The sequence below is a fragment of the Thermococcus argininiproducens genome, from assembly GCF_023746595.1.
Classification (GTDB): Archaea; Methanobacteriota_B; Thermococci; order Thermococcales; family Thermococcaceae; genus Thermococcus_A; species Thermococcus_A argininiproducens.
In genome coordinates this window covers 1,302,757-1,360,427 of record NZ_CP080572.1, presented here as the reverse complement: position 1 = coordinate 1,360,427, position 57,671 = coordinate 1,302,757, and the positions used below count along the sequence as shown (strand labels likewise).

Below are 57,671 nucleotides of genomic sequence, written 5' to 3'. Positions count from 1 at the left end.
GGACTTAACTTTCTGTTTGGACGAGGTAATCAGCAGTTTTCACCAGAAGTCTTGAAACACCTTCCCAAAGAAGATATTATTGTAGTGGCCACTCCATCAAAAGTCCAAAAGCCACTACGAGTTTATACTGGAAATAAAGATGTAGATGAGAAATTCAAAGGATACATCAAGGTTAGAATTTCTCCGTGGGTCGAAAAAATGGTGAGAGTAATTTAAAGAAGCCCTATCATAAGGAATTGGCTTTTGTTCTTTAACTTTTGGTTAATCACCTTCTGTTTGAAAAACCCTTAAAAAATTATTTCTGCACTTTGTAGTGTCACCAAAAAGAAAAATAGTAGCACGATTGGTGGTGAAATTTATGAAAAGTAGCAAGATGTTGTTGGCGCTGCTTGTAATATCCATCTTAGCATTCAACAGTGCATGTGTCCAAAAGACTCCAATGGAAACAGCCTCCACCTCAACCACCCAAGAAAAGACAACAAGTGCATCTCATGCTCAAACAGAAACTCAAGAAAAAATAGTAATCACAGACTTTGCAGGAAGAGATGTAACTTTAGAGAAAGTTCCAGAACGAATAATTGTTTTAACAGGTTATTGGACCGAGATTCTTCACATACTTGGTTTAGATGATAAAATTGTTGGCATTGGAAAGTACGTTCCAAATAATCCTTATGTCCCTGAGGAGGTTAAGCAAAAGCCAGCAGTGGGGAGTTCATTTAAAGGCCTTAATTGGGAAAGTGTTGCAAGCTTAGAGCCAGATTTAATAATCGTTGACTGGTATGGAGGCAAATACAAGGACAAGGAGACAATTGAGAAAGCAGAAGAAATCGGCATTCCAGTTATAGCATTAACTGCCAAAAGTGTGGAGGATAACGTTAAAGTTGTAGAGCTTTTGGGGAAAGTTTTTGGGAAGGAAGAGAAAGCTGAGGAGCTTTCAAATTGGATGGAGAGCAAGTTGGAAGAAGTGAACAAAATAGCCAGCCAAATTCCAGCGGATAAAAAGAAGAACGTCATTATCATAAATGCTCCCAAAGATATAAACGGCCCAATCACAGTTTATGCAAAAGGGAGTGCTTGGGCAAGCATCGTTGAGCTCGTTGGTGCTCACAACTTAGCCTACGACAAAGAGTTCGACACCCAGTGGCCGAAGCTTGATTTGGAGAAGATAATTGCATACTGGGGAGACAAAGCTGATGTTATAATCGTAACCTCCTTCAGTCAAGATACGCTTGAAAAAGCTGTGAACGACATAAAAAACGACCCAAGATGGAGAGAAATTAAAGCAGTTAAGGAAGGGCATGTTTACGGAATTTTGGCCGGTTCTAAAGGATTCCTAGACTGGGGTCCAAGGATAGTTGTGGGAGTCTACCAAATGGGTGGACTAATTTATCCAGAATACTATCCCGACTGGGAGCCAATCTACAATGAGATACTCCAGAAGTTCTACAAGATAGAGGGGTGAAATGATGAGAAGATTTCTCTTTCTTTTTCTTTTAGCCTCTCCAATCTTTGCATTCTTCATAAGCCTGTTTATTGGGGCATATCACATGCCGATGGTTGACATAATAAATATGGTGCTCCTAAAATCTCTCCAACTTATTTCAGGTGTTTTGGCTAAAATAACCCTTGGAAAGCTTTATTTTGATGTTCAAATTCCATATCCAAGCGTTTATCAAACGGTTCTCTTTAAAATAAGACTCCCCCGGGTTCTTTTAGCTATGATTGTTGGCTCAGCTTTAGCAGTCTCTGGAGCAGTTCTGCAGGCAATATTTAGAAATCCCCTTGTCAATAGCTATATTTTAGGGATTTCCTCTGGGGCAGCTTTTGGAGCTGCATTAGCCATAGGACTCTCGTTAGGTTTGGGCGTTACTCCTTTAGCATTTGCTTTTGCTCTGCTTGCAGTGTTTTTGACAACGTCTCTTGCTAAAATAGGTGGAAGAATAACCCCAGTATCACTAATTTTGGCTGGTGTTATAGTTAATGCATTCTTTTCCGCATTAACTTCGCTATTGAAGTTTTTGATGGAGCACGAAAAATTGGCGAGTGTGGTTTACTGGCTTATGGGGAGCTTTGCTAATGCTGATTGGCATTCTGTTAAAGTAGCATTTCCAATTATTTTTGCTGGATGCATTATAATATCTCTAATGCGCTGGCAGTTGAATGTTTTATCCTTTGGAGAGGAGGCTAAGCTTGTTGGAGTTGAGACTGAAAAGTTGAAGTTTGTCTTTATCTTAATCATTTCACTTATAACAGCTGCTTCTGTCGCTTTTTGTGGAATAATTGGATGGGTTGGCTTAATGATTCCTCACATGGTTAGAATGGCTTTTGGACCCGACCATAAGAAGCTAATCCCTCTCTCAATAAGCCTTGGAGCTTCTTTTATGGTTTTAGCAGACACCTTAGCGAGATCAATAGCCACTTATGAGATTCCAATTGGGATATTAACCACATTACTTGGGATACCCTTCTTTGCTTATCTATTGAGAAAGACGGGCGGTGGTTGGCATGCTTAAAGTTAAAGGATTATCATTCAGTTATGGCGATTTCAGCGTTGAAAATGTTTGCTTCGAGGTTAAGGAAGGCGAGATTTTAACTTTATTGGGTCCAAACGGTAGTGGAAAAACCACGATTTTGAAGAATGTCTATGGGTTATTAAAGCCAAAGAAAAAGTGCGTCTTCATAGATAGCAGAGATTTTCACTCTTTATCATTAAAGGAGAGGGCTAAGTTAGCTGGTTACGTTCCTCAATCCCATTACCCTCCTTTCCCGTACACAGTTTTAGATGTCGTCGTTATGGGCTTGGCCTCTCAGCTCAGCGTTTTTGAAAGTCCAAGGGAAGAACATTATGAGAAAGCTCTCGAAAAGCTCAGGCTTTTGGGAATGGAGGGTTTTAAAGACAGACCATATACCCAGCTGAGCGGAGGTCAATTACAGTTGGTTTTAATAGCGAGAGCATTAGTCCAAGAGCCAAAAGTCCTTCTTCTTGACGAGCCCACCGCTCATTTAGATTTCAAAAATCAGGTAAAAATCCTTGGGATTATTAAAAAACTCGCAAGAGAAGAGAGAATTACAGCAATTCTGACACTCCATGATCCAAATTTGGCTTCAATTTATTCAGATAAGATAGCTTTGGTTAAAGAAGGAAGGATCAGAGCCGTTGGAGAGTCGAGCGAGATTTTGAGAGAGGAGATACTTGAAGAGGTTTACGGTGTTCCAATTCACATCTTGGAGTTCAATGGATTTAGAGTTATCATGCCAAAAACGGAGGTAGTGTAATGCTAAGCTTGATAATAACCTCAACGGAAATCGCATTTAGCTTTTTAAAACGCTCTGTGCCTGGGTTATTGGTTGGGATATTCATAGCCGAGATTTTAATTGAGAAAGGAGTTATTAACAAGTTCTCTCCAATAGGAAAACCTTTTGTTAAGCTTTCAAATCTTCCAGAGGAGTGTGCTTTAGCATTTGCAACTGCGTTTTTAAATACGAGGGCAGGAAATGCCATGCTTATAGATTTTTACAAAGAAGGAAAAATAGGTAAGAAAGAACTCTACATTGCCTCTCTTATGAACGCATTTCCTGCAATGGTTAGGCACTGGAACTCATTAGTCCCAGTTCTTTTGGCAACGCTTGGAACATTTGGCTTACTTTATTTTGGGATCTTGGTTCTTATTGGATTTATTCAAACAACGGTTTTTGCATTTGCAGGGAAGCTCTTAATTAAGAGTCCAAAACAAATAAAAAATGTTCAAGGTCAGGTCAAAAATTCCCAGGAGCCATTTAAAAAAGTTTTAAGAAAGGCTTTAGCAAAAACTAAGAGGCACTCAATGCCAATTTTAAAAACTATGGTTTTGGCAACTTATATAACCGCCTTACTCATAGCAGCAGGGTTTTTTGAGTATTTAACTTCTCTCGTAAAAGATTTTGCAGCTTTCCTTCCTCTTTCACCAGAAGAAATAAGTGTGGCATTAAGTGCAATGGCAAGCAGTATAGCGGCTTATACTCTCGGTGCAAACCTCTTAAAAGCCGGATTAATAAGTGAAAAAGCTCTAATAAGGTCTCTCCTTCTTGGATCAGTTCTCGCGAATATCACTTTCCTAAGAGTGCTGATTCCCTATTATGTTGGTCTGTATGGAGCTAAAGATGGAACGAAGATTATGCTCATCTCAATGGCAACACGGAGTGCTATCATACTGTGCCTTATACTTGTGATGGGGGTGGTTTTATGATCTGCTTCATATTGGGTTACGGTGCAAGACCTTTACCTTTGCTTGAGAAAATATTGAAAGAGGAAAAAATCGATGGGATTGTTTTAACAGAACAGAACTGTGAGAAAGAGCTTGAAAAAGTTGAAAGGGCAGAAGTAATTTTCATTTATGCCCACGAACTTCCGGATGTTGTTGTAGAGACGATAAAGAAGAACAGGGCAAAGATTGTTTCAATGGACAGCTTAAACAACGTTCCGCAGGAGATTTTAGTTAAAGCTAAATCCTACTACGTCCTCGGTGGTGAGGAGAATCTAAGGAACTTAGCTAAGTTTTTAGCAAACCTGGCAGGTAAAAAGAGAGAATATGAAGAGCCAAAAGAAGTTCCAATGCATGGGATCTACCACCCAAATTTTGGGGTTTTTGAGAGCTTAGATGAATATTTGGAGGTTTATGATAAGAGACCACTTGTTGGAGTTCTATTCTGGAGGAGTGCTTGGCTTTACAGAGAATTCAGCCCGATTGAGGAGCTCATCAAGACTCTTGAAAGTGAAGGGTTAGGAGTCATTCCAGTGTTTACCTATGGAAAAGAGTCAACAACTGGGCTCGGAAAAGAAAAGAGTGAAGCTGTTGAAGAATTCTTAATAAAAAATGGAAAACCCGTTATTGAGGCACTGGTAAGTTTAATCTCCTTTGGCACCGTTGATTTAAAGAATTTGAAAAAGCTGAACGTCCCAGTATTTGCCCCAATTCGCTCTTATTATCAAAGCCTCAAAGAGTGGAAGGAGAGAGAAGGCGTTGATTACATGACGCAGGTTTATGGGGTGATAATTCCAGAAGTTGCAGGAGCGATTGAACCGATATTTATAGCTGGAACTGAAAACATTGAGGGCTACAAAAAGGGCGAGCCATACGAAGAACACATAAAATACCTCGTCAAAAGAGTGAAGAAGTGGATTGGGCTAAGGAAAAAGCCAAAGAAAGACGTTGAAATAGCGATAGTTTTGATAAATCCGCCTTGTAAGGGACTTGAAGCCAGCATTGCAGCGGGAATGGGATTAAATGTTCCAGAGAGCATAGTTAGACTTCTGCACAAGCTAAAAGAAGAAGGCTACTATGTTGGTGAAGAGCTTCCAAAGAATGGAGAAGAGCTAATAAAAATGATTTTGGAGAAAAAAGCGATAAGCGAGTTTAGATGGACGAGTGTGGAAGAAATCGTCAAAAATGGTGGAGCAATTGACTTCGTGAGCTTGGAGGATTATTTGGAGTGGTTCAATGAGCTTCCCGAGGACTTAAGAGAAAAAATAGTCAAAGATTGGGGAAGACCAGAGGACGTTTTGGCAGGAAAAGTGGACAAAACATTGGTTGGAATGGTTTATGATGGAAAGTTCGTTGTTCCTGGAATAAAGTTTGGAAATGTCTTTATTACTCCACAGCCAAAGTTCGGCTGTGCTGGGGCGAGGTGTGATGGAAAAGTTTGTAGAATCCTCCATGATCCGACTATAACTCCTCCTCACCAGTGGTGGGCTGTCTATAGGTGGATAACGAGGAAGTTTAATGCTGATGTCATGATTCACTTTGGAACTCACGGTTATTTGGAATTTAGACCGGGGAAAAGCGTTGGGCTTTCTCCTTCTTGTGTTCCTGAAGCTTCTTTAGACGATGTTCCCCACTTATACGTTTACGTTGTCTCAAATCCCATGGAGGGTGTCATAGCCAAGAGAAGAAGTTATGCAACGCTAATAGACCACATTTATCCACCAATGGCAATAGCTGAAGTTTTGGATGATTTAGATTCGCTCTTGAATCAATATGCAAAAGCAAAGAGCCTGGGAGATGATGCACGGAGAAAGAAAATTTACGAACAGATTTTGGAGAAAGCTGAGGAGAACAAAATAAAACTAAACAATCCTCAAAATGAGGAGGAAACTATCGAGGAAATCCACCGCTATGTTGAGTTGATGAGAGGTTCTCAAATTAATCTCGGTCTTCATGTCTTTGGATATCCACCAAAAGAACCCGAGAGATTAGCGGAATACATTGCCACGGCAATGGCTTATGATTCTTACGCTTCTCCTTCGATTAGGAGGGCGATAGCTGAGGCAATAGGTGCGGACTACGACAAGATAAGAAAGAACCCCTTGGAGACTACAAATGGATTTACGAACAGAGAATTGTTGGAGATTTTCCACAAGATAGCAGTTAAAAGCTTAGAGCGTTTGCTTAATGGAGAAGGCTTTGGGGTTATTAAGGAAGAAATTGAAAAGTTTGGATTCAAAGTTAAGGAGAAAGAAAAGCTTGAGGAAACGGTTAGAAAAGCCCTTAAAGTTGCTAAGAAAATAATTGAGTGTAAAAAGGAGCATGGGGGATTCTTGAAAGGGCTGAACGGAGAATATGTAGAACCAGGTCCTTCAGGAGCCATAACAAGAGGAAAGTTCGAGATTTTGCCAACGGGAAGGAACTTCTATGCAGTTGATCCAAGAACTTTGCCAACCAAAGCAGCTTGGCAAATTGGAGTTGAAACCGCTGAAAAACTCTTGGAAGAGTATAAGAAGAAGCATGGGAAATATCCCGAAAGCATTGGACAAGTTCTCTGGAGTATAGATGGTTATAAAGCTGATGGCGAACAAATAGCCCAAATTCTCTATTTGCTTGGAGTTAAGCCTATCTGGAAAGGAGATGTAGTTGCTGGGCTTGAAGTAATTCCCCTAGAAACGCTCGGAAGACCAAGGATTGACGTTCTGGTTAGGATAAGTGGAATTGTTAGAGATACTCTGCCAAATTACATATATCTCATCGACGATGCAATAGAAAAAGTTGTTACACTGGATGAACCCTTAGAGATGAACTACATCAAAAAGCATTACATTGAACACATTAAAAAACTGATTGAATTAGGCAAAAGTTTTGAAGAGGCTCAAAAGTTCGCGAGGTTTAGAGTTTTCTCTGCTCCTCCGGGAGCTTATGGAGCTGGTGTAAACTTAGCTGTTGAGTCATCAGGTTGGCAGAAGGATGAAGATTTAGCAAAAGTTTGGGTTCAGTGGAGCGGCTATGCTTATGGAAAAGATGCCTTTGGTATTGAGGCTCACGAATCTTTAGTTTTAAACCTCAAAAGCGTTGACGTAATCAATAGAAACCACATAAGTGACGAGCACGACTTAACGAACTGCTGCTGTTATTTTGCCTATCACGGTGGATTTAAAACAGCGGTAGATGCTCTAACTGGCAAAAACGTGGATATAATCCAAGTCGATACGAGAGACATAAGCGATACTAAAATTGTTGATATTAAGGTAGAGATTGAAAGAATAACAAGGACAAAGCTTCTCAACGACAGATGGATTGAAGAAATGAAAAAGCACGGCTACAGAGGGGCGAGCGAGTTCTCAAAGAAGATTCTTCATCTCTATGGCTGGGAAGCAACAACAAAGCTCGTTGAAGATTGGATTTTTGATGAAATAGCGCAAAAATATGTTCTTGATGAAGAGATGAGGAGATGGTTTGAGGAGCATAATCCCTACGCTATTGAGGAAATTGCAAGGCACTTGATTGAAGCTTATGAGCGCGGCTTATGGAAGACGAGTGATGAGCTCATTGAAAGGCTCATGGAAGCTTACTCTGAAATTGAGGGGTTTTTGGAGGAATACCTTGGTGAAGGGGAAGTTCAAGGTGGAACGATTGAAATCTACACGGCTGAGGATGACGAACACTGGAGTGAAAACATTGAGGAGGTGGATAAAATATGGAAGCTCGTGAAAAACGCTTAATCTTCCCGTTCTCTGCAATAGTCGGGCAGGAAAAGGCTAAATTAGCCTTGCTCTGTGTAGCGGTTAATCCGCTAATAGGTGGAGTTTTATTGAAAGGAGACAAAGGAACGGGAAAATCAACCCTAGTTAGGGCTTTGGCTAACGTTTTGCCCGAAATTGAAGTTGTGGCAGATTGTTCGTTCAACTGCAATCCAATGAACCCCTTAGAGATGTGCGACAGCTGCTATGAGCGCTATGAAAGAGGTGAAAGCTTACCAATTGCCAAAAGAAGAATGAGAGTTGTTGACTTGCCTTTGAGCGTTACCATAGATAGATTGGTTGGAACAATTGATGTAGAGCGCTTTTTAAGGGAGGGCAAAAAAGCTTTGCAGCCGGGAATATTAGCGGAGGCTAATAGAGGAGTGCTTTACATCGATGAAGTCAACCTCTTAGATGACTACATAGCCGATTCGCTCTTAGATGCTGCAGCAATGGGATGGAACACGATAGAGAGGGAAGGAATCTCATTTAGACATCCAGCCCGCTTCATCTTAGTTGGGAGCATGAACCCAGAGGAAGGGGACTTAAGACCCCAAATTCTCGATAGATTCGGTCTATGTGTTGAAGTTTCAGCACCAATGAATCCCGAGGAGAGAATAGAGATAGTTAAGAGAGTTGAAGAATTCCATGAAGACCCAATAAGCTTCTACAAGAAGTTTGAGAGCGAAGAGAAAAAGCTTACAGAAAAAATTGTTAAAGCGAAGGAGCTTTTGCCTAAAGTTGAAATAAGCGATGATTTGCTAAAGCTTTTAGCTGAGACTGTGATTAATTTAGGTATAAAGACCAACAGAGCTGAAATTACTACAATAAAAACTGCTAAAGCAATAGGCGCTTTAAATGGAAGGAGAAGGGTTTCCCTTGAGGATTTGGAAAAAGCTATGGAATTAGCTTTACCGCACCGCTTGAGGGACAAGCCCTTCCAAAAGCCACCTCAAATGAAGCCCCCAAAGCCTAAAGATGATAAGGAGCACAATCATGATCATAAACACGACCATAAGCATGAGCACAAGAAGGAAGAAAAAAGTGGAAGCGCTCGAAATCAAGGGATCGGAAGTTTAGAGCAAAATTTTCGCTCAATCGAAGCTAAAATCCCAAGGATAGAGAGTAAAAACTTTGATGGAAGCGAATTCACAGGATATCGCTCCTCAAGAGACGTCAGCATTACAGTGGTAAACTTTCCAAAGGGAATTCCCGTCTCTTACGTTCCCTCTAAAGGTGAAATAAGGGATGTTGATTTTTACAACTCGGCTATTTGCGCTGTGTTAAATGACAAAAAACCTCCAATAAAGCTTGAAATGAAAGACATTCGGGTGAGGGTTAGGAAGGCAAAGGCTCCTACGCTCTGGGTTCTTCTCTTAGACTCAAGCGGAAGTATGGCAGTAAAGAGAAGAATAAGCATTGCAAAGGGAATAGCCGAAAAGCTGGTTGAGAGCGGCTACATCAAGAAGTCAAAGATGGCTTTGATAGTTGCGAAAGGCAATCAGGCGGAAATATTCGTCTCACCCACTAAGAACTACTGGGAAGTGCTTGAGAAAATAGAAAGTGTTCCAACTGGAGGAAGGACTCCTCTCAGCTCCGCTTTATACAATCTTTTGCTTTTAGCCAATAGAGAGAGGATGAAAGACAAGTCCGTCAAAGTTAGAGCATTTCTAATAACCGACGGAAAGGCAAGTGTTCCCCTCTTTGGCAAGAGGATTAAGGATGAAATCATTGAGCTTGCAAAGGCGTTGAGAAAGAAGGGCATTGAGCTTAACATTTACGATACAAATGGCAAGGGAATAAACCCGGGGATTTCCTATGTTCCAATTTTGAAGGATATTGCCAATGCTAAAGTTTGCAAGATATAATCTTTTATATTCCCTTATCTTATAAGATTCTACGGGGAATAATAATGATAGCTGCAATTCTTGCTGGAGGCAGATCAAGTCGTTTTGGAGAAGAAAAGCTCCTATACAGAGTGGATGGAAAGCCATTGATTACTCACACAATCGAAAGACTTGTGAAAGCAGAAAACATAGAAGAAGTAGTTGTAATAACGTTCAAAGAGAAAGAACATGAGTTTAAGAAGCTCGGACTTAAAATTCTCATCGACAAATTTAAAATAGGTCCTATCGGAGGTGTCTATACAGCTTTGGTTGAATTAGGAGATGTGTTCATAGCCGCCGGAGACATGCCAAATATAAATCCAGAGTTCGTGGATTACATTATAAAGAAATTCCACAGATCTAGACCTATGGTTTGCGTTCCTTTGTGGCCAAATGGATATCTTGAGCCTCTTCATGCCGCATATTCTGAGGAGTTCTTACCTGTTCTTGAAAACCAGATAAAAAAGAGAGAGTATATGTTGGGAAAAGCCATAAAGAATGCGAGAACATGCTATATCCAAATAGAATCCCTCCCTCTTGAATGGAGAGAGAGTCTTTTCAATATAAACACAAAAAGAGACTTGAAAAAGTTCAAAGGTGCTTCGAGAGAATAATCATTTTGTCCAAAATCTTTGGGTTGAATTCTTTTATTAGATTCTCCTCCACTATTGTACGAAGCTTTGTGAAACCTAGGTTTTTTGCCCTGTTTAATAAGAGAGGAAAGTCTTCTTCCCGACCCCACATATATGCAGTGACTATCTTATTATTGTAAACGGCTTCTTCAAGAATATAATAGGAATTTCTTAACTTCCCGCTTTCAAAGTAACGTGCATCATCTATACCTGCTATTCGATTTCTGAATGCCTCAAACCAGTGATGATAGGAGCTTTGAAACTTTCCTGAGACCATCTCTCTGTCTTTAATGTCTTCCCAAGAAAATTCACATAAATTGATACTCGCGTTCACATCTGAAAAAAGGGAAGTCTCAAATTCGGCGAAATAACCCTGATAGATTACGTTATCAATTCCTAATTTTGCATAAAAGCCAATAGCACTTTTTTCAGGCACCACAGTTAAAAGATCGCATCCTTTTTCTTTTGCAAGATCTTCAACAAAGTTAACAATCTCTCTTCCGATTCCTTTTCTTCTAAAATCTTTGTGAACTTCCAAAATATCTAAATGAGCTATTCTATACATCTTGCCATTTATTAACTCCTCACTTATCAAAACCTCAGCATTTCCAATGATTTTGCCATTTGTCTCGACCACTATGGGGATTTGCCCCTCTAAAAGAAGATTATTCAAATGAACAGCGCAGGTTTCAATACTCATCCATGGACCTCCATGCAGGTAGCGGTCTTTTATACTGAGTTCTTCATAAGTTGCTTCTCTATTATCATCTTTCTTGATCCACCTTTCAATATCTGAACAGTGTACTTCCACTATCCCCTTTACATCTTCAAGTTTTGCTATCCTGATATTCATGAAAATCACCAAAAAGAGTGAAATCAAGGCTCAGCTTCACTTAAGAACTCAAGTAGATCTAAGAGTCTCCTGTCCTTAATCCTTGTTATATATCCGCTTACTTCTTCCCTTCCTATTTTTCCGTCCTTGTATAAGGCAACAACCTTCACACCTTCAAAGAACTCTTTCATATCTGGAAAGGCCCTAGCAAACATATCTAGATTATTGTATATTACATCAAATTTGTCTTCCATTAGTATCTGCCAGAGAACGTCGATTAATGAATCAAATGCAATGTCGAAATATTCCGTGTCTCTCCCATATAACATCGCATAAAGGCACTCATGTAAAGCTGCATCATAATTATCTTTCTCCTCAAATATCTCCTCAAAGACCAGATGTACCTGAGCCACTAATTGATTATTTCCACGTGCCTTGGAAAGTATTTCCGCCAGTTCCGCCTTTGCTTTCGGGATCTCTCCTATTTCAAATGTTATATATGCCTTGTGGATTCTAATATGGATGACTTCCTCCTTCTTCCCAAGCTCCTCAAAGGCCTTTTCAGCTTTGCTCATAAGTTCTAGAGCTTTTTCATACTCCAAAAGTTCCTCATGGATAAGGCCCATGTTGTAATAAATTTTTGCAATATTCCCAAGGTTTCCTTTTTCAGTCTCCTCTTCAAGTAGCTCTCTGTAAATGTCAATTGATTTTTCAAGCTCACCTAATAGGTAATACAAATCAGCGAGATGATATTTGGCCTCAAAACTTCCATCTTTCTCAACAAATTCTTCAAAGTCCTTAATCTTATCAACCTCAAGAAACTCGAGAGAATAGTAGACAACCAGTTTATAGAGTTCGTAATCCTTACACTCTAATGCAAGTTTCTCAGTTTTTTCTAGAACAATCTTTAGTTCGTCTTCAGTTAACTCATCTGCTTTGTAATAGAGCAACGTTGCTACTTTTTCACATTCTTTTTCCTGAATTGCTTTAAGTACTTCCTCCATCCAGCTTCACCAATTAATTTTAGTAAATAGAGTATTTTAACCTTTGGCAGAACATGATTATTTCATATGAAAAAAGTTAAATATTCAAAAGTTCTTTAAGAATTTCAAAGGTGAAGTATCTATGTGGGAGATACTCGACAAAATAAAGCCTGGTGAGATTGTACTGGTCGAGTACTCTTCAAATATGAACCCCACCAGAATTCTCCATGAAATTATCAAATGGGCCAAAAGCAAAGAATATCAGGTCTTAATCACAGATATGTACAATCTAGTAGAGCTCCATACCTATCGCATGAAAATGGAAGGATTGGACATGGAAGTATTGAACTGGGCAAAAATCATAGAGATCGGGCGACATGAGCCTACAGTAGGAGAGGTAATAAAGTTCATTCCTGTAGATAGAGAATTATTAGCATTATTAGCAGAGTATAAAGAAGTTTATGAGGAGTTTGTGAATAAAAACTTTACCGTCGTCCTATTCTTTGGACTAGAAAGATACATGCTATTCAAAAATGAAGTTGTGTCCTTTGTAAGTATTCTTGAGAGATTCTTAGGAGACACACGAAGAATATCAATATACTTTGTAAACAGAGATGTTCTAACAAACATCTCTCCTGACCCCCTTCCCTTGCTTGAAGAACTTGCCACAACCATAATGAAATTCCAGAAAGGGACAAAAAAGATCAAGTTCACTATTAATAAAGCATTAAACCCCGAACTTGAAGGATATGAGGAATATTGTTAAGCACCAAGAGAAGCTAATCCCCTCATCTGCCAAACGCTGACCTCCTTCCCGTCTTGAAGGGCGAGGCTTTCAGGAGAAAAATGTAAAACTCCCAACTTATCAAAAACTTTTTTATCTCTCTCTTCTTTATTAGGAACATGCTTGAAGTAATTTTCCTTGGGACTGGAGGCATAATGCCAAATAAAGAGAGAAATGTTCCTGCTATAGCTCTAAAGTATAAGAGCGAGATAATACTATGGGATATTGGAGAAGGCACATTACGACAGTTCAATATCGCCAAGCTGAGCCCAATGAAGATTGACAAGATTTTCATAACTCATTTTCATGGCGACCACTATCTTGGCCTGATGAGCTTTATCCAAACCATGAGCCTATGGAATAGGGAAAGGCCGCTTCATATCTATGGCCCAAAATATACTTTTGAATTCGTACAAAATTATTTAAAAAGTGGATTTTTCAGAGCTGGATTTGAAATTCACGTTCATGAACTTGGAGAAGCTAGATTAAAGTTCGGAGAATATGAAATATGGAGTTTTAAAGTTAAGCATGGCGTCCCTGCTTTGGGATATGTATTTAAAGAAAAGGATAAGAGGGGAAGTTTTGATATTGAAAAGATTAGAAAGCTAGGATTAATCCCAGGTTCTTGGATGAAAAAGCTTGAAAAAGAAGGAAAAGTGGAAATTGATGGCAGAATAATACACCTTGAAGACGTGACTGGAAAGCCCAAAAAAGGAGTAAAAGTAGTATATACTGGGGACACCGAACCATGTGAGAGAGTGAAACTTTTTTCAGAAAACGCTGACCTACTGATACACGAAGCCACATATATAGATAAAGCAGACAGAAACGAGAGTTATCACTCAACAGTTTCCGAAGCTTGTGAAATAGCAAAAAAAGCCAAAGTTAAACTTTTAGCCCTCTTTCATAGAGCACCTAGATACACTTATGAAGAGTACTGTACGAGAGCACGTGAAGTATGCAACTACAAATTTATAATTCCAAGGGACTTTGATGTCATTAAAGTTGGTGAGGGGTATGAGCTATCTTCGATACGTTAAGATCCTCGGAACTATGCACGTGTCTCCAAGGAGTAGGGAAGAAGTCAGACGGTTGATCCTAAAGGAAAACCCTGATGCTATAGCTATTGAACTCGACAAACAACGATTCTATGCCCTTAGATCTTCTAAAAAACTCACACTTCAAGAAGCCTTGAAACTTGGGAGAAAAGCACTTTTGGCTTACATTCTAATGAAAGTTGAAGAGAAAATTGGAGAAGAGTTTGGAATGAAGCCAGGGGGAGAAATGGAAGAAGCTATTCAAATGGCAGGTTTTCTAAGAATTCCCCTTTATCTAATCGACGAGGATATACAAATAATCATGGAGAAGCTTTTGAAAGCTCCGTTTAGGGAGAAACTCCTTCTTCTAATTGAAAGTGCTTTAGTGTTCTTTCCAATAGTCCCCGTTGAGGGAGAGTCAGAAAACATTATGGAAAGCTACAAAATAATGATGTATCGTTTTAAAATAAGATATCCCTATTTGTTTAAAGTTTTAGTAGAGGAAAGGAATAATATAATGGCAAGACACCTCAAATTTATTGTAGATGAACTTAAAAAGGCTGGTATCAAAAAGCCTAAAGTAATTGCTATAGTGGGTCTAGGACACAAAAAAGGAATAGAGAGAATCCTAAATTCATATAAAGAGCAAAAAGATTTATTAAACAAAAAGACAAATCTACACTGGTGATCCTATGGAGAGACAACATCTAAAATGTCCCCTTTGCGGCGGAACAAGCTTTAAAGTCGAAGAGGGGAAATTGGACAGTAAATGGGGTTTCACAGCTCATAGAGTAAATATTGTAATCTGTGAAAGCTGTGGCTATGTAATGATGTTCTACAAAGGGAGAACAATATGGGATTTCGATTAGTTCTTTTTTCTCACTTTTAGCATTTTTCATGATTATAAGAGTTGATATATAAGGGATATCTAGGATAGAATATGTCAAAATTCGTCTCCATGAACTTTAAATACTCTTTTATATACTATAACAATTGCAATGAAATTAATCGAGGAGGTTCTAGTTATGGATCTAGATCATGACGAAATCTTAGTTCTAAAAACAGTTTTTAAAGGAAAATTAGACGATTTGGATATAAAAATATACCAAGCATTAAGAGAGGATGGGCGAATAAGTGATACCAAAATTGCAGAAAAGCTTGGCATTTCTATAACTACAGTTAGGCGGAGACGATTACGACTCCAAGAAGAGGGGATATTACAAATAATCGGTCTCCTGCTTTTGAAAGCAGCTGATGCTGCATATGCTGATGTCTTGGTTAAATTAAACCAGCAAATCCGAATTGAAGAGATCAACGAATTTATTCATGAAGCAATGAAAAATCCCAGAATATACGAAGTAACCATGTATCTTGGAGGAGATTATGACCTTCTGTTAAGATTTTTTGAAACTAATCTAGAACGACTTAGATACCATGTGGATAAATTTCTTAGGAATCACAAAGTAGTGGATAGATACAGTGTTTATCCTGCAATAGGAAGCCCAAAAGCATGGTACAAATCATTTAAATTGAAGTTCTAAATCTTCATCTTATTTTTACGTTGGGCAAAAGTAATCCTTCAGCAAATCGAATTTATCGGGTTGACCTATAAGAAACTGCAAGATTATGGCACATTGTAATGTTAAATCTTAAACAACAATACATAAATATTTATTCTTCTATTTGTCTGTGACAAATTCATTAGGTGGTAAAATATGCCTAAGGAAAAAAGCGGAGCATTAATGCGATTTATAAACTGGATAGAAAAAGTAGGCAACAAACTTCCCCATATGTTTTGGATTTTCTTGGGCCTCTGGGTCTTGGTTATCCTGCTTTCAGGTGTTTTGGCAGGAATATCGGCGATAGATCCAGCGAAAGGTGAAGAAGTTACAATAATAAGTCTACTCAATAAGGAAGGATTATATTGGATTTTAACTAACATAGTCAAAAACTTTGCACAGTTTCCACCCCTTGGATTAGTATTAGTTATGATGATGGCAGCAGGATTTGCTGAAAGGGCAGGTTTTATTCCCGCACTTATGAGAACTCTGACAAAAGTTCCTGACAAATATTTGATTCCCGCTATATTCATTTTAGGAATCTGTGGAAACCTTGCCTCTGATGCTTCTTTAGTCATAATTCCTCCACTTACAGCGGCATTGTTCTATTCCAGAAGAAAAGACCCAATATTTGGACTTATACTTGGATATGCTGCTGCGTCCTCTGGTTTTACAGCAAACTTATTCATAGCAGGAACTGATGTACTACTGTCAGGAATAACTGACGCGGCAGCTAAAATTGTAGACTCCAATTACAATGTATATCCAACTGCAAACTATTACTTTATGGTAGCTTCAACATTCATAATTACTGCTGTTGCCACAATATTCACTGTAAAGTATGCAATGCCCCGATTTGCTAGATGGGAAAAAGAATACGAGCATGCTCAAGTTCCAGAAGAGTACCTAAAACCTATTACAGACTATGAAATAAGAGCTCTAAAGAAGGCCCTTTTGGCTGCAGGTGGATATTTCCTTTTGATGTTATTGCTAACAATAATGCCCAACGGGCCACTAAGAGATCCTACTCAAAATACAATAGTACCTTCTACGTTCCTTAAGGGCATGGTTCCAATCTTGTTCCTGTTCTTCGTAATTGGTGGATATGTTTATGGAAAAAGCGTTGGTACAGTTAAAAGGCTTACCGACATGGTAAATTACATGGCAGATGCCATGAAAACCATGGCATCTTACTTGGTCATAATCTTGCCCATAGCAAACTTTACTTATACATTCAAACACACAAACATGGCCTCAGTGCTTGCAATAAAGCTTGCGGATTTCCTCAAGTCCGCAGGATTCACTGGTATTGGTCTATTCATATCTATAATCCTAATAGCCACTTTCATTAATCTCTTCATAACAAGTGGATCCACTAAATGGGCGTTTTTAGCCCCTGTTCTCGTGCCAATGATGTACTACTTAGGATACACTCCAGAGTGGGCACAACTGCTCTACAGACTTGGTGACTCAAGCACTAACTCATTTACCCCATTGTCTCCTTACTTCCCAGTTATCATTGGATATGCAAGTATTTACAAGAAAGATGTGGGAATTGGTACAATAATTTCAAGAACGTTCTTGTACTCTATGCTCTTCCTAGTCACATGGATCATACTAGCAATAATATGGTATCTTCTAGGACTCCCACTAGGGCCTGGGGCACCAATTAACTTGTGATCTTTTCATTTTTATTTATCTTTGGAATGATTCAAAAGGAGATGAGATATATGGAGATTGAATCCCGAGTTATGGATCTTGCAAAACAATTAGAACCGTATATCATTGAGAGAAGAAGAGATTTCCATATGTATCCAGAGACTAGATTTGAGGAAGTTAGAACTTCTAGTATTGTAGAAGAAGAACTCAAAAAGCTTGGGTATAAAGTTCTCCGAACCGCCGAAACAGGTATCATTGGAATTTTAAATGATGGAACAGATGGCAAGACTGTTGCTTTGAGGGCTGATATGGATGCGTTGCCGATTCAGGAGGAGAATGATGTCCCTTACAAGTCCAGAATTCCAGGAAAAATGCACGCTTGCGGTCATGATGCACATACGGCAATGCTCCTCGGAGCAGCAAGAATACTAGCTGAACTTAAAGAAAAGCTCAAAGGGACTGTGAAATTAATATTCCAACCAGGAGAAGAAGGTGGCGCTGGGGCTAAAAGAATTGTCGAAGAAGGACATATAGATGACGTCAATGCAATATTTGGTATCCATGTATGGGGTCATCTTCCCTCTGGAACCATTGCCACAAAAGAAGGTCCTATAATGGCGTCATCTGACGGGTTTATTATTCGAATAAAAGGAAAAGGTGGACATGCTGCATCACCCCATCTAACAAATGACCCTACAGCTCCAGCCACAGATATATACAATGCGCTTCAAAAGATTGTCTCAAGAAGTGTTAATCCTTTATCTCCCATAGTTATCACAACTCCCATGATAGAAGCCAGTCATGGATATAATGTAATTCCTGACAGTGTAGAAATAAAAGGAACCTTGCGAACGTTTGATTCTAAACTTAGAGCTAAGGTAATAGAAAAAATAGAGAAGATAGTACAGCAGTACTCAGCTGCTTGGGACTGTGAAGGAAGTCTTGAGTTATTTAGAATCCCTTATCCTCCAACAATTAACACCCCAGAACTTGCTAAGTTTGTTATGAAAACTGCGCGAGAATTAGGACCCACTACTAAAGCAGAAATGACCATGGGGGCTGAGGACTTTGCATTTTACTTACAAAAAGTTCCTGGTGCATTTATCTTCTTGGGAATTAGAAATGAAGAAAAAGGGATAATCTATCCTCATCATCATCCTAGATTTGACGTTGATGAGGGTGTACTTTGGAAGGGGTCTGCTTTGTATTCCCTCCTAGCCTACAAGTATCTGAAAGGGGATAAATAACATCTCATACTTAGAGTATTTTCTGTCCTTTTCCCATTTTGTAAATTTCTAAGAGGGAAATATCATGTCCCAAAAAGACAACCAACCTCTACAAATTGGTTTGGTTGTCAATGGTCCCAATATCTTATCGAAACGATTTAACATCAGGATTGAGGATATTCCAAATATTTTGAGAAGTCTTGGAAGAATCGTGATAGGAAAAGTCGTTCTTAACCATAACATCGCTCCAAAACTTGTTGAGATTATCCTTGACTCTGGTTTGGAGCCGATCATTGTTAATGGGAGAGTTGATGTAGCTGTTGCCGTTGAGACTATGAAAATAATCTACAACCCAAAAATAAACATTCTAGCATTAGGAGTTAGAGATGCACACTTCATGCCTCTTGTCATAGAAGCCAAAAAGATGGGGAAAGAAGTAATTATTATCACCCCAAAAGACGAAATAAGCGATGCACTACAAAATACTGCAGACAAGGTTATAGAGCTTTCAGGAAACCAGTTTCGAGATTGGACTGCAACATCTTCAAAATTAACCTCTCCTTAAACTTTATATTATGAGTCTCCAAGATTTTCTTGGGGTCAAAGATGAGAGAAGAACTCAAACGCATGCTCAAAGTTGAGATCCTAGAGATCGAGTACGAACAAGATAAGATAATTGTTTATGTCCCTAAAGACCAAATTAGAATAGCCGTAGGTAGCGGAGGAAGTGCTGTCAAAGCAGCGGAGCTTGTTCTCGGTAAAAAAATTGAAATCAGAGGTAGATGAAAGATGACATTTGAGTTCAAGAAACAAGAAATAGAAGACCTAGTAATATCATTCATAGTCCTTACACTTGTTTTTTCCCGTTTTAACATAAAGATAATCCCCTACGTAGCAGTGGGTATTTTCACTGCGTTTATCTTTCACGAAATCGCCCATAGACAAGTAGCCAGAAAGTATGGATATTACGCGATTTATAGAAGATGGGATACTGGAATCATGCTTGCTCTCTTCCTAGGAATTCTTAGCAAATTATTGGGACTTAGATTCCTTTTTGTTGCTGTTGGTGCGGTTCAAGTTTATTCTTTATATGTCGGATGGGAGGATAGAGAGGCATATGGAAAAATAAGTCTCGCCGGACCAGTGACAAACATACTGGTAGGAATAATTGCCATAGCCTTATTGAGTTTTGGGAAGCCTTCCGGAGTTGTTGGAGTTTCTCTTTATTACGCTGCTTATATCAATCTATTGCTGGCATTCTTTAATCTCCTCCCAATACCACCACTAGACGGTTATAAGGTTCTAAAGTGGAATCCTGGTTATTGGGCAGTTGCAATAGGAACTGCTTTTCTCCTTCAATCCCTTCTCTAATTTTTCACCTTTAGTGATACAAAAAGAGAAAAGTTAAAATAGAAAGGGCAAATTGAGATATAGAGGTGAAGAAAATGGAGTACAAAATACCTTTCGGTGTCAAACTAGATTTTGAAACAGGAACTATTGAGAATGCAAAGAAAAGTGTTAGGAAGCTCAGTGACATGAAAGGATATTTTATCGACGAAGAAGCACAGAAAAAAATGATTGAAGAAAGTGACCCCGTGGTTTATGAGGTATATGCTATAGAACAGGAAGAAAAGGAAGGAGATTTAAACTTCGCTACAACAGTCCTTTATCCAGGAAAAGTGGGAAAAGAGTTTTTCATGACAAAAGGTCATTATCATTCAAAGATAGATCGAGCAGAAGTTTATTTTGCTCTCAAGGGCAAGGGAGGGATGCTTTTACAAACCCCAGAAGGTGATGCAAAATGGATCCCAATGGAGCCTGGTACAATAGTCTATGTTCCTCCATATTGGGCCCATAGAACAATAAACACTGGAAATGAGCCATTTATCTTTTTAGCCCTCTACCCAGCAGATGCTGGACATGATTATGGAACAATTGCCGAAAAAGGATTTTCTAAAATAGTAATTGAGGAAAACGGGGAAATTGTTGTCAAAGACAATCCAAAATGGCAAGAATAAATCTCTTTCTCATTTTATTTACGTTCCTAACATATCTGGATAAAACATCCAATAGAAAACGAGCTTTTAGCTGTTTGACTCTCCTTATTGGCTTTGGTAAGCGTTTCTAGAGTAAAAACTAAAAGATTTTTATATGCTTAAAACATAACCCCTACGGTGGTGTTAATGACCTTCGATAAGAAGAAGATAGAGGAGATTAAAAAAGCCGAAGAAGAATGGAATGAAAAAACTGTAAAACCTTTCATCGCAAAAAGACCAGAAAGAAAGGAAAAATTCATGACCGCAGATGGATTTGAGATCAAACGGGTGTACACTCCCGCTGATCTTGAGAAGTGGGAGTATCTAGAAAAGCTCAACTTCCCTGGCCAATACCCATTCACAAGAGGAGTTTATGCTACGATGTATAGAGGAAGACTATGGACAATGAGACAATACGCTGGTTTTGGAACTGCTGAGGAAAGCAATAGACGTTACAAATACCTCTTAGAGCAAGGGCAGACTGGTCTAAGCGTCGCTTTTGATTTACCCACACAAATTGGTTATGATTCCGATCACCCCATGGCGGAAGGTGAGGTTGGTAAAGTCGGTGTGGCCATTGATTCTCTCAAGGATATGGAGATACTCTTTGATGGAATTCCTCTAGACAAGGTCTCTACATCAATGACAATTAACGCTACAGCCGCTAATCTTTTAGCCATGTATATTCTCGTGGGCCAAAAACAAGGTGTTCCACAAGATCAACTTAGAGGAACTGTACAAAACGATGTATTAAAGGAATACATAGCCAGAGGAACGTATATCTTCCCACCACAGCCATCCATGAGGCTAACAACAGATATCATAATGTACTGTGCAGAACATGTTCCGAAATGGAACTCAATAAGTATAAGTGGATACCATATTAGAGAAGCCGGAGCAAATGCAGTTCAAGAAGTTGCTTTCACTCTTGCCGATGGTATTGAGTACGTTAAGGCTGTCATAGCAAGAGGCATGGACGTTGACAAGTTCGCTCCAAGATTGAGCTTCTTCTTCAATGCTCACAACAATTTCCTAGAAGAGATTGCCAAGTTTAGGGCAGCAAGAAGACTGTGGGCCAAGATAATGAAGGAGAAATTTGGAGCCAAGAACCCAAGATCAATGCTCTTGAGATTCCACACCCAAACAGGTGGTTCAACACTCACAGCTCAACAACCAGAAAATAATATAGTTAGAGTTGCCATTCAAGCCCTAGCCGCGGTCTTGGGTGGAACCCAATCCCTCCACACTAATAGTTATGATGAGGCCCTGAGCCTTCCAACAGAAAAGAGCGTTAGAATCGCCTTGAGAACACAACAAATCATTGCATACGAGAGTGGAGTAGTCGATACCATTGACCCACTTGGAGGAAGCTATTACATTGAGTGGCTTACCGATCACATAGAAGAAGAAGCTATGAAGTATATTGAAAAGATCGAAGGCATGGGAGGAATGATGAAAGCCATTGAAAGAGGATACATCCAGAAGGAGATCGCCGACTCAGCCTACAAGTACCAGAGAGAAGTTGAAGAGAAGAAACGCATTATTGTTGGTGTGAACGAATTTATCGTGGATGAACCACTCGAAGTAGAAATCCTCAAAGTCGATCCAAGCATCAGAGATAAACAGGTAGAGAGATTAAAGAAACTTAGAAGTGAACGCGATAATAAAAAGGTTGAAGAAGCATTGGATGCATTGAGGAAAGCCGCTGAGACCGAAGATGAGAACCTAATGCCATACATCATCGAAGCCCACAAGCACCTTGCAACCCTTGGTGAGGTTACTGACATTCTCAGAGAAGTTTGGGGTGAGTACAGGGCCCCATTGATCTTCTAATCTTATCCAATTTTCTTTTCTAAATATATCACAATAGCTAAAAGCATTATTAAGCCTAAAATCAACAGGTAAATTTCTCTCGAAGTTAATTCACTCACTTCTGGCCTTCCCCTAGAGACTTTAAAGTGGAGGGTTACGTTTCCTTCCCCAACAACAACTATGGCAACAAAATCTTCATAACTCCTTATCCCAAACTCCCCTTTTATAGTCCTCCCCCTTCCCTTAAAGACCCCTTTAAAATTGGTAGAGAGTGGATCAAGATTCTCTTTCTCATTGTTAAGAGTGAAATAATAAGCCCTAAGTTCAACCTGCTTATCCGAATCTAAAGAAACCTCAAGCCGTTGTCCTCTAAGAGACGTTGCGTTTATGATAAAAGTCCTCAAGCCCTCACCAAATTCTCTCCTTTTAAGTTCAAAGCTTATATTCCTAGGTTCGTTGAGATACTCACCTACCAAAAGCACTCCGTCAAAGTAGTTTTCTCCCTCGATCATAATCATGAAGTCACTCTGGTTAAAGATGAGATAATCACTCCTACCTTTCTCTTGCGTTGAGGAAGCTACAATCTTCCCAGAAGAATCTAAGAGATGGATTCTCAAGTCTTTTCCCTGTCTTATATATCTCCCATATATTATTGCGATCTTCTCTCCCTTCCAATGTTCAAATACGAATGGAGGCGTTATCTTGTTCCCAGCAATCCTATATGGCAAACCTATATGGTGGTATTCACTAGTATAGTTTATCTTCGCAAGCCAGTTATCACCATACACTGGTAAAATTCCAATCCCAGTCACTTCCAACTTAAGGGGGACTTCGATCCCATTTATAGTCACGTTAAATAGGATTGGCTCATTAAGTGCAAAACCTTGGGGAAGATTAGGAAGCTTTAGGACAAGACTCACCTGTGCACTTTGGACCACATCAAGTTCTTTAACCTGAGTATCACCATAATAGAAGTATGCTTTTATTGAATCTGGTAATCCTTCAACACCAAGCACGACCTTCTCATTTCCTGCTATAACAATTGCATAACTTGTTGTTCCTCCTAAAATCCCCTTGGCATAAGAATTTACTGCTTTCACATTGAGTTTAGTTTTTAGTGAGATTGGAAAAGCGACAGAGTAAGTTGGAGAAACTACACTAAGAGTCAAAATCTGAACATCTTCTGGAACAACAAACTCCAAGAGAATTTCTTCATCAGGGTTTATTTTCACATCCCTGTAGTAAGGTTCACTTATTATTACTCCATTCTGATAAACAGTAGCTTTCCCAGAAAATGCAGTTTTTCCTTCGTTTTTAAGCCAGATGTAGAGTGTATTCCCTTCCTTTGTCGCATTCACTAACGAAATAGCAGGAGACTCAAAATAAAAGCTTTCTTGTTTTATGATACTATAATCTACAACTATCGTCCCCTGAGTAACATCTGTTTCAAAGGTTACCTCCCTTCCCTCTTTTGACCCGAGGCGAACTTCTTTTCTGTCAAAGGTCATCCCGCTAAAGAGAAGCTTAACCGTGACATTAATGGGATCCCCGTGATTTTTGAGGAGAATGTGAAGCTTGTCGTCTCTCCAAATTCTCTCTATTGTCACAAGATCATCAAAAGAAAGGATCGTTATGCTCTTCGAAATTTTTGCCTTTTTTAACGTGAAGGTCAGCTGAGTGTAAGAAGGCTTTATTTTTAAGATAATATCTTCATTAGGCTTTAAATATAGCTTCTTTTCTGTCACAGTTACTCCCTGAGCTGAAACAATGAGAGTGTCATTAATCTCATAGTAGCCAGTGTTTGTGATTTTTACCTTTACATACGCATCAAAGGACTCAAGAAGAGTGATCTCAAAATCCTTCCTCTTCATTACCTCGAGGCTAGAGTAGTTTCCTAGGATATGGAGCTTGAGGGTAAGAGTATTCACGTCTACGCTTCCCACAGTATAGTTCACACCATTGAAGAAAACACTCTCTCCGAACTGCAAAGCCTTAAGAATACTCTCATTCCCTCTTTCTAAGGTCAGAAAAACCAGGCCAGGATTGTTTTGAGCAACGTCAAAAGTCACAGTAGTGTTATCCACTATCAATACCTCATCTATTTCGAGCTCAACAGGAAGAGCAAAGGCGTTTCCAACGAATAAAAGGAAAATAAACATTGACAAAAATCTTTTCATGTTTCATCCCTCATACTCTCTTCTATATAACCCTAATAAGGTGAAAATTAAGCTAAGTAAGATAACGCCGAGGAAAAACGTCCCACTCATATTTGGATCACCCTTATAAGTGTCTAAACCAGTGTTGAGTGTAAATCCTTTCTTTAGAAGAACCCCTATTTGATAACTCAAGTTAAAGCGCTCAGGATTATCAAAGAATGGCAATTGGGGAAGTATGAACTGAGCTGTAAACACTAGTCCAAAGCTTGCTAATGAAGCGTAGAGAGGTCTTGAGAGAATTACCGAAAGCAGCATTGAAACTCCTCCCAAACTTCCAAGTACAAGAATCGTAATCACAAGAACAAACAGAAAATCATCAAAAGTGGCTGTAAATCCTTCAAAACCCGCTTTATAGAGAAGAACCATGTAGATTTGCATAACCAAATAGGGAATCCCAAATATCAATGCCACTGCTGTTATGCCAGAAAAGAACTTGCCGAGTACTATTTCACTTTTCTTTATTGGTTTTACTAAGAGTATTCTTATTGTCCCCCTATCTATTTCACTCGCCAGTAAATCGCTCATAATGATTATTACCACAAGCTGGCCTATTACACTTGCCCAGAAGTTTATCAAAAATTGAGAAATATTTATCTGAAATGAGATCTCCAAGGCCTTTGCACCATATTCCGTTATCTCTTCATGGGTAAAGAAATAAACTATCACGGGAAGAAGCATTAACGCAAGCATTACTTTTAGTCTTCTAGATTTCAAAAGCCTGTAAACTTCGTTTTGATAAAGAACACTAATCACCTACCTCACCTATGCCGAACTTTTCCATGAGAATTCTTTCAAGAGGGCTTGTATGAGGCCTGAAAAGCTTTAAACGAATGCCTTGGGAGGCTAGGTACTTTGGAAACTGGAGGAAAAGCTCATCCAAAAACCTCGGATCCACTTGAACCCTTATAATCCCCTCCTCTTCCCAAACTTCTCTTACATAGGGTTTTTCTTTTAAAAAGTTGAGTGCAAGAGCATTATTAGAAGTTGCGACATCATAGTCATTTTCTTCTATTTGCGTCAAATCCCGTATCCTTCCCTGAGCAATAAGCCTGCCTTGATTGATGAGGCCAACATAGTTGCACATTTTTTCCACTTCACTTACTATATGAGAACTAACAAAAATTGTCTTTCCTTCTTTTGCGAGGGATATGATTTTTCCAATGAACTCTATTCTTCCGAGAGGATCCAGATTTGCCGTTGGTTCATCCAATATTAAAAGTTCGGGGTTACCAATCAAAGCAGAAGCAAAAGTTACCCTCTGTTTCTGCCCTGAAGATAATTCTTTTATTTTGTTTAGTGCCAGTTTTCCAACGCCCACGTAGTTCATAAGGTCTTTTGCTTGTTCTGTTGCTTTCTCCTTTTTTAAACCAGAAAGTCTGCCCATATATATGAGAAAATCAAAAATCGTCATGTCTTCATATGCTATTGGGACTTCAGGCATATAACCTACACTTTTCATAATTTCAACCCTTTTTTGAGGCATCTCAAGGCCAAAGATCCTTATTTCCCCATATGTGGGCCTCAAGGATGCAGTAAGCATTTTTATTGTGGTTGTTTTTCCCGCCCCATTAGGACCCAAGAATCCGTAAACTACTCCTCTAGGGACTTTAAGATTTAGATGATAAATTATGTTTCTCTTTCCAAAGAATTTTGTAAGATCTTTAGTTTCAATTACATATGCCATGTTAGGCACCATCAATGTAGATATTCATCTTAACTAATAGATGGTAGTCTAAAGAGAGTTAAATACTTTTTGGAAAATTGGATTTTACTTTTTTTCTTTTAAAAACTTGCCTTTGGGGCAAGTAGAAGATCCGCCTAGGAATTTACTACAACTTTATACCCAACTGGTAATTGACTTTTCTTAATCTTGGCCCTACAGGAGATAACAACTTATAACTTCTAGGTTTTTAGTTTTAACTAAAAGTTAAGACAGTATTTAACTAGTTTTTAGTATGCAGGAATAGGCTTTCTAAAATCCCTTTGGTGGGCCCGCGGGGATTCGAACCCCGGACCTTCGCCGTGTGAGGGCGACGTCATAACCAGTCTAGACCACGGGCCCGCCCTAATAGTCACTCATATCTCTTTCGACCTGGGCTTATAAATTTTTCCTCCGTATAAAAACACGCCAAACCATATCTTTAAATACCTCCCAACTTAGCTCTTTTCGGTGAAAGTTATGCTAAACACGGTAGTTTTGATAAGAACAGACAACTTCGACAAGGCCCTAATAGCGTTAGCTGATTTAGTAAGATACGCTGGAATGGAAATAAGAGGCAAACCGAGGATAATACCTCCAGCTCTCTCAGACTGGGCCTTTGAGAAGATTGTAGGAGAAAGGCCTAAAAGAAAATATAATGCCCATGTTGTGGCTCAAGTGGATCTACCACCGGGCAAGGCCATAGGGAGATTAAGAGAGATACACCCTCCTGCCCATATAATAGTAATTCCGCCGGATACTCCGGTTCACAAAGAACTCCTACGTCTTTGGAGTACTTTTGAAATTTTAAAGGGATTTTATTCTCCAAAGAAAGAACAGCAAGAAGGGGGAAGTAGGGAGTAGCTACTTCTTCTTCCTCTTTTTGATCTTAATATTAGCTACATCCCCCAAAGTTGGCTCATAATCTTTAGGTATAGTAGCTTTTTCTTTTACATTCTCTTCAACACGCTCAATTAGTTTTATCTTAAAGTAACGCTCAAGCTTTTTTGCCTCACTTATAGTAGGGATATACTCACCATGCGCAATCCTTCTAATAAGATTGGTTGAAAGGCCTACTTTATGGGAAAGCTCTTCATAACTCAAGCCACTTCTCTGGATAGCCTCTCTCACTCTATCTGCATAGTCTTCTACTATGTCCTCAGTGTAAAGAGGTCTTTGCGTTCTCGGGGTTTGTTTAGGCCTTGCTCTTGGAACATATGTTCTTCTAGGTTCTCTTCCTGTTGGCATTGGGCTCCAAGTTCCCGGCTTTTTCCTGCCATATTTTTGATAACACTTGTAGCACACCAAAAGTTCAGCCCCTTCTATTTTCACCGTGTGTCCTTTACCTCTTATCTCTGCTCCACAGATTTCACAAATTCTTGGCTTGGCTTTTGCCATTAAAATCACCTTCAACTCACTCTACTCTACGATGGAAGGCTAGCTTTTATAAATCCATCTATTATAAGTTCCTAACGATGGGAATGAAAGAAATTAAAAACAACAATAAGGAGCACCTGAGTATAGGAAAATTAAATAGAATGGATCAGGAGATACTTGAAACTCTTGTAAGCATATACATGCGAGGATACGAGGGTATGAAGGAATATGGGGGCGAAGGAGAGAGTTATGCAAAGAGATACCTAAGATGGTGCTGGAACAAAGCCAGTGATGGATTTTTCATCGCAAAAGATGGAGATAGGATAGTGGGTTTTATTGTGTGTGATAACGACTGGCACAGTCGATATGAAAATAGAGTGGTAGGTGCCATCCATGAGTTCGTTGTTGACAAAGAGTATCAGGGAAAAAGCGTTGGAAAGAAACTTATGGAGAAATGTATGGAGTATCTAAGCAGGTATAATGATAGAATTGAACTCTGGGTCGGAGAGAAAAATAAGAAAGCCATAGAATTTTATAAAAGACTTGGTTTTAGGGTTGCTGGAAAAGCGGGTATCTGGATAAGAATGGTAAAAGACATTAAAAAAGAAAAATAGTCACTTTAACGGCGGTCTAAACTTATAGCCATAAAGTATTATTCCATCCTCACTGAACTCCCTAATTTTTCTTGTAACCATCTCCACTTCCATACCAAAGTCTATTTCCTCTGGATCAACATCTGTAAGCTGCGCCAGGACTAGAGGCCCTTCCTCAAGTTCAATTAAAGCTATTGGATATGGCTTGTAATATTCATAACCGCTTGGAGGGTTTCTTATTATTGTCCAACTTACAACCTTTCCTTTTCCACTAAATTGGAACTCTTCTATTTCTTGGCTCCCACATTCAGGGCAAACGGGTCTCTTTGGAAAGTGAACCTGACCGCAACTCTTACACTTACCCCCAATAAGACGATATTTTTCCTTAAAGTGTCTCCAATAACGAGCAACTTGCATTGGCTTCCCCATTTCTAAACCCTCCTTAATATGGTTACAGTTATGTTTGAGCCCGTTCCACCTATGTTCTGAGTAAGACCTACTTCTGCATCAGGAACTTGGTTTGGAGCTTCGCCTCTAAGCTGCCACACTGCTTCTACCGTTTGATAAACTCCAGTTGCACCAACTGGATGACCCCTCGCTTTCAGTCCACCCAGTGTTTGAATTGGATAATCACCATCAACCGCTATTTGGCCTTCTTTGGCCAGCATAGCACCCTTCCCTCTCTCTGCAGCTCCTATGGATTCCAAACTTAGGGCTGCCATAACTGTAAATGCATCATGCACCTCAAAGAAGTCTATATTGTCCACTCCTACACCCGCCATTTTGTAAGCTCTTTCCGCCGCCACCTTGGCCGCTTTCAGCAGAAGAAGGTCTTTTCTGTTAGCGAGGTTTATAGTGTCTATAGCCCTTCCCATTCCAGCAACCTCGATCATCTTGGCTTTGTCCACAAATTCCTTGGCCTTCTCCTCAGTGGTGATAATAACTGCCGCAGCTCCATCAGCTATTGGAGAAGCATCAAAAAGCTTCAATGGATCAGCTATATAAGGACTCCTCATAACAGTCTCTACCTTGATTACCTTTTTGAACATGGCATATGGATTCTTGGCACCGTTTGCGTGAGCATTAACTGCAAATAGGGCTAAGTCCTCCTCAGTGTACCCATATTCTTTCATGTAAAGCCTCATGGCAAGGGCATTCAGGGCCACAAAACTAACTCCATGGAAAAGCTCCCACTCGGCATCAGCTGCATATGCCAGATATCTCGTTGCATCACTTGGCCACGCGTCTGTCATCTTTTCAACGCCTACAACAGCAACCACGTCCTCAAGACCACTCATTACAGCCTTTACACCTTCTTGGACTGCAGCTCCACCACTTGCACATGCACCCTCAACTTTAACTGCAGGGATATTCCCAAGACCTGCCCAATCTGCTATAAGGGCTCCAAGGTTTTCTTGTTCAACAAATGAGCCTGAAGCCATATTTCCCACATAAAGTGAATCTACTTTGTCAACTCCGGCATCTTCCATAGCATTCAGCAAAGCCTCAACAGCTAGGTCTCTAAGACCAAGTTTCCAGTGCTCTCCAACGGGAGTTAAGCCCACACCAATAATCACTGGCTTTCTCATTTCAACCACCTCACAAAATGTACTTACCTCTGTGCTTTGCGTATAGAGCATAATCGAGATATTTCTTCCTGTTCACGTAATCCATTGTTTTTGGAGCTAGATCTCTCTTCTCCTCAATCGCATCCTGCACAATAAGGCTAAAAGCATCGCTTCCTGCCCCACTTCCAAAGCTCACCCATAGGATCCTATCTCCTGGCTTTGCGATATCTAAAACTGCCGAGATTCCTACAAGAGTCGCTCCACTGTAAGTGTTTCCTATTACACCGGTGAGTAAACCCGGCAAAACTTTCTCTTTTGGAATACCAAGGATCTTTGCTGCAGTGAGGGGGAACTTAACATTAGGTTGATGGAACACTGCGTAATCAAAATCATTTGGCGAATAACCGAGTTCCTCCATTAGACCTTTTGCAGCACTTATTATTTGATGGAAGTAAGCAGGTTCACCAGTGAACCTATTACCATGTCTTGGATAGTGCTCGTGTTGTCTCCTCCAGAAATCAGGAGTATCAGTTACATAAGAGTAGCTTCCTTCAAAATATGCTAAGGTTTCATTACTCTTTTCTCCAACAATATAAGCTGCTCCTCCAGCAGAAGCAGTAAATTCTAAATGGTCTCCGGGCCTTCCTTGAGAAGTATCTGCTCCAATTGCCATAGCATATTTGGCCATGCCACTACCCACAAATCCAATAGCTGCTTGGAGGGCTTCGGTTCCGGCTTTACATGCAAACTCAAAATCTGCAGCATCTAACTCGGGAGTTGCCCCAATTGCTTCAGCTATGACAGTTGCAGAAGGTTTAACAGCATAAGGTTTTGACTCTGTACCAAACCAAAGGGCCCTAATCTCCCTCGGATCTATACGGGCCCTCTTAAGGGCATTTCTAGCAGCTTCAATACCAATTGTTATGGCATCTTCGTCCAAATTATTTACGGATTTTTCTTGGATTGGAAAGCTACTAACTCCCCATACCCTTCCAATCTCCTCATTTTTAATTCTAAACATTGGCACGTATGCACCGTAACCAACGATACCAACATCCTTTATTGGCTTTAACAGTTTCTTCATTGGGCATCACCTTTTTAAATGAATGAGCTTAATGCTATTCTCTCCGAGGTTAAGCTTGTACATTATAAAAGTCTTTCGGTAAACGTGTAATACTTTTTCGACAATTAGCGATGAAATCTTGACGTAGAGTAGGTTTAAAAGCTTAACTCTTTTATACTTCCTTAGCAAAGAATAGAAAAGGTGATGCTCATGAAAGCATACGTAGGTGAAAATGTACAGGGAATCTATGCCTTTGATGAGAACGGCAATCTCATTGGAAAGAGAATTTTCACAGAAAAGCCAGAAACAGTACTAGACAAACTTCTCAAAGGCGAAGTTCCAGAGGACCTGATTCTTTTCTTAGAAGAGTTAAAGGAAAAAGGATACTCAACTTTTGTTGTAGAACATCCAGAACTTGCTAGAAAAATTAGAGAGTTTGGATTCGAGACAGAAGCAGAATTTCCTAACATCGCCGGAGAGAAACTTAGGGAAAATGTCGAAGAATTTTTGGGAACTGATTGGTTTGAAAAATACTTCACAGTTGGAGTGGCATTAACAAGGATCAGAATCCAAGAGCAAAGTGGTGCGAGGGACAAGATGATAATCCAGGCAATTGAGGCTCTAGATGACATTGATAAAGTCATCAACCTTTTAGTATCAAGACTTAGAGAATGGTATTCACTTCACTTTCCAGAACTTGACGAAATCCTCCCAAAGCATCCTCAATATGTCATTTTTGTGAAAAACATTGGACACAGAGACAACATTACAAAAGAAAACTTGGAGTCTCTTGGATTCGGTGAGAACAAGATAACGAAGATCCTAGAGGCAAAAGAAAAGACAATGGGCGCATGGATGGACCAGAAAGACATTAAAGTCATCCAAGGATTAGCCAAAGAAATAGATGACCTCTATAAACTAAGAAGCGAGATAGAGGACTACATCGAAAGGGCTATGGATGACGTTGCACCGAACTTAAAGGCCCTAGTAGGTGCAAAACTTGGTGCTCGCCTAATAAGTCTAGCAGGAGGTTTGAAAGAACTCGCAATAATGCCCTCTTCAACCATCCAGGTTCTTGGTGCAGAAAAAGCACTATTTAGGCACCTAAGAAGTGGTGCAAAGCCTCCAAAACACGGTATAATTTACCAATATCCTGCAATAAATAAGTCCCCTTGGTGGCAAAGAGGAAAAATTGCAAGAGCATTAGCTGGAAAACTGGCCATAGCAGCAAGAGTGGACTACTTCTCAGGCGAATATATAGCTGAAGAGCTCAAAAATGAAATTGAAGCAAGGATCAAGGAAATTAAAGAGAAATACCCCAATCCACCAAAACGCAAAGAAAAGCCCAAGAAAGAAAAGAAGAAAAAATTCAAAAAGAAAAAGAAATTCAAAGGCAAAGAAAAGAAAAAGAGAAGCAAAGAAAAGAGAGGCGGTAGGAGGTGAGATAAATGAACGTTAAGAAACATAAATTCTCTGGCGTTTATATTGTCATCGAGGATGATGGAAGCGAGAGACTGGCAACCAGGAATCTAGTTCCCGGCCAAAAAGTCTACGGCGAGAGAATCATTAAGTGGGAAGGTGAAGAATACAGGATCTGGAATCCTCACAGATCAAAACTTGCTGCAGCCATACTCAATGGCCTTAAGAACTTTCCAATAAAGCCAGGACATAAAGTACTATATTTAGGCATAGCCAGTGGTACAACTGCTTCACATGTCAGTGATGTCATTGGATGGGAAGGTAAAATATTTGGTATAGAATTCTCACCAAGGGTTCTTAGAGAACTAGTTCCCCTAGTGGAAGAAAGAAGGAACATAATTCCAATACTCGGAGATGCTACAAAGCCTGAGGAATACAGGGCCTTAGTTACCAAGGTCGATGTAATATTCGAAGACGTGGCTCAACCCACCCAAGCAAAGATCCTCGTGGATAATGCCAAAGCATACCTTAAAAGCGGTGGGTACGGGATGATCTCTATTAAAAGCAGAAGCATAGACGTCACAAAAGAACCAGAGGAAGTATTTAGGGAAGTAGAAAAGGAACTTGGCGAATACTTTGAAGTTGTCGAAAGAATTTCTCTTGAGCCCTACGAAAAAGACCATGCCTTGATAGTCGTGAGAAAACCGTAGCTCTTTTTTCTTAAATTTTTAAAATTAAAAAAGATCAAAGAAGTGGATTTCTAAACTTCTTGCCTGGATAATATGCCACACCCTCAAGTTCCTCTTCAATTCTTAGGAGTTGGTTATATTTGGCATTTCTATCGCTCCTTGCAGGAGCTCCTGTCTTAATCTGACCAGCGTTTAAAGCAACTGCTATGTCTGCAATTGTGGCATCCTCTGTTTCTCCAGACCGATGGGAAACAACGACTCCATAACCAGCCCTGAAAGCAAGATAAGCAGCATCAATAGCCTCACTTAGTGTTCCAATCTGATTGACTTTCAGAAGAAGTGCATTTGCTGCACCTATTTCAATACCTTTTCTCAAGCGCTTGACATTGGTTACAAAAAAGTCATCGCCAACGATCTGAACTTTCTTCCCAAGTTCTTTTGTAACGATAGCAAAGCCTTCAAAATCTTCCTCATTAACTGGATCTTCAATTGAAACTATTGGATATGTTGAGATCAGCTCATTATAGAGGTCTATAAGCTCTTCCCTAGTATATTCCTTGCCACCCACGACATATACTTTCTTGTTTTCATCGTAGAATTCACTTGAGGCAACATCAAGAGCAAAGGCAATCTCGTCTCCAACCTTGTAACCACTTTCTTCAATAGCCTTAACTAGAGCATCTAGTGGCTCATTAACCTCTTTCATAGGTGGAGCAAATCCTCCCTCATCTCCTACATTAACAGCCAATTTCTCATATTTCTCCATAAGAATCTTTTTCAATGTGTGGTATACCTCACTTACCATCTGAATGGCCTCTCTAAAGCTCTTTGCCCCAACAGGCATGATCATGAACTCTTGAAAATCAAGATCGTTACCAGCATGAGCACCACCATTGATGACATTGCTCATTGGTACGGGAAGAACGTAAGCATTTGCCCCACCCAAGTACCTGTAGAGTGGCATTCCAAGAGTATTTGCAGCAGCCTTTGCAACAGCAAGAGAAACTCCTAGAATAGCATTTGCTCCAAGATTGCTCTTGTTTTCAGTACCATCAAGCTCAAGCATGAACATATCAATGTCTCTTTGAAGTGTGACATCCATTCCCAAAAGTTCTGGGGCAATTATTTTGTTAACGTTCTCCACTGCCCGTTTTACACCTTTTCCATGATATCTTTTTCCACCGTCTCTGAGCTCCAGAGCCTCGTGAATTCCAGTTGAAGCTCCACTTGGAACCGCAGCCCTTCCCATTGCAACTGGTGTGTAAACATCCACCTCAATTGTTGGATTCCCTCTGGAGTCCAGTATTTCCCTTGCCACTATTCCGGTAATTTCAAATGGGTTCTCCATAACTTTCACCTCGGGTGATATTTGAGGTTTCTCTTTAAAGCTTTTTCACAAGTTAAAAGGGAAATAGTTTTCCCAAGAATTGTACTTTCCTTGTAGGAAGATTACTAAAAATAATAAGGTCCAAAAGTTTAAATATAAAAAACATAAAGCGAGAAATGATCTCAACCAAGTTCAAAGGCCCTTTCAAAGTCCTTCTCGATAGGCTTTGCAGCTGTTATCAGGCTAACAAGTACCATAACAACTGCTGATACTATGGCACCACTCACATAAATGTATTCCCAGTAACTGAAGCTCACAATGCCTGTTACCCCTATAACTGCTGTTAATGACCCTGCAATCATTCCTAGTAATGCTCCTTCTTTTGTTGCTCTCTTCCAGTAAATACCAAGTATTAGAGGTACAAAGACACCTGAAGTATATATATCGTAGGAGTATATAAGAAGCTCTATAATTCCCTGGATCGTCAAAGCTGCAACTAATGAGAGAATCCCTATAGCGATTGTTGTGCCCATTGAAAGTCTCAACAACTTTTTATCATCCGCTTCAGGCTCTATAAAGCTTTGATATAAGTCCTTGACAACGTGAGACGTGGCTGCAGAGAGGAGTGAATCAGCTGTACTCATTACTGCCGCTAGAATTGCAGCAACAAATATTGCTCCTATTCCACTTCCAAAGACCGTTATAACCAATTTGGGGACTGCAGTTTTTGGTGAATCTATTATTGCTTGTGGGTCACTTGAGAGTGCCAATGCAAGCATCCCAGCCAGTGCTGGAAGGAATGACAAGGCCATAAGCAATAGTCCACTATAAACTGCACCCATTCTAGCAGTTTTTTCGTTCTTTGATGCAAAGAGCCTCTGATAAAAGTCTTGACCTATTAAGGTATACATTACCGTCGCTGCCAATGTTAGGGCAAAAAGCGAAATTCCGAGGGACATGAAGTTGAAATATTCTCCAGTTGGTTGTGGCAAGTTTGGAATTGCAGAGAGACTCATTCTTAAGCCATCAAAGCCTCCTACTTTGCTTAGGCCCAAGATTACTGCAATTAACACACCAATACTTCCAAGCATTATTTGTATGAAATCTGTTAATGCAACTGCCCATAATCCTGAAAACGCCGTATATGCTATGAAAATCAGTGTGGCAAACACTGCTCCAGCAGTTCCTGGCAATCCTATGGCTTCGAAGACTGCTGATGCTGCCCAAACTTGAGCTCCAAGAATTCCTACTAGGGCTAAAAGTGATAGCATTGCTGCTAAAAGTCTTATCATCTTGCTTTTATAACGCATTTCCAATACATCAGGGACTGTATACAGGGCCAAAGCACGCATAGGCTTTGCAAGAGTCACACCAAGAAGCAAAAGACCCAGTCCCGTGGCAAAACCGTACCAAATTCCTCCTAATCCATAGGTGGCTCCCCAACTAGCCCCTCCGAGGATGAAAGCCACCACCATAGTGAGTGGCTGCCAAAGTTGCAGTAGTCAAAGCCAATCCTAGTCTCCTGCCGGCCACCAAAAAGTCGGCCGACGTTTTAATGTATTTCCTAGCATATACTGAAACTCCTAGCATTGCTCCCATGTACAAAATAATTGTTGTCCAAATCATGTCCATTTTTCTGCACCCCTTGAAAGTACAAACCAAGAAATCTTGAATTATATTTAAAGTTTTTGACGAATTTTTTGTCAAAATGATAACTATCTAACAGAAAAGGGTAATGAACTCAGATTTATTTTAAAGAAATATCATATTCTACGTCCATATAATAACCAACGAGAATTGTAAATATATTAACCTTGTAACTTATAACTGTGTAATTTGTAACAGCTATCTCAAATAACTAGATAATTTACAATATCGAACCGAAATATTTAAATATAATATAACATCTAGTATTACCACGTTCTGGATTAACATGTCTGGCTTTTTGTGGTGGGGAAGTTGAGGTTGGTAATTGACCCTCACATCTTACGATCATTACACAGGAGTGAACTAAGGAAAAAGATACTCTTCTACTTACATGAGATTTACCCCTCTTCTACATACCTTTCCGAAATTGCTAGAATCGTTAGGTCGGATCCTTCCAATGTAAAAGGAGCCTTAGTTGGCATGGGGAACCGCTATAATGGAGATAGCTCTTTAGTCTATCTTGGTTTGGTAGAAGAAATTAACCATAATGGATTTCGATATTACAAACTTACGGAACACGGGAAAAAAGTTGTTGAATTTCTAAAAACTTATCAATCATACTATAGTAGATTTATGTGAGGTGCAAAAAATGGAAGACATAATAAAGCAATTTGATTTCAACATCTCAACTCTTATTGACTTTTCGTTCTTTAATATAGTCAAAATTGGATTGGAATTAGGCGTTTTTAAGGAACTAGACAAAACTAAAACCCTTGAAGATATTTTAAACTCAATAGATGTCAAGAATAAAGCTTACTTAAAGTCACTACTAAGTGCCTATTATGAGTTAGGAATTCTAGAGGCTACAGGGACAGAATTAAGGCCTAAAAGATTCTTACGCACCTTTCTTCTTGAGTATGAAAGATTAAAGGACATTATTCCAGAATGGATTAACATACAAGATGAAATCGTCAGAATGGCAAATTATGCATTTTTATCTTTCGAGAATTCTAAAGTGATGATGGACTTTGACAAAGATTCAGACTTCTGGGACATTCGACTTTCGAACCCATTAAACAAGTTATATAGAGAGATAATTGTTAGGGCTGGTGGACTTAGAGATGGGATGAGAGTCCTTGATCTTGGTTGCGGCTCGGTATCACCGATAGAACTCGGAAAGCATGTTGGCCCAAATGGAGAGTATGTTGGGATTGATTTTTCCCCAGGATTACTAAGCATAGCCCAACAAAGGGTAAGAGAACTTGGCATGGATTGGGTGTTCTTAAGAGAGCTTGACATAACAACTGCCATACCTAAAAGAAAGTATGACAGAGTTGTAATGAGTTTTGTTCTCGAATATCTTCCTGAAGTTCACAGAATCATTATAAAGGCTCTGAATTTCGTGGACGAAGGAGGAAAACTAATAATTGTAGAACCATTTAGAGAGAATTTTGAAAACATAGCTGCATGGGAATTTTTTGAAAAACTCACGAAGGAGTTTAGGCGATTCCCACGAAAATCCGAGATTCTTGATGCTCTTGAATATTATGGAAAGGGCGCAAAAGTAAAGGAATACGGAAAATCTGTTCTTGTGCTCGAACCCACATTATAATATCTTGTTTGTTTTGTATTTATTCTAGTTTTATGACTTTTTTATAAATTTTAAAAATTACTACTAAATATTAGTGTGTACCTACATATGTACCTACATGTGTAAAGATTAATGTAAAAACAAAAAATCAATTTATATTTAAAAAACATTATATCTAATTGCAGAATTTCCAACGGAGGTGCCAGGAAGTGAAGCCTATTTTTGGTAAGAAGAGAGGTGCCGTTGGTATTGGCACCTTGATAGTCTTCATAGCCATGGTTTTAGTAGCTGCAGTAGCCGCAGCAGTACTCATCAACACCAGCGGCTACTTACAACAAAGAGCAGAAGCCACAGGAAGACAAACAACAAAAGAAGTTGCTAGCGGGCTCAAAATAGACTCAGTAGTCGGTCACGTTAGCAATAGCAAAATAGACCTAATGGCAGTTTATGTTTCTCCAAACGCTGGGAGTGAAGAAATAGATCTCAGCCAAGCAAAACTCTACATTACCGATGGTGCAAGTTCTTACATTTTGGGTTATAACTCCACAGCATTTACAGACGATGCTGCTTTTGGTGGAGACGTGTTCGCAGCAACATTTCCAGGTGATAGAACATTTGGAATAATAGTCATACAAGATGAGGATGGTTCACTAAGTTCAACTAATCCAACCCTTAATGCAGGTGACATAGTAATTCTCGCAGTAAATACCAGCGCAGTCTTTGGAAACAATGGAATCGACACTAGAACGGAGATCACAATTGAGCTTAAACCAGAATTTGGTGCTCCTGGCTACGCTAAAGTAGTAACACCACCAAGCTACGGAACAGATACAATCATAGAACTCAAGTGAGGTGAGCAAAGTGAAGCCTATTTTTGGTAAGAAGAGAGGTGCCGTTGGTATTGGCACCTTGATAGTCTTCATAGCCATGGTTTTAGTAGCTGCAGTAGCCGCAGCAGTACTCATCAACACCAGCGGCTACTTACAACAAAGAGCAGAAGCCACAGGAAGACAAACAACAAAAGAAGTTGCTAGTGGTTTGAAGATTGATGGAGTTACTGGGTATGTTAGTGGCGGAAGTATCACCATGCTTGCAATTTATGTTTCTCCAAACGCTGGGAGTGAAGAAATAGATCTCAGCCAAGCAAAACTCGCAATAAGCAATGGCGATAAGCTTGTTGTTCTCAAGTACAAGAGCGGAGCAATTGAGAACATTACAACTATGACTGGAAATATCTTCAATACAGGCACTTTACCATGGAACACAACGGGGATTGCTAATAGTGACAAAGAGTTTGGTATTATAATCGTCCAAGACGAAGACCAATCCCTTTCAGGAAGTTCCCCAACCCTTAACGCAGGAGATATAGTAATACTCGCTGTTGATGCCGATGCAATATTCACAGGTGGAATTGGTACTAGAACGGAGATCACAATTGAGCTTAAACCAGAATTTGGTGCTCCTGGCTACGCTAAAGTAGTAACACCACCAAGCTACGGAACAGATACAATCATAGAACTCAAGTGATCAGAGCTTCCAATGTTCCAAAGTTTTCCTTTTCCCATAATCTTTTTGGAGGGTTAGCAATGTCGTTCAGCTACTTGAAAGAGAAGTTCAAGAAAAAACCAGAAAAAGATGGAAAAGAAGAAACCGACCAATTAGAACTTGCTCTAAGCGAAGGAAACATTCAAGAAAACCCAAAAGAGCAGAAAGAAGATGAAGAAAAAATTACCCTCATAATGAACAGACTTAACGAGATTGAAAACGACCTGCCAAGAATTAAGGTCAACATCGACACTTTGAAGTCCCAAATCCAAGAACTACGGGAGGAAATAGAAAAGCTTGACAAAACTATCAAAGATGTCATGATGCTCTATGAGGTAGTATCACAAGAGATTAACCCCTTTAGAGATCTAGATAGTGAAAACCCAATAGTAAAAGAAATACACGAACTAAAGCAAGATCTCGAAGATATTAGAAAAGAAATAGCCCAGATAAAGGGAGACTTGAAACTCCTTGCCTATCACGGAGTAGACCTTGACAGGATAATATACGAAGCAATCTCGGAGGGAGAAACATGATAACCGAGAACGAGATAGACAGTAAACTTCAGATGCTACAGGGAAAAGTACCTAATGTCCTTATTAAGGACTTAAAGGACAAATTAATTTCAAAAATGGACATCTTAACACCGGAGCAAGTGGATCTGATCATAAACAGGGTTCTCGAGAACTATTCAAGTCAAGCAGAAAGACTCAGAAAGTTAGACAAAAGGGTAGAAGAGATTGGAAAATACCTAGAAGAAATAAGAAGACATTTAATAGGTAAAACAACGCCTCATAAAGAGCTCAATGAAAATTTTGAAAGAACTCCAGAAAGAATTCCTGAAGTTGAACAGCAAGAAGAAATTAAAAGTTATGATCCCCCAAAGATCGAATTAATTGAAAATAATAGGAGTGGGGAGGAAGAAATCTTGACTGAAGAATTTCAAATTCCAAAAGATGTGAGAGAAGCCCTAATAAGTCCAACAAAAATGAGGGCAAGATTAGAGCATCTCCCCAATGACACCGTTTCAACTATGATAGCATTGAAATGGCTAGGTTTCCTCATCGAAAGAGCAGGAATGCTGAATCTAGAAAATGTCCTTGAGTTTTACTATACAATCGGGTGGATCTCCGAAGAAGTATTGGAAAGCTTATTGAAGTATGCAAACGGTACCAGACCTCACCAGAGAGAGCCAAACTGGAAACCAGATGACAAACTTACGATTCAAGATCACTTAATATCACTTCTATTCATTGAACGCCTAAGAGGTACCAAAATAACTCCAGAAGTTCTGAACTCTCTAGAAAGAGAACTTAAGATGATGAATAAGATCCTCGAACATGTGTATGGTGTTTAAGGGGATAGGGTATGGGATTCAGCATTTCAGCAAGCTTTGCAGTGATATTCATTGCATCGATAATGGCATTTGGCACTCTCTATATCTCCCTCGAGAATACGTACACTTCAATAGCCGAGTCCGTTGAGGCGTATAAAGAAACTTTCATAAAATCCCAGACGTCACATCTTACTCTACAAGGTGTATCTTACGTTGATCCTGGAAGTGATGTGTCCATCTATACAATAACTTTCAATATTAGCAATAATGGCTCCACCCTATCCCCTAAATATTGGGATTTTGTTCGTGATGGACAACTGAAAGAGCCTGATGGGTCGACACTCATAGTAGAAGATAAAGCATATCTACTCCCTGGAGAATCCATACTAATACGAACTACTGAAGTTAAGGATCAAGTTATCCACAGTCTGATAATAGCAACTGAAACAGGATGCTCTCTGAAGGTAGAATGGAAATGGATATGGCTTGATGTAAATCAAACAACTGGCCAACCTTCTATTGTTGGAAAGGCCTGGTACTGCTCCTAAGGTGATGCTAATGGCGAGTTCAGTAATTTCAGAAATAATCCTTTTTATTGTTTCCCTCCTTGTCGCAGGAACAATAGCTGGAGGCCTTTATATAGTGACTCAGGACTTAGCGGATGGTATCAGCACTAGAGGAGCAACAATAGCCCAAAATCTTAGAGTGGACTTCACAATAATAAATGATCCAGAAAATATTCCTGTCTTGGGTGGAGCTTATGTGTTTTATATTAAAAACACTGGAAGTGAGGAGTTCTCCTTTACAAGCAGCACTATTATTGTCTTTATTGATGGGAACCTCATTCCCCCTTCAAATCTCACGCTGACACCATCTACCCTTTATCCCTATGATGTCGGCGAGTTGAGAGTAAGCACTACTCTTCCCTCTGGTTATCACAAACTCGTTGTGGTCATTGAAAATGGAAAGCAACGTGAATTTGTGTTTAAAATCTGAGGTGAACACCATGCCACGCTTACTTAAAATGCAGATCCCAAATGATGAACTTCACAGACGGCTAGGTGGAGGAATACCATCTGGGAGTATAATATTTATAGAGGGAGACCGGGGGACTGGAAAGTCTATATTCTCCCAGAGACTCGCTTATGGATTTCTAAAAAATGATATTCAAGTTAGTTATGTTTCTACCCAACTTACAACCCCTGAATTTATAAATCAAATGGAATCACTGGGATATAGTGTAATCCCATTTCTAATAAAACGAAAACTTCTTTTTGTGTCATTATATCCTCTTTTGAGCAGTGTTTCTAAGAGAGGAAAGTTTTTACCAAGATTCTTGAGTGAGGAAAGATTGTGGGAAAGAGATGTCATTGTCATAGATTCACTACCTTCAATCTTACCACCAAAAATGGATGAGGAGACTTTAAGACAGTTTACAGAACACCTCAAAAAATTAAGTGCCCTTAACAAGGCCATAATATTGACAGCGAGCCCAAGTGACCTGGATCCTTCTGTACTCTCGATTTTAGAAGAAGTAGCTACAATGCTCATAAGATTGCAGGTCAAAGTATTCGGAGGAGATTTGAAAAATTCTGCCACTATCGTGAAGTATAACAATGCTATGGGAATTTTTCAGAAGATAATTCCATTTAGAGTAGAGCCTAAAGCAGGATTCATAGTGGAAATAGCTGCGGTGGTGTAGAATGGCTGAGATTGGCGGAGAGACCTTAGAAACTGCAATGGCAAGAAATCCACACTTAAGAGAATACGTTGAAAAGTTTACTAAAAAATATGGAAAAGTTCCAGAATTCCACACTCAACTGAGCAGAAGCATGAAAGAAATAAAGTATCCTAACATAATCTATCCAGTCGGAGATCCTCTTTTTGTCCACATTTACGGAGATCCAAAAACGGAGAGAAAATATATAGTGATAGAGCCCAGACTCCAGAATATAGAAGAACGAGCAAAATATGAAGCAGTTAAAGAAAAAATTCTTGAACTTGCTCCTTCAAAGGTAATACCCGAAAACAGGGAAGAGTTTGAAATATTCTTAGATCAATTATATAATGAGGCTCTCCAGAAGATTAATAATAAAGGTTTTTTCTCCAGAAAGAGCATTAAACTAACAAAAATAGAAATTGAAAAATTTAGATACCTCATAAAAAGAGATATTGTAGGAATTGGACCATTAGAGGTTCTTATTAGAGATCCATATATTGAAGATATTCACATATTGGGTGCCGAATATGTATCTTTAATCCACAAGATCTTTGATGCTCTACCCACTAATATAAAATTTGAGAGTAATATCACATTGGCCGATTATCTCAAGGCCTTAAGTGAAAGAATTGGAAGACCTGTTAGTGACAAAAATCCTATTGTAGACGGAACGCTCCCTGATGGTTCAAGAATTAACATAATATACAGTCCAGATGTTAGCATAAAAGGACCCTCAGCTACGATAAGAAAGTTCTCTGCTACTCCCCTAAGTGTCGTCCAACTTGTAAAGTGGAACACATTTTCTGCAGAAGTTGCTGCGTACTTATGGCTCGCTCTTGAATATGGTATGAGTGTTTTTGTATGTGGAGAAACAGCGAGTGGAAAAACCACCACTTTAAACTCTATCCTTCCTTTCATCAAGCCCCAATCAAAGATTTTTACCGCTGAAGATACTCCTGAAGTTGTTGTTCCTCACCCCACTTGGCAAAGGCTCACAACAAGAGAAAGAGGACCTGAAGAGAGCAGGGTCACGCTTTTTGATCTTTTAAAAGCAGCATTGAGATCCAGACCAAATTATATCATTGTAGGTGAGATCAGAGGTGCAGAAGGTGCGATTGCTTTTCAAGCTATGCAAACTGGCCATCCAGTCATGGCAACTTTTCACGCCGGAGATATAAAAAAGATGATACAACGTTTTACCGGACACCCCATAAATGTCCCTGTAACCTTTATAGACAACTTGAATATTGCCCTTTTCCAGCAGGCCGTATATGTTAAAGGGAGATTCCTAAGAAGAGTTCTCAATGTTGTTGAGATTGAGGGGTATTATGAGGAGCTTGGAGGAGTAGCAACAAGAAGTGTATTTGAATGGGATTCTGTGAGTGATAGACATATATTCAGAGGTATGAACAACTCATATATCCTTGAAAGAAAAATTGCTGAAGTTGCTGGTTATGAAGATCCAAAGGACATTTACAACGAGCTATTTCTAAGAGCCAGGATAATCCAGAGAATGGCAGAACTTGGAATAACAGACTATTGGGATGTCTATAGAGAGATAAAAAACTTCTATGAAAAGGGTATTCAAGGATTAAGCTTTAGACTGTAGGTGAATATGATGGCAAAAGAAAAAGCTAGCATATTTATCCAAGCTGATTTGGATATGAAGAGGTACGCAAGAAAAGTATTATTGCCCAGCATAGCTGGGAGTGTCATTCTTTTCATAGTTTTCTCACTTGTTCCTAGATTCGTTACAATTTCACGGGTAATCCGAATTGCTCTTTATGCGATTCCCATTCTTCCTCTAGTTTATGCAATCATGCATCCTTACTCAATGGCAAGTGGGAAAAAAGTAAAAATAAATTCAAAAATCCCTTATTTTGTAACGTATTTTGCAGTGCTTTCCACTAGTGAAGTGGGAAGAAATGAACTTATACACACATTAGCAAAGGAGAAGGTTTTAGAGCCCATTTCGAGAGATATGGAAAAAATTTATCATTTAATAGCAAAGTTTAACCGTGGAATGCCCGAAGCATTTAGATTTTTGTCCAAACGAACACCAAGCAAGGTTTTTTCAGACTTTCTAGAGAGACTCGCGTACTCCTTGGATAGTGGTGTGGAGTTAAGAGAATATCTCCTCCAAGAGCAGAAAATTGTGATGGATGACTACCAAACATTCTACGAGGGAGCACTTTATGACTTAGACGTCTTTAAGGAAGTTTATAGCTCCCTAATAATCTCTGTAGTATTTATGGTGACCTTTATTATTATAGGACCAATTATTACTGGACAAGATCTAGTAACCCTCACAATTTTTACATTTATACTTGTTATGGTTGTGGAAATAGGAGTCTTGATTTTAATAAAACATAAAATGCCGGAAGATAATATATGGGCTCACAATGCAATGAATCCAGAACGAAAAGGGAAATTAATACGAGCTATCCTACTCTCTATCGCCGGAACGGCCATTGTTGGAATCTTATACTTTTTTGTAATAAGAGTAAGATTTGATGTGCCAATAGAAATTGCCATCGCCTTGTTTTTGACCCCAATAGCATATATCGGATATGTGCTCTCAAAAGAAGAGGAAGACATTCTGATAAAAGATGAGAACTTCCCAGCGTTTATGAGAAGCTTAAGTTCATCTTTAGCAGCGAGCGGAGTATCTATGGCATTAGTTCTGAAATATTTAAGCTCTCACGATTTTGGAAGCCTTACCAAAGATATCCGAAACTTGAACAAAAGAATTTCCCTTAAGATAGACGATACCAAATCATGGAAATACTTTGTCTCAGAGACCGGAAGCTGGCTCATAGATATCTTCTCAGACATCTTTAGAAAGAGCCTACACTTAGGAGCAGACCCCGATTATGTAGGAAAGGTCATTTCTAGTAACTTTGAAAGACTTCTAAGACTTAGAAGAAAAAGAAAACAGAACGTAGCTAGTTTTAAAGGGGTTATCTATGGGGTTACTGGAGCTTTTGCCTTTTCTGTCGCGGCAGCATTTCAAGTTGCAGTTTACATGACTCATCTTTTCTCAAGTATTCAGCTCCAAGGAGAGTTCATCCAAGACATACTTTTTGTACCAAGCCCAGAAGGACTCCAACTAACAAATTACATCCTTATCTCTATTCTCCTAGTCCATTCCTTAATTTCGGCATTCTCAATAAAAATTGCAGATGGAGGACACCTAGGGATAGCCCTCTACTATTTTGTTATGCTCACATGGATGTCTGCAATAGGTCTCTATCTTGGAGAGTTCATAATGAGTAAGATGATGACATTTTCAAGCATTTTACTTCCTCTGCTGGGGGTGGGAACGTGAAAAAGTTAATCTCTCTTTTATTCTTAATAATTCTACTCCCATATGTAAGTGCACACTCCATTATAACAGGATGGATAGAAATACCCTCCAGAGTCGGGATAAAAGAATATCCCCTAGAGATCAGGGATGTTTCACCAATTGAAGGCTCTTTGCTTATTGAAGCCAATAATAGAGAATATATTTTGAAACCAGAAGTGTTACTGAACACAAGTTTCTATTCAGTTTACACGAACTCAGTATTCTTAAAAGAAAATGGGGGTTATGCTACTTTTAACATTACTTTCCCATATCTCCTAGAAAATCAAACAGTTCTGGCAGGGAACTACGCCCTTACACTTCTCTCGGTAGGAGAAAATAGAGCAAAAATTAGGCTTAGGTATAACGACATTGAAAAAGAACTCACATATAATGGAGGTAAGATAGAATTCAACGGATTGACAGTTCAACTTGCTATAATGCCCCTTCTTTTTGATGGATATCTTTACAAGGGAAGTGTCAAATACTTTCAAGATTGGCGGATAAAATTTGAAGAGTATAATATCACCGAAATTAATGGAGAACTCAAAGAATTTGCAAAGATCTCTATTAACAACAAGGAATACTGGGTAGAAGTAGGGAACACGTTGAAAGCCGAAGGAATTATTGTTGAAACTAAGGAGTTAGTTGGTTCAATGTACCTGAGGACAACGATAAAAATTAATGGGGCTTATGCGTCCCTCTTTATTTCCCCGAGCCTATATAAAGAGCTAGAAGAAGGCAAAGATGCCCAAATAGGGCCTTATATTGTTAAACTCGAAAAAATATTCTCCGATGGAGCTTATATATCTATTAAGAATATATGTGGGATGACTCTTAAGAGTGCGTGGATACGTTTAGGAAAAATTGGAACATTAGTATCATATGGAGGTTTGCATATAGGGATGACTGAAGTAAGCAACATGGGTACTAAAAAAGTAGCAAAAATAATAGGATTTTTAGACGAACAAGAAATACCAAAAGTCGGAGAGCATGCATTTGCAAATGTTTCTTTCTTAACTCCCTCAAGGGCTCTTCAATTTGAACCATTCAACAGCACTATTGTAATAAAAAACACAGGAGACACTGATTTGAAGTATATTGAGATAACCCCAAAGCTTTCTGAAGAATTCAAAATTATAAGCTCCTATCCACTATACATTCCAGAACTTAAAGTAGGAGAAAAGGTAGAGTTTAGCGTCCAAATAGAACCAAAGAAAGGAGGATTTTTGCAACTAGGAAACATTGAAATCCATGCAAACGTCCCATACCAACTTTCATGTGATGGTTTTGCTAGAATCTCATTTTCTTCGGAGAGCCGTTGGATAAATGTGGAAAACGCAACTCCAAAATATAAGCTTGTTCTAAAAAGCCAAAATAGCACAGTAGGTAGTAGCACTCCACTTAACATTACTGTGGTAAATATGGGGAACACTAAAGGACCATTTACAATAACAATAGCATTTCCAGAACAATCTGCTATAATCGGAGAAAACATGAATCTCCAAGGAAGATTTGTTTATTTTGAAGACTCACTAAACCCCAACGAGAACAAAACGTATTCCTTGTTCTTTATTCCCAGCCAAGAAGGAGAATTTGAGATACTAGTAGCACTGAAAGAAAGGCAGTACATTATCAAGAATTCTACGGTTACGAAGATCTTTACTATTCCAGCACCCGTAGAAAAAGAGAGTTTTGAGAACCCTACAGAGGAAACTCCTACTTCCACTGCACCAAAAATTATTAAAGAAAACACCACAACGACAGTAACCTACACAAAAATCCTAAATTCTACAATAACGGTGTTTCCAATAAAACAGAAACTTCTTTTTGGTGGGATTGGATTTGCAGGAGGTATTGCCTTTATACTCCTCCTTGCTTGGATTGCTGCAAAACTTGAAGAAAGGAATAGGGGGTAAGGGATATGGAAACAGACATTATTTGGGATTCACTAAAGTTTGGAGAGACTGTGCTTTTAGAGCACGATTCTCTAACGTTCCCTTATAAAGAGCTTGCCGAACTAATAATGTGGAGCAAAGAAAGGAGATATACAATAGTTATCGAGGATATCCTTGATACGCTATATACATATAGAAGCCAAATGGAACTAGCAGGCATGGATCCCAATATATTAAATGACATAAAAGTGCTCAAAACCGGAGGAAGATTAGAAGTCGGAGAAGTCATAACACGATTCCAAGTTAGCGATATATTATCATTAACAAAGGAATTTGAGATGAACTATGAAAGTATTCTCTCTCGAATAGAACACGCAACCGTCCCTATAGTAGGGGTTGATAAGCTATTTCTATTAGCCGAGTCAAAGATGGAGATTCTAGCTCTAGTTAACACATTTACCAGATATGCTGGAAGCAAAAGAAGAATTGCATTTTATTTTATCAATACCGCAGTTCTAATGCACAACCTCCCTTATGTAGTCCCACTATTAGAAGAGCTAGCTAGTACTGTCATCAAAATCTATAAAGATAATGAAAAAACCTTTGAAATTATTAAATCTACAAACAAGAGGATACAGAAGATACTTCAAGTGATTAAACAAGGAGTCTAAGCACCAAAAAGAGTGTCAAAACTATCAGAGTCAAGACAATTGTAACCCCTATGCCCTCTTCTTCCCTAAGGCCGTAATGAGCTAAAATTGCATTGGCTATTATGGCTGGGGGCATTGTGGCCTCTACAAGAACTGCATAAAATATCTCAGACGGTGCTTTTAAAGTCAAGAAGACAAATAGAAATGGAATGACTGTTCTAAACATGCTAACTTCTAGTAACTTCCTTAATTCAAATTTCTGGAGGTTTACTCGAGACCCAAAGTATATCAATATAATCGGGATACTCCACCAGCCAACTTGATTCATGAGTGTTAAGATAGTAGTAGGTAATTTAATATCTAAAAATACAAAACCAAGAGCCAAAAGATTGGCACTTGTAGGAGGGAATTTTAATGCTCTTAAGAGACTTTCTTTTAATGAGGCTTTCCCACTAGAGTAGTGAGCCGCCAGAAATGTGGCAAGAGGGATAATTACCAATGTATGGATACTGGCATAAAGCACTACTGGAGTTAGATCATCCAGGAACAAACTAGCTATCGGGAAACCCATGGCCACGGTGTTTGGATACGTGGATAGAATTATCAACGCGCCTTTCCACTTGTTATCTCTTACAAAAAATCTTGCATAAAAGTACGAAGACATCAGGTTTATACTAATGATCAAAAATACATAAACAAAAACGAGCTTAATCCGTATGAGGTATTCCAAATTCTTTGCGGCAACACTTGAAAAGATATAAAATGTCAAAAGTAGTTGGATGGCAATTTTATTAAGATAAACAAATAGCTTTTCTGATTTTATCACCCTCTTAAGGATAAACCCAATAACGATTAAACCAAGCATTTCGTAGATGTTCATGCTCTGAAATAAGAAATCATGTTAAAGAATTTTTCGCTTTATAGGTGGAGTACTTCTATAAGACTACCTTTCAAGCCATACACTGTCTTCTCCATAATATTCCAACTTTACTACAAAAAGCCTAAAGGGCTCGTTTTTATCATTTATAACCCAATGAATTGTTTTGGGTTTCACTAGATAAATATCACCAGCTCTTGCAGTGTATTCTCGTCCTCCTATCCCCAGCCTCGCCTCACCACTTATGATCTGACCTCCTCCCCGTTTTTTAAGGTGGGGAGGTTTGAGGGGTTCTCATCAAAACAACCCTTGGGAAGGGTTCTCCGAACCCCTCCGGGAGGGCCTTCCCCCAATTACCCCTACCCACCGTTAAACCCAGCAGGCTCGGGGTTATCCTTCCAACAATCCTCCTCAAAATATTAAAAGCCCCAACCAAATCAGCGTTTAGGACAAGCCCTCCCGCGGGACACTTAAACAAACCACGAACAAAACGGGCCCCTTCATGAGGCTTCCCGCAGAAGGGGCAAGTTTGTGAAGTAAAAGCCTCATCAACAACCACAACACTAATATCGTACTCTTCAGCGACTTCACTCAAGCGTTTAATAACAGTATTGAACCTCCAAACGTGGGAAAGAATGAAATTCTGCTTTCTACCCTTCTCAGAATTTCGAGTGATTCCCTTTGGATAACCAACCACAATTCGTGAAACTCCAAGATGATAGAGTTTTTTCACGGTTTGTCTTACTATAGTGTTGATGTAGTGTCTCGCTTGGAGTTTTGCTTTTTCATGCATTCTTCTAAGTTTTCTACTCTTCTTTGCTCCGCTCTTATTGAGTTTTGACTGGTAATCGGCAATCCGCTTTTGCCAGTAGAAAGCAATGCTCTTCAGGGGATGACCATTCACCAGAAAACTTTCCCCGCTTTCAACGTAAACAGCCATTAAGTTATTCACTCCTAAGTCAATTCCGGCTGAAAGGTTCCCCAAAGGCTTTCTTGGGAGTTTAACCCAACCATTCTCAGTTAACTTCTCCTCAACTTTTGAGATTGAAACGTGAGCGTACCATTTCCGCTTCACATCATCGTAGATGATTTCAAGTCTTCCCTGCTTGCCCTTCAAGTGAATTCTCCCCTTGAATTGAACTTCAAGCTTTTTGAATCCTCCAAGGCCTTGGAGGATTAATTTGTTCCCTTCAATTTTATACTGGTCTTTTCTGAGGATTATGAGTAGTTTTCCCTCCCTTTTATAGCCTGGCGGTTTTGGCTTGAGCCACTTTGGCAATTCCTTACTCTTCTTCATTCTGATTTGCGAGAAGAAGTCCCGCCATGACTCGGCATTCTTTCTACAAACTTGTTGGACTGTTGCAGAGCCAATTTCACGCTTGTATTTTTCATAAACTATTTTCTCAGTCTTGTTAAAATCCACAATTTCATGGTTAAAGAATTGTTGCCTGCGAAGATAATTCACTTCATTCCAAACTTTAGCTCCAAGATCAGCTAATTCGAAGAGTACTTTTTCTTGGGCTTTTGAGGGTTGAAGTTTTAGTGTTACTGTCCTTTTCATATCAAATTATAGTATGATTTTTAGGCTTTAAAAAAGTAACGCTTTCCAGCTCAAAAGCTTGTTTTAAAATTACTGCATCCCCGCCCTAAAGGACGAGGCTTTCAAAAGAAAAATGTAAAAGAGCTCATACTGCCTTTCATGATAGTGCCTAGGAACTTCTTGTTTGGGCTTAATCTCCACTATCTGGGCAAAACTTCCTTCCGGAAGTTCCCCTTCAAAGAGAGGCATTTTCTTGTAACTTCCTCTATCTATGAGTTTCCCAATCTCACCTTTCATTATTTTATCCCCAAAATTATTCCTGAAGTTAGCTTTAAAAATGCTCCTCCCAACCCTAAAACATGATTATCTTAGGAATTCATGATGGGCATGACGCAGGGGCAGTCCTTCTCAAAGGGAATACAATCTACGCAGTGAATGAAGAAAGACTCAACAGGATTAAGAAATATCGGGGATTTCCGGAGCTTAGCATAAAGAAGGTTATTGAGATGGCTCATGTACATCCCAATGAGATCGATGCTATAGCCGTTGCTGGGCTCTTTAGAAAACATTCTAGACTACTTGAACTTGAAAGAGGATTAAAGTCGATATTTGGAGGAGAATTCAAAAAGAAGGTTCTCTTTGTTGAGCACCACCTAGCACATGCGGCCTCAGCTTATTACACTTCTGGATGGGAGGAAAGTTTAGCTTTAAGCATAGACGCTGCGGGAGATGGGTTAAGCTCCTCAATATATATCGGTAGAAATGGAGAAATGATTAGAATAGCTCAGAGCACATATCTTGACTCTCTAGGAGATTTTTATGCATCTGTTACTGAGCTTTTGGGTTTCAAACCTATGCGGCACGAGGGAAAGATTATGAGTCTAGCAGCTTATGGAAAACCTACTTATGATCTCACGAACATAATAGAACTTAATGAACTAAGCTTCGAAAACAAGCTTAAAGTAGTTGGAATCGAAGCCACAAAAAAGCTTGCAGAATTTTTTGACTATCCTTTCTCAAGAGCAAGAGAAATTGCCCAGCAAATGAAGAAAGGAGATCTTAAGGGGAAAATACAAAGAAAAGCAATAGAAATAGCAGCAAGTGCCCAAGCCCATCTTGAGAAAATCATCGACGAGCTTGGATTAAAACTTACAACTTACAACTTAAAACTAGCCTATGCTGGCGGTGTTGCTCAAAACGTAAAAGCGAATGCTGTTTTAAGGGAATATTTTCCAGATCTTTGGGTTTTTCCTGCAATGGATGACTCAGGATTGGCATTTGGTGCTGCGGCTTTTATAAAGGCTCAATTTGAGCGATTAGATAGTAAATGGAAGCCATTTAAATTAGAACATGTCTATCTAGGCCCAAGGTATAATGAAAATGAAATTGAAGCCTTCCTAAAGAAGAATGACATTAACTTTGAATATCAAGAAGACATCTCAGAACTCGTTGCTGAAATGCTTGTTGATGGCAAAATCATTGGGCTTTTCCAAGGAAAAATGGAGTACGGCCCAAGGGCCTTGGGAAACCGTTCTATTCTTGCAGACCCGAGAAATAGGGAAATCGTCGAGAAGCTTAATGTCGCACTAAACAGAGATGTGTTTCAACCCTTTGCTCCATCGATCCTAGAGGAGAAAATTAAGGAGTATCTCCAAAATCCATATCCAAATAAGTTTATGACAATAAGTTATGAAGCTACTAAAAAAATGAAGCTTGAGGCACCAGCAGTTGTTCATGTGGATGGTACCACACGACCACAAACACTTATGAAAAAAGACAATCCAACTTATTACAATATAATAAAACATTTTGAGCAAGAAACGGAAACAGGGATAGTATTAAACACTAGTTTCAATATGCACGGCGAACCTATAGTGTGCTCACCTAACGATGCTTTAAGAACCTTCTTCAAAGCCAAATTGGATGTTCTTATTTTAGAGAACTTTGTTGTCTATCGATGACCTTTTTTATTCATCATTGTCAAATATTTTATGTCGGTAAAATTATAAACATCAAGGAGAAACCCTACTGGTGATGCTCATGGCTCTAAGTGATAGACTAGAGTTAGTAAACCCTTCCGAAATAAGAAAACTTTTTGATCTTGCGCAAGGGATCGAAGGAGTCATTTCTCTAGGGATAGGCGAACCTGATTTTGACACTCCAGCACACATAAAAGAGTACGCAAAGGAAGCCCTTGACAAAGGACTAACTCATTATAGTCCAAATAGTGGTATTCTTGAGCTTCGGGAAGCAGTTGCAGAGAAACTCAAAAAGCATAACAAGATTAATGTGGATCCAAAGACTCAAATAATGATAACCGTTGGTACAAATCAGCAAATTTTAATGGGATTGAGCACTTTCTTAAAAGATAATGAGGAAGTTCTCATCCCCTCTCCCATGTTTGTAAGTTATGCTCCCGCTGTTATCCTGGCAGGAGGAAAACCTATTGAAGTTCCTACTTATGAGGAAAACGAATTTCGCCTAAGTGTTGATGAGCTTAAAAAATACATCACGCCTAGAACAAGAGCACTCATTATAAACTCTCCAAATAATCCTACAGGAGCAGTTTTAACAAAGAAAGACCTCAAAGAGATAGCCGATTTTGCAGTAGAACACGATTTGATAATACTTAGTGATGAAGTCTATGAGTACTTTGTTTATGATGGAGTGAAAAATTACAGCATAGCCTCCCTTAATGGAATGTTTGAAAGAACAATAACAATGAACGGTTTTTCAAAAACATTCGCCATGACCGGATGGAGACTAGGATTTGTAGCAGCTCCTGAATGGATAATAGAGAAAATGATACGCTTCCAAATGTATAATGCAACCTGCCCAGTAACTTTCATCCAATATGCAGCTGCTAAGGCCCTAAGAGATGAAAGAAGCTGGGAGGCTATTGAAGAAATGCGAAGAGAATACGAAAGACGAAGGAACCTTGTCTGGAAAAGACTCAATGAAATGGGTCTCCCAACAGTAAAACCAAAGGGCGCCTTTTACATCTTTCCAAGAATCAAAGATACTGGGCTGTCAAGCAAAGAATTCAGCGAACTCATGACTAAGGAAGCAAAAGTTGTGCTAGTGCCAGGAACTGCTTTTGGACAAGCTGGTGAGGGCTATATAAGAATAAGCTACGCCACAGCGTATGAAAAGCTTGAAGAGGCTATGGATAGAATAGAGAAAGTCCTGAAAGATAAAAAACTTGTTTGAGTTTTCTATATATTTTTATCGCCTCACTCTCTATTTTAAATACCCCCTCACTCTTGTAGAAGACTTCTACCTTCAAGAAAAAGAAAGTAATAAGCAGTCAGCTAGTCATCCGACCTCATCTACCGCCCCCGCTATTTCATCCAAAAATAAACGTATAAAACTCAAAAAGTTATTAATGACTAAAAATATCCCTCAAAAATTTTATTAAGTTCAAAATAACAATTTCCTATTTAGGGGTGATAATTTGACCAATTTGGAAGTTGTAATGAGATCTAACCATGAACTCCCTTCCGATGTTCTGAAACACTTAATTAGTATCCTGGGGAATAGGGTCTCCACAAAAGATGTTGATCTTCTCTCATATAGTCGAGATTACTGGCCAATAACCCTTCACTGGATGCTTAAGGGAAAAATTCCTGCACTAGCAAGAGCCATTGTATGGCCTAAGAACACGAGAGAGGTGCAAGATGTGGTAAAGATAGCATACGAAAATGCTATTCCAGTATATACTTACGGGGGTGGCTCTGGGGTTCTTGGCGGAGCTATTCCCGAACAAGGGGGAATAGTTGTAGACATGAAAAAAATGCGCTCTATCAAGCTTCATGAGGAAAACTTGTTGGTTGAAGTTGAAGCTGGCACGAATGGCTATTATTTGGAAAAATACCTCAATAAAAAAGGATACACACTTGGTCATTTTCCACAATCTCTTTACCCCTCAACTATCGGTGGATGGATAGCCACTAAAGCAACCGGACAATTTTCAACAAAATATGGGGGAATAGAAGACATGGTGCTAGGCCTTGAAGCAGTTCTTCCATGGGGGGATGTGGTAACTTTAAAACCTCATGTAAGAAGTGCGACAGGACCGGACCTGAAAACACTTTTTATTGGTAGTGAGGGAATTCTTGGAATAATCACAAAAACCTGGCTTAAAATATGGCCTTATCCCGAAAAGAGAATACTGCTATCCTTTGCCTCAGAAACTCTTGAAGAAGCTCTCGATTCAGTGAACCGCATACTTAAAAGAGGCGCAAGACCAGCGGTTGTAAGAATATACGACATTGTCGAGACTAAAAGACACTTTTACAAATTCGACGAAGTCTATGGAAAGATAGCTACCATTATCATACTTGAAGGAGATTCAAAACTTGTTGAAGCGGAAAAACAGATAATTGAAGAGGAGTTTAAAGGAAAGGCCCTTGGAGAAAATCTTGTAAAACACTGGTTAGAAACCCGATTTAACGTAAAAGAGGCTTCAGAGTTCGCACCACTAGGGGTTGTGTTTGACACCATTGAAGTCTCTATCCACTGGAGTAAAGCCATAAAGCTGTATAGATCCCTGATTAACGTTATGCGTTCTGTAAAGGGAACACTTTTTGTCTCTGCCCATGCTTCTCACTTTTATCCTCAAGGAGTGTGCTTTTATTTCACCTTTGCAGGGATTCCTAAGGGAGATCCTACAGAGTACTACAATGAAGTATGGGATGTTGCTATGAAGACCACACTTGAAGTAGGCGGAGCAATAAGCCACCATCACGGAATAGGAAGACAACGGGGTAAATGGCTCAAAGAAGATCTTGGACTTGCTTTTGAAGTTCTGAAGAAGGTAAAGAATGCTCTTGATGAGAAAAAGATTATGAATCCCAGAAATATGGGGGTATGATAATGCCCAGAAAGTGGGACTGGCTGAAAGATGAGATCAAGGGGCTTGAACTGATTAGAAGTGCTCCATTGATCTTTAAATTCATAAGTGGAAAGCTAAACGGGCCAGATGATCTTGTGAAATGTGCTCTCTGTCCCAACATGTGCCGACATGCATGTCCAATCAGCATAGTTGATGGAAAAGAAACCACATCTCCCGCTGGAAAAGCCAGAATAGCGTTCTTTATACGTGACGGAAAACTAGAGTTGAACTTGGAAAATATTGAACCGCTTTATATGTGCCTCTCATGCGATGCATGTACTCAGTGGTGCCCATTTGAATTCTCTGTGTCGAATTTAACAAGACCCATTAAAGAAGAGGCCGTTAAGAAAGGAATAACTTTTAAAGAATTTAGTGAAGTCTTTAAAAATCTTAAAGAATATGGATACGTCTATGGAGAACCTAAGGATGAAAAAATGGTAAGAGATGGCAATATTCTTTATTTAAGGGGATGTACTATCAGGGAAAAATATCCCGAAGTTGAAAAGAAGACCTCTAAAGTTCTTGAGAGTTTAGGATATAAGCCCTTCACAACAAGCGAAAAGTGTTGTGGAATCCCTGCATATAATCTCGGAAATATTACACTCTTCAAAAAGCTTGCAAAAGAGCAAGCTGAGATAATAAACTCTTCTGGAGCGGATGTTGTGGTGACTTCTTGCCCCTCCTGTGCCTATGCCTATCGCGTGCTTTATCCAAAATACAGCATAAAGATTAACCCAAAAATCTTCCACATTACAGAATTCCTCGAGGGGAAAATTAAGGGACTAAAAACCAAAGGAAGGGTAACGTTTCATGATCCCTGCAAACTAGCCATAGGTCTTAAAAGGCCCGAACTTCTTGAAAAACTTCTATTAAGCATAGAAGGTCTTGAAGTCAAATCCCCTAGAAGAAAAGGAAAGGAGACTTTCTGTTGTGGATATGGAGGAAGTGCGATATCACGCTTAAACGCACAGTTAGCAGACGAAATATCAAACGAACGTCTTAAAGAGCTTAGAGAAGAAGCTGAGGTTATAGTAACCGCCTGTCCTACATGTAAACTAGCTTTTGAATCCAATTACGGAAAAACTCTCGATATAGCGGAGCTTCTGTACGATGTTTTGAGGGGGTAAAAATGTCCTCCCTCGAGTCAAAAGTAGCTAAAATATTGAAAAGATACCCATACGACATAACATTCGAAATAAACGACAAAATCGTCTTTCTTTACGGAAATGTGGAAAAATACAAAGAATGGGTTGAAATAGGCCTAAGAATCGGAAAAATTAAAGGTATTGATGGAGTAGTAAACAAGATAAAGTGGAGAGGTTTCCCAGAGGACAGATTTAAAGAAAAAGAAGAGAGAAGAAGAATGTTGTTTGAAAAAAATAGGGAAAAAGTAATCGGCGAATACGACGTCATCATAATTGGTGGTGGGATTATAGGCACCGCCATTGCTAGAGAGCTATCTAGATACGATATTAAGATAGCACTTCTCGAAAAAGCGTCTGATATTGCCACTGGTGCATCTAAAGCAAACAATGGTATGATACATCCTGGAGTTGCACCCCCTAGGAATACTCTAAAACGGAAGTTAAACATCAGAGGAAACGCTATGTACGATAAATGGGCGGAGGAGTTGGGCTTTAAATTCAAGCGTGTTGGTAGTCTATGGCTAATAACACCAAGAACACTTATTAGATACAAAAAATATCTACCTGGCCCTCTCTACAGGGTAGTCCTCAAATATATATTTCCATGGGTTGTTAAGTTCAAAGGCATGAGAAACGGTGTGAAAGGGATTAAGATACTCCGAGGCAAAGAAATTTTTAGGCTAGAACCATATGTAACCAAAGACACTCTAGCTGCAGTGTACGTTCCTTCCACAGGCATAGTAGACTCCTATGAAGTCACAATAGCACTGGCTGAAAATGCCAAAGAAAATGGTGTTGAAATTCACTTGAAAACAGAAGTTGTTGGTTTCTTAAAAGAGAAAAATATCATAAAAGGCGTAGTTACAAATAAAGGTGTTTTTTTGTGTAAATACGTTGTTAATGCTGCTGGAATATATGCCGACGAGATAGCAGAACTAGCTGGAGCAAGAGAATATACTATACATCCACGAAAAGGCGTTGAATTGATGTTTCACAAAGATACTGGAGGACTTATCCATCATTGTCTATCGGAACTAGTTTTTCCATCTCATCCCACGAGTAAGGGTGGGGGACTAAATCCCACAATACATGGAAACGTCA

The 57,671-nt window shown here is 39.3% G+C and carries 56 protein-coding genes, 1 tRNA gene and 2 pseudogenes (2 of these 59 only partly in view); 42 read left to right on the top strand and 17 right to left on the bottom strand.

The window, feature by feature from the left end; genetic code table 11:
• From K1720_RS07315 to mobA, 8 genes are all read left to right on the top strand, one after another.
• Positions 1-216: the final stretch of an ATP-NAD kinase family protein gene (locus tag K1720_RS07315; protein WP_251948083.1), read on the top strand. The gene continues 906 nt to the left of window position 1, outside the view; the window shows 216 of its 1,122 coding nt (coding positions 907-1,122); its start codon lies beyond the left edge, outside the window; the stop codon is at positions 214-216.
• A 142-nt stretch (positions 217-358) separates the two neighbouring features.
• Positions 359-1,462: an ABC transporter substrate-binding protein gene (locus K1720_RS07310; protein WP_251948081.1), complete on the top strand. Its 1,104-nt coding sequence runs from the start codon at positions 359-361 to the stop codon at positions 1,460-1,462.
• 4 nt (positions 1,463-1,466) lie between these two features.
• Positions 1,467-2,513 (top strand): FecCD family ABC transporter permease, encoded by a 1,047-nt coding sequence (locus K1720_RS07305; RefSeq protein ID WP_251948079.1) that lies wholly within the window; start codon positions 1,467-1,469, stop codon positions 2,511-2,513.
• Positions 2,506-3,276, top strand: coding sequence for an ABC transporter ATP-binding protein (locus tag K1720_RS07300; RefSeq protein WP_251948077.1), 771 nt, complete (start codon positions 2,506-2,508; stop codon positions 3,274-3,276). Before K1720_RS07305 ends, K1720_RS07300 begins: the two co-directional genes overlap by 8 nt.
• On the top strand, positions 3,276-4,226 hold the full coding sequence (locus tag K1720_RS07295; RefSeq protein ID WP_251948075.1) for a hypothetical protein: 951 nt from the start codon (positions 3,276-3,278) through the stop codon (positions 4,224-4,226). The genes K1720_RS07300 and K1720_RS07295 overlap by 1 nt, the downstream gene beginning before the upstream one ends.
• Positions 4,223-7,969, top strand: a complete 3,747-nt coding sequence (gene cobN / locus K1720_RS07290; protein WP_251948074.1) for a cobaltochelatase subunit CobN — start codon at positions 4,223-4,225, stop codon at positions 7,967-7,969. Before K1720_RS07295 ends, cobN begins: the two co-directional genes overlap by 4 nt.
• Positions 7,945-9,855, top strand: coding sequence for an ATP-binding protein (locus K1720_RS07285; RefSeq protein ID WP_251948072.1), 1,911 nt, complete (start codon positions 7,945-7,947; stop codon positions 9,853-9,855). The genes cobN and K1720_RS07285 overlap by 25 nt, the downstream gene beginning before the upstream one ends.
• Before the next feature lie 44 nt (positions 9,856-9,899).
• A complete protein-coding gene (gene mobA, locus K1720_RS07280; protein WP_251948070.1) occupies positions 9,900-10,487 on the top strand; it encodes a molybdenum cofactor guanylyltransferase MobA in 588 nt (195 codons plus the stop codon).
• Here the strand turns inward: mobA and K1720_RS07275 are convergent.
• The gene (locus K1720_RS07275; RefSeq protein ID WP_251948068.1) at positions 10,465-11,358 is read right to left on the bottom strand and encodes a GNAT family N-acetyltransferase; all 894 of its coding nucleotides are present in this window, start codon (positions 11,356-11,358) and stop codon (positions 10,465-10,467) included. The two genes, mobA and K1720_RS07275, sit on opposite strands and share 23 nt — an antisense overlap.
• Before the next feature lie 23 nt (positions 11,359-11,381).
• Positions 11,382-12,341: a tetratricopeptide repeat protein gene (locus tag K1720_RS07270; protein WP_251948066.1), complete on the bottom strand. Its 960-nt coding sequence runs from the start codon at positions 12,339-12,341 to the stop codon at positions 11,382-11,384.
• A 121-nt stretch (positions 12,342-12,462) separates the two neighbouring features.
• Between K1720_RS07270 and K1720_RS07265 the strand changes: the two genes are divergently transcribed.
• The 12 genes from K1720_RS07265 to K1720_RS07210 all read left to right on the top strand — a co-directional run bounded on the left by K1720_RS07265 (position 12,463) and on the right by K1720_RS07210 (position 22,454).
• Positions 12,463-13,086: a DUF257 family protein gene (locus tag K1720_RS07265; protein WP_251948064.1), complete on the top strand. Its 624-nt coding sequence runs from the start codon at positions 12,463-12,465 to the stop codon at positions 13,084-13,086.
• 137 nt (positions 13,087-13,223) lie between these two features.
• The gene (locus K1720_RS07260) at positions 13,224-14,144 is read left to right on the top strand and encodes a ribonuclease Z (RefSeq protein ID WP_251948062.1); all 921 of its coding nucleotides are present in this window, start codon (positions 13,224-13,226) and stop codon (positions 14,142-14,144) included.
• Complete coding sequence (locus K1720_RS07255; RefSeq protein ID WP_251948060.1) at positions 14,122-14,829, top strand: TraB domain-containing protein; 708 nt, start codon at positions 14,122-14,124, stop codon at positions 14,827-14,829. The genes K1720_RS07260 and K1720_RS07255 overlap by 23 nt, the downstream gene beginning before the upstream one ends.
• A gap of 4 nt (positions 14,830-14,833) precedes the next feature.
• Positions 14,834-15,010: a hypothetical protein gene (locus tag K1720_RS07250; protein ID WP_251948058.1), complete on the top strand. Its 177-nt coding sequence runs from the start codon at positions 14,834-14,836 to the stop codon at positions 15,008-15,010.
• Between the two features lie 129 nt (positions 15,011-15,139).
• A complete protein-coding gene (locus K1720_RS07245; RefSeq protein WP_251948057.1) occupies positions 15,140-15,682 on the top strand; it encodes an Lrp/AsnC family transcriptional regulator in 543 nt (180 codons plus the stop codon).
• A gap of 174 nt (positions 15,683-15,856) precedes the next feature.
• Positions 15,857-17,380 (top strand): AbgT family transporter, encoded by a 1,524-nt coding sequence (locus K1720_RS07240; protein WP_251948055.1) that lies wholly within the window; start codon positions 15,857-15,859, stop codon positions 17,378-17,380.
• A gap of 50 nt (positions 17,381-17,430) precedes the next feature.
• Positions 17,431-18,606 (top strand): carboxypeptidase CpsA, encoded by a 1,176-nt coding sequence (gene cpsA / locus K1720_RS07235; protein WP_251948053.1) that lies wholly within the window; start codon positions 17,431-17,433, stop codon positions 18,604-18,606.
• Between the two features lie 64 nt (positions 18,607-18,670).
• Positions 18,671-19,150 carry an NYN domain-containing protein gene (locus K1720_RS07230; RefSeq protein WP_251948051.1) on the top strand — a complete coding sequence of 160 codons (480 nt, stop codon included), beginning with the start codon at positions 18,671-18,673 and terminating at the stop codon, positions 19,148-19,150.
• A gap of 41 nt (positions 19,151-19,191) precedes the next feature.
• On the top strand, positions 19,192-19,371 hold the full coding sequence (locus K1720_RS07225) for a KH domain-containing protein (RefSeq protein WP_055283635.1): 180 nt from the start codon (positions 19,192-19,194) through the stop codon (positions 19,369-19,371).
• A 3-nt stretch (positions 19,372-19,374) separates the two neighbouring features.
• Positions 19,375-19,956 (top strand): site-2 protease family protein, encoded by a 582-nt coding sequence (locus K1720_RS07220; protein ID WP_251948049.1) that lies wholly within the window; start codon positions 19,375-19,377, stop codon positions 19,954-19,956.
• Positions 19,957-20,030: 74 nt separating this feature from the next.
• Complete coding sequence (gene pgiA / locus K1720_RS07215) at positions 20,031-20,603, top strand: glucose-6-phosphate isomerase (RefSeq protein ID WP_251948047.1); 573 nt, start codon at positions 20,031-20,033, stop codon at positions 20,601-20,603.
• A 165-nt stretch (positions 20,604-20,768) separates the two neighbouring features.
• Entirely contained in the window at positions 20,769-22,454 is a 1,686-nt protein-coding gene (locus tag K1720_RS07210; protein WP_251950613.1) for an acyl-CoA mutase large subunit family protein, read from the top strand.
• A gap of 2 nt (positions 22,455-22,456) precedes the next feature.
• On the opposite strand, the gene K1720_RS07205 is transcribed toward K1720_RS07210, so the two are convergent.
• The 4 genes from K1720_RS07205 to K1720_RS07190 all read right to left on the bottom strand — a co-directional run bounded on the left by K1720_RS07205 (position 22,457) and on the right by K1720_RS07190 (position 26,711).
• Positions 22,457-24,610 carry a hypothetical protein gene (locus tag K1720_RS07205; RefSeq protein WP_251948045.1) on the bottom strand — a complete coding sequence of 718 codons (2,154 nt, stop codon included), beginning with the start codon at positions 24,608-24,610 and terminating at the stop codon, positions 22,457-22,459.
• A gap of 3 nt (positions 24,611-24,613) precedes the next feature.
• The gene (locus K1720_RS07200; RefSeq protein WP_251948043.1) at positions 24,614-25,402 is read right to left on the bottom strand and encodes an ABC transporter permease; all 789 of its coding nucleotides are present in this window, start codon (positions 25,400-25,402) and stop codon (positions 24,614-24,616) included.
• The gene (locus K1720_RS07195) at positions 25,395-26,333 is read right to left on the bottom strand and encodes an ABC transporter ATP-binding protein (RefSeq protein WP_251948042.1); all 939 of its coding nucleotides are present in this window, start codon (positions 26,331-26,333) and stop codon (positions 25,395-25,397) included. The genes K1720_RS07200 and K1720_RS07195 overlap by 8 nt, the downstream gene beginning before the upstream one ends.
• Before the next feature lie 300 nt (positions 26,334-26,633).
• Positions 26,634-26,711, bottom strand: a tRNA-Val gene (locus K1720_RS07190).
• A 117-nt stretch (positions 26,712-26,828) separates the two neighbouring features.
• Between K1720_RS07190 and K1720_RS07185 the strand changes: the two genes are divergently transcribed.
• A complete protein-coding gene (locus tag K1720_RS07185; protein ID WP_251950611.1) occupies positions 26,829-27,212 on the top strand; it encodes a DUF356 domain-containing protein in 384 nt (127 codons plus the stop codon).
• Here the strand turns inward: K1720_RS07185 and K1720_RS07180 are convergent, their stop codons facing one another.
• The gene (locus K1720_RS07180) at positions 27,213-27,746 is read right to left on the bottom strand and encodes a multiprotein bridging factor aMBF1 (protein ID WP_251948040.1); all 534 of its coding nucleotides are present in this window, start codon (positions 27,744-27,746) and stop codon (positions 27,213-27,215) included. It abuts the gene before it with no gap.
• Between the two features lie 77 nt (positions 27,747-27,823).
• On the opposite strand from K1720_RS07180, the gene K1720_RS07175 reads away from it, so the two are divergent.
• Positions 27,824-28,339, top strand: a complete 516-nt coding sequence (locus K1720_RS07175; RefSeq protein ID WP_423837311.1) for a GNAT family N-acetyltransferase — start codon at positions 27,824-27,826, stop codon at positions 28,337-28,339.
• On the opposite strand, the gene K1720_RS07170 is transcribed toward K1720_RS07175, so the two are convergent.
• From K1720_RS07170 to K1720_RS07160, 3 genes are read right to left on the bottom strand one after another with little or no spacing between them, the layout of a single operon-like run.
• Positions 28,340-28,747: a Zn-ribbon domain-containing OB-fold protein gene (locus K1720_RS07170; protein ID WP_251948038.1), complete on the bottom strand. Its 408-nt coding sequence runs from the start codon at positions 28,745-28,747 to the stop codon at positions 28,340-28,342.
• 2 nt (positions 28,748-28,749) lie between these two features.
• Complete coding sequence (locus K1720_RS07165; RefSeq protein ID WP_251948036.1) at positions 28,750-29,907, bottom strand: thiolase domain-containing protein; 1,158 nt, start codon at positions 29,905-29,907, stop codon at positions 28,750-28,752.
• A gap of 10 nt (positions 29,908-29,917) precedes the next feature.
• Positions 29,918-30,970, bottom strand: coding sequence for a hydroxymethylglutaryl-CoA synthase (locus tag K1720_RS07160; protein ID WP_251948034.1), 1,053 nt, complete (start codon positions 30,968-30,970; stop codon positions 29,918-29,920).
• A gap of 189 nt (positions 30,971-31,159) precedes the next feature.
• Here K1720_RS07160 and K1720_RS07155 point away from each other — a divergent pair, with 189 nt between their 5' ends.
• Positions 31,160-32,392 carry a C/D box methylation guide ribonucleoprotein complex aNOP56 subunit gene (locus K1720_RS07155; RefSeq protein ID WP_251948032.1) on the top strand — a complete coding sequence of 411 codons (1,233 nt, stop codon included), beginning with the start codon at positions 31,160-31,162 and terminating at the stop codon, positions 32,390-32,392.
• 5 nt (positions 32,393-32,397) lie between these two features.
• Positions 32,398-33,078, top strand: coding sequence for a fibrillarin-like rRNA/tRNA 2'-O-methyltransferase (locus tag K1720_RS07150; RefSeq protein ID WP_251948030.1), 681 nt, complete (start codon positions 32,398-32,400; stop codon positions 33,076-33,078).
• A gap of 34 nt (positions 33,079-33,112) precedes the next feature.
• Here the strand turns inward: K1720_RS07150 and eno are convergent, their stop codons facing one another.
• From eno to K1720_RS07135, 3 genes are all read right to left on the bottom strand, one after another.
• Positions 33,113-34,405, bottom strand: coding sequence for a phosphopyruvate hydratase (gene eno, locus K1720_RS07145; protein WP_251950605.1), 1,293 nt, complete (start codon positions 34,403-34,405; stop codon positions 33,113-33,115).
• A gap of 161 nt (positions 34,406-34,566) precedes the next feature.
• Entirely contained in the window at positions 34,567-35,859 is a 1,293-nt protein-coding gene (locus K1720_RS07140) for a sodium:solute symporter family protein (protein WP_251948028.1), read from the bottom strand.
• Positions 35,828-36,016: a hypothetical protein gene (locus tag K1720_RS07135; protein ID WP_251948026.1), complete on the bottom strand. Its 189-nt coding sequence runs from the start codon at positions 36,014-36,016 to the stop codon at positions 35,828-35,830. The genes K1720_RS07140 and K1720_RS07135 overlap by 32 nt, the downstream gene beginning before the upstream one ends.
• A 333-nt stretch (positions 36,017-36,349) precedes the next feature.
• Here K1720_RS07135 and K1720_RS07130 point away from each other — a divergent pair, with 333 nt between their 5' ends.
• The 13 genes from K1720_RS07130 (at position 36,350) to K1720_RS07070 (ending at position 48,135) form a co-directional block, all read left to right on the top strand.
• Positions 36,350-36,670: a helix-turn-helix domain-containing protein gene (locus K1720_RS07130; RefSeq protein ID WP_423837327.1), complete on the top strand. Its 321-nt coding sequence runs from the start codon at positions 36,350-36,352 to the stop codon at positions 36,668-36,670.
• A 10-nt stretch (positions 36,671-36,680) separates the two neighbouring features.
• A complete protein-coding gene (locus K1720_RS07125) occupies positions 36,681-37,643 on the top strand; it encodes a class I SAM-dependent methyltransferase (protein ID WP_251948016.1) in 963 nt (320 codons plus the stop codon).
• A 188-nt stretch (positions 37,644-37,831) separates the two neighbouring features.
• Positions 37,832-38,473 (top strand): flagellin, encoded by a 642-nt coding sequence (locus tag K1720_RS07120; protein ID WP_251948015.1) that lies wholly within the window; start codon positions 37,832-37,834, stop codon positions 38,471-38,473.
• 10 nt (positions 38,474-38,483) lie between these two features.
• Positions 38,484-39,149 (top strand): flagellin, encoded by a 666-nt coding sequence (locus K1720_RS07115; RefSeq protein ID WP_251948013.1) that lies wholly within the window; start codon positions 38,484-38,486, stop codon positions 39,147-39,149.
• A 59-nt stretch (positions 39,150-39,208) separates the two neighbouring features.
• Positions 39,209-39,703, top strand: a complete 495-nt coding sequence (locus K1720_RS07110) for a flagella accessory protein C (protein ID WP_251948011.1) — start codon at positions 39,209-39,211, stop codon at positions 39,701-39,703.
• Positions 39,700-40,524, top strand: a complete 825-nt coding sequence (locus K1720_RS07105) for a FlaD/FlaE family flagellar protein (RefSeq protein WP_251948009.1) — start codon at positions 39,700-39,702, stop codon at positions 40,522-40,524. The genes K1720_RS07110 and K1720_RS07105 overlap by 4 nt, the downstream gene beginning before the upstream one ends.
• Positions 40,525-40,535: 11 nt before the next feature.
• Positions 40,536-41,051: a hypothetical protein gene (locus K1720_RS07100; RefSeq protein ID WP_251948007.1), complete on the top strand. Its 516-nt coding sequence runs from the start codon at positions 40,536-40,538 to the stop codon at positions 41,049-41,051.
• 10 nt (positions 41,052-41,061) lie between these two features.
• The gene (arlG, locus tag K1720_RS07095; RefSeq protein ID WP_251948005.1) at positions 41,062-41,499 is read left to right on the top strand and encodes an archaellum stator protein ArlG; all 438 of its coding nucleotides are present in this window, start codon (positions 41,062-41,064) and stop codon (positions 41,497-41,499) included.
• A 10-nt stretch (positions 41,500-41,509) separates the two neighbouring features.
• Positions 41,510-42,205: an archaellum protein ArlH gene (gene arlH, locus K1720_RS07090; RefSeq protein ID WP_251948004.1), complete on the top strand. Its 696-nt coding sequence runs from the start codon at positions 41,510-41,512 to the stop codon at positions 42,203-42,205.
• Between the two features lies 1 nt (position 42,206).
• Positions 42,207-43,832, top strand: a complete 1,626-nt coding sequence (locus tag K1720_RS07085; protein ID WP_251948002.1) for a type II/IV secretion system ATPase subunit — start codon at positions 42,207-42,209, stop codon at positions 43,830-43,832.
• A 9-nt stretch (positions 43,833-43,841) separates the two neighbouring features.
• Positions 43,842-45,551, top strand: a complete 1,710-nt coding sequence (gene flaJ, locus K1720_RS07080; RefSeq protein WP_251948000.1) for an archaellar assembly protein FlaJ — start codon at positions 43,842-43,844, stop codon at positions 45,549-45,551.
• The gene (locus K1720_RS07075; protein ID WP_251947998.1) at positions 45,548-47,485 is read left to right on the top strand and encodes a COG1361 family protein; all 1,938 of its coding nucleotides are present in this window, start codon (positions 45,548-45,550) and stop codon (positions 47,483-47,485) included. The genes flaJ and K1720_RS07075 overlap by 4 nt, the downstream gene beginning before the upstream one ends.
• Positions 47,486-47,490: 5 nt before the next feature.
• Positions 47,491-48,135: a DUF257 family protein gene (locus K1720_RS07070; RefSeq protein WP_251947996.1), complete on the top strand. Its 645-nt coding sequence runs from the start codon at positions 47,491-47,493 to the stop codon at positions 48,133-48,135.
• On the opposite strand, the gene K1720_RS07065 is transcribed toward K1720_RS07070, so the two are convergent.
• From K1720_RS07065 to K1720_RS07050, 4 genes and pseudogenes are all read right to left on the bottom strand, one after another.
• A complete protein-coding gene (locus tag K1720_RS07065; RefSeq protein ID WP_251947994.1) occupies positions 48,119-48,994 on the bottom strand; it encodes an AEC family transporter in 876 nt (291 codons plus the stop codon). The two genes, K1720_RS07070 and K1720_RS07065, sit on opposite strands and share 17 nt — an antisense overlap.
• A gap of 63 nt (positions 48,995-49,057) precedes the next feature.
• Positions 49,058-49,240: pseudogene (locus tag K1720_RS07060) on the bottom strand (cupin domain-containing protein); the annotation flags it as partial.
• Positions 49,241-49,259: 19 nt separating this feature from the next.
• Positions 49,260-50,552 carry an RNA-guided endonuclease InsQ/TnpB family protein gene (locus K1720_RS07055; protein WP_251947992.1) on the bottom strand — a complete coding sequence of 431 codons (1,293 nt, stop codon included), beginning with the start codon at positions 50,550-50,552 and terminating at the stop codon, positions 49,260-49,262.
• Between the two features lie 111 nt (positions 50,553-50,663).
• Positions 50,664-50,828 (bottom strand): annotated as a pseudogene (locus K1720_RS07050) (cupin domain-containing protein); the annotation flags it as partial.
• A 62-nt stretch (positions 50,829-50,890) separates the two neighbouring features.
• On the opposite strand from K1720_RS07050, the gene K1720_RS07045 reads away from it, so the two are divergent.
• From K1720_RS07045 to K1720_RS07025, 5 genes are all read left to right on the top strand, one after another.
• Complete coding sequence (locus tag K1720_RS07045) at positions 50,891-52,492, top strand: carbamoyltransferase family protein (RefSeq protein ID WP_251947990.1); 1,602 nt, start codon at positions 50,891-50,893, stop codon at positions 52,490-52,492.
• Positions 52,493-52,571: 79 nt separating this feature from the next.
• The gene (locus K1720_RS07040) at positions 52,572-53,741 is read left to right on the top strand and encodes a pyridoxal phosphate-dependent aminotransferase (protein ID WP_251950603.1); all 1,170 of its coding nucleotides are present in this window, start codon (positions 52,572-52,574) and stop codon (positions 53,739-53,741) included.
• A 244-nt stretch (positions 53,742-53,985) separates the two neighbouring features.
• Complete coding sequence (locus tag K1720_RS07035) at positions 53,986-55,404, top strand: FAD-binding oxidoreductase (RefSeq protein WP_251947989.1); 1,419 nt, start codon at positions 53,986-53,988, stop codon at positions 55,402-55,404.
• A 2-nt stretch (positions 55,405-55,406) separates the two neighbouring features.
• Positions 55,407-56,552 (top strand): (Fe-S)-binding protein, encoded by a 1,146-nt coding sequence (locus K1720_RS07030; RefSeq protein WP_251947987.1) that lies wholly within the window; start codon positions 55,407-55,409, stop codon positions 56,550-56,552.
• 2 nt (positions 56,553-56,554) lie between these two features.
• Positions 56,555-57,671, top strand: the 5' portion of a protein-coding gene (locus K1720_RS07025; protein ID WP_251947986.1) for an NAD(P)/FAD-dependent oxidoreductase. It continues 647 nt past the right edge of the window; the window shows 1,117 of its 1,764 coding nt (coding positions 1-1,117); its start codon is at positions 56,555-56,557; its stop codon lies beyond the right edge, outside the window.

Bases quoted from the DNA above. Each gene is read 5' to 3' on its own strand.
- K1720_RS07310 (WP_251948081.1), top strand. From the start codon at position 359: ATGAAAAGTAGCAAGATGTTGTTGGCGCTGCTTGTAATATCCATCTTA.
- K1720_RS07305 (WP_251948079.1), top strand. From the start codon at position 1,467: ATGAGAAGATTTCTCTTTCTTTTTCTTTTAGCCTCTCCAATCTTTGCA.
- K1720_RS07300 (WP_251948077.1), top strand. From the start codon at position 2,506: ATGCTTAAAGTTAAAGGATTATCATTCAGTTATGGCGATTTCAGCGTT.
- K1720_RS07295 (WP_251948075.1), top strand. From the start codon at position 3,276: ATGCTAAGCTTGATAATAACCTCAACGGAAATCGCATTTAGCTTTTTA.
- cobN (WP_251948074.1), top strand. From the start codon at position 4,223: ATGATCTGCTTCATATTGGGTTACGGTGCAAGACCTTTACCTTTGCTT.
- K1720_RS07285 (WP_251948072.1), top strand. From the start codon at position 7,945: ATGGAAGCTCGTGAAAAACGCTTAATCTTCCCGTTCTCTGCAATAGTC.
- mobA (WP_251948070.1), top strand. From the start codon at position 9,900: ATGATAGCTGCAATTCTTGCTGGAGGCAGATCAAGTCGTTTTGGAGAA.
- K1720_RS07275 (WP_251948068.1), bottom strand. From the start codon at position 11,358: ATGAATATCAGGATAGCAAAACTTGAAGATGTAAAGGGGATAGTGGAA.
- K1720_RS07270 (WP_251948066.1), bottom strand. From the start codon at position 12,341: ATGGAGGAAGTACTTAAAGCAATTCAGGAAAAAGAATGTGAAAAAGTA.
- K1720_RS07265 (WP_251948064.1), top strand. From the start codon at position 12,463: ATGTGGGAGATACTCGACAAAATAAAGCCTGGTGAGATTGTACTGGTC.
- K1720_RS07260 (WP_251948062.1), top strand. From the start codon at position 13,224: ATGCTTGAAGTAATTTTCCTTGGGACTGGAGGCATAATGCCAAATAAA.
- K1720_RS07255 (WP_251948060.1), top strand. From the start codon at position 14,122: ATGAGCTATCTTCGATACGTTAAGATCCTCGGAACTATGCACGTGTCT.
- K1720_RS07250 (WP_251948058.1), top strand. From the start codon at position 14,834: ATGGAGAGACAACATCTAAAATGTCCCCTTTGCGGCGGAACAAGCTTT.
- K1720_RS07245 (WP_251948057.1), top strand. From the start codon at position 15,140: ATGAAATTAATCGAGGAGGTTCTAGTTATGGATCTAGATCATGACGAA.
- K1720_RS07240 (WP_251948055.1), top strand. From the start codon at position 15,857: ATGCCTAAGGAAAAAAGCGGAGCATTAATGCGATTTATAAACTGGATA.
- cpsA (WP_251948053.1), top strand. From the start codon at position 17,431: ATGGAGATTGAATCCCGAGTTATGGATCTTGCAAAACAATTAGAACCG.
- K1720_RS07230 (WP_251948051.1), top strand. From the start codon at position 18,671: ATGTCCCAAAAAGACAACCAACCTCTACAAATTGGTTTGGTTGTCAAT.
- K1720_RS07225 (WP_055283635.1), top strand. From the start codon at position 19,192: ATGAGAGAAGAACTCAAACGCATGCTCAAAGTTGAGATCCTAGAGATC.
- K1720_RS07220 (WP_251948049.1), top strand. From the start codon at position 19,375: ATGACATTTGAGTTCAAGAAACAAGAAATAGAAGACCTAGTAATATCA.
- pgiA (WP_251948047.1), top strand. From the start codon at position 20,031: ATGGAGTACAAAATACCTTTCGGTGTCAAACTAGATTTTGAAACAGGA.
- K1720_RS07210 (WP_251950613.1), top strand. From the start codon at position 20,769: ATGACCTTCGATAAGAAGAAGATAGAGGAGATTAAAAAAGCCGAAGAA.
- K1720_RS07205 (WP_251948045.1), bottom strand. From the start codon at position 24,610: ATGAAAAGATTTTTGTCAATGTTTATTTTCCTTTTATTCGTTGGAAAC.
- K1720_RS07195 (WP_251948042.1), bottom strand. From the start codon at position 26,333: ATGGCATATGTAATTGAAACTAAAGATCTTACAAAATTCTTTGGAAAG.
- K1720_RS07185 (WP_251950611.1), top strand. From the start codon at position 26,829: ATGCTAAACACGGTAGTTTTGATAAGAACAGACAACTTCGACAAGGCC.
- K1720_RS07180 (WP_251948040.1), bottom strand. From the start codon at position 27,746: ATGGCAAAAGCCAAGCCAAGAATTTGTGAAATCTGTGGAGCAGAGATA.
- K1720_RS07175 (WP_423837311.1), top strand. From the start codon at position 27,824: ATGGGAATGAAAGAAATTAAAAACAACAATAAGGAGCACCTGAGTATA.
- K1720_RS07170 (WP_251948038.1), bottom strand. From the start codon at position 28,747: ATGGGGAAGCCAATGCAAGTTGCTCGTTATTGGAGACACTTTAAGGAA.
- K1720_RS07165 (WP_251948036.1), bottom strand. From the start codon at position 29,907: ATGAGAAAGCCAGTGATTATTGGTGTGGGCTTAACTCCCGTTGGAGAG.
- K1720_RS07160 (WP_251948034.1), bottom strand. From the start codon at position 30,970: ATGAAGAAACTGTTAAAGCCAATAAAGGATGTTGGTATCGTTGGTTAC.
- K1720_RS07155 (WP_251948032.1), top strand. From the start codon at position 31,160: ATGAAAGCATACGTAGGTGAAAATGTACAGGGAATCTATGCCTTTGAT.
- K1720_RS07150 (WP_251948030.1), top strand. From the start codon at position 32,398: ATGAACGTTAAGAAACATAAATTCTCTGGCGTTTATATTGTCATCGAG.
- eno (WP_251950605.1), bottom strand. From the start codon at position 34,405: ATGGAGAACCCATTTGAAATTACCGGAATAGTGGCAAGGGAAATACTG.
- K1720_RS07140 (WP_251948028.1), bottom strand. From the start codon at position 35,859: ATGGTGGTGGCTTTCATCCTCGGAGGGGCTAGTTGGGGAGCCACCTAT.
- K1720_RS07135 (WP_251948026.1), bottom strand. From the start codon at position 36,016: ATGGACATGATTTGGACAACAATTATTTTGTACATGGGAGCAATGCTA.
- K1720_RS07125 (WP_251948016.1), top strand. From the start codon at position 36,681: ATGGAAGACATAATAAAGCAATTTGATTTCAACATCTCAACTCTTATT.
- K1720_RS07110 (WP_251948011.1), top strand. From the start codon at position 39,209: ATGTCGTTCAGCTACTTGAAAGAGAAGTTCAAGAAAAAACCAGAAAAA.
- K1720_RS07105 (WP_251948009.1), top strand. From the start codon at position 39,700: ATGATAACCGAGAACGAGATAGACAGTAAACTTCAGATGCTACAGGGA.
- K1720_RS07100 (WP_251948007.1), top strand. From the start codon at position 40,536: ATGGGATTCAGCATTTCAGCAAGCTTTGCAGTGATATTCATTGCATCG.
- arlG (WP_251948005.1), top strand. From the start codon at position 41,062: ATGGCGAGTTCAGTAATTTCAGAAATAATCCTTTTTATTGTTTCCCTC.
- arlH (WP_251948004.1), top strand. From the start codon at position 41,510: ATGCCACGCTTACTTAAAATGCAGATCCCAAATGATGAACTTCACAGA.
- K1720_RS07085 (WP_251948002.1), top strand. From the start codon at position 42,207: ATGGCTGAGATTGGCGGAGAGACCTTAGAAACTGCAATGGCAAGAAAT.
- flaJ (WP_251948000.1), top strand. From the start codon at position 43,842: ATGGCAAAAGAAAAAGCTAGCATATTTATCCAAGCTGATTTGGATATG.
- K1720_RS07070 (WP_251947996.1), top strand. From the start codon at position 47,491: ATGGAAACAGACATTATTTGGGATTCACTAAAGTTTGGAGAGACTGTG.
- K1720_RS07065 (WP_251947994.1), bottom strand. From the start codon at position 48,994: ATGAACATCTACGAAATGCTTGGTTTAATCGTTATTGGGTTTATCCTT.
- K1720_RS07055 (WP_251947992.1), bottom strand. From the start codon at position 50,552: ATGAAAAGGACAGTAACACTAAAACTTCAACCCTCAAAAGCCCAAGAA.
- K1720_RS07045 (WP_251947990.1), top strand. From the start codon at position 50,891: ATGATTATCTTAGGAATTCATGATGGGCATGACGCAGGGGCAGTCCTT.
- K1720_RS07040 (WP_251950603.1), top strand. From the start codon at position 52,572: ATGGCTCTAAGTGATAGACTAGAGTTAGTAAACCCTTCCGAAATAAGA.
- K1720_RS07030 (WP_251947987.1), top strand. From the start codon at position 55,407: ATGCCCAGAAAGTGGGACTGGCTGAAAGATGAGATCAAGGGGCTTGAA.